Origin of the sequence: Tenacibaculum sp. M341 (assembly GCF_004337695.1) — a bacterium.
In the GTDB taxonomy this organism is placed as follows: Bacteria; Bacteroidota; Bacteroidia; order Flavobacteriales; family Flavobacteriaceae; genus Polaribacter.
In genome coordinates this window covers 57672-115342 of the sequence record NZ_SJXJ01000014.1, presented here as the reverse complement: position 1 = coordinate 115342, position 57671 = coordinate 57672, and the positions used below count along the sequence as shown (strand labels likewise).

General features: G+C 30.0%; 45 protein-coding genes (2 of these 45 cut by a window edge). 21 read left to right on the top strand and 24 right to left on the bottom strand.

Annotated features, from left to right (window positions below):
* On the top strand, nt 1–1033 hold the 3' end of the coding sequence (locus tag EYW44_RS15865; RefSeq protein ID WP_132724833.1) for an AsmA family protein. Its footprint begins 1586 nt before the window's first position; only the last 1033 of its 2619 coding nucleotides appear in the window; the start codon falls outside the window, past its left edge; its stop codon occupies nt 1031–1033.
* A gap of 58 nt (nt 1034–1091) precedes the next feature.
* Here the strand turns inward: EYW44_RS15865 and gldD are convergent, their stop codons facing one another.
* From gldD to mutY, 4 genes are read right to left on the bottom strand one after another with little or no spacing between them, the layout of a single operon-like run.
* Nucleotides 1092–1658 (bottom strand): gliding motility lipoprotein GldD, encoded by a 567-nt coding sequence (gene gldD / locus EYW44_RS15860; protein WP_132724831.1) that lies wholly within the window; start codon nt 1656–1658, stop codon nt 1092–1094.
* Complete coding sequence (gldE, locus tag EYW44_RS15855; protein WP_165872250.1) at nt 1651–2982, bottom strand: gliding motility-associated protein GldE; 1332 nt, start codon at nt 2980–2982, stop codon at nt 1651–1653. Before gldE ends, gldD begins: the two co-directional genes overlap by 8 nt.
* A 19-nt stretch (nt 2983–3001) precedes the next feature.
* The gene (locus EYW44_RS15850; protein ID WP_132724829.1) at nt 3002–3427 is read right to left on the bottom strand and encodes a single-stranded DNA-binding protein; all 426 of its coding nucleotides are present in this window, start codon (nt 3425–3427) and stop codon (nt 3002–3004) included.
* Nucleotides 3428–3464: 37 nt separating this feature from the next.
* On the bottom strand, nt 3465–4511 hold the full coding sequence (gene mutY, locus EYW44_RS15845; RefSeq protein WP_132724827.1) for an A/G-specific adenine glycosylase: 1047 nt from the start codon (nt 4509–4511) through the stop codon (nt 3465–3467).
* 205 nt (nt 4512–4716) lie between these two features.
* On the opposite strand from mutY, the gene EYW44_RS15840 reads away from it, so the two are divergent.
* From EYW44_RS15840 to EYW44_RS15815, 6 genes are all read left to right on the top strand, one after another.
* A complete protein-coding gene (locus tag EYW44_RS15840) occupies nt 4717–8052 on the top strand; it encodes a SusC/RagA family TonB-linked outer membrane protein (RefSeq protein WP_132724825.1) in 3336 nt (1111 codons plus the stop codon).
* 10 nt (nt 8053–8062) lie between these two features.
* Entirely contained in the window at nt 8063–9640 is a 1578-nt protein-coding gene (locus EYW44_RS15835; RefSeq protein WP_132724823.1) for a RagB/SusD family nutrient uptake outer membrane protein, read from the top strand.
* A 14-nt stretch (nt 9641–9654) separates the two neighbouring features.
* A complete protein-coding gene (locus EYW44_RS15830; protein WP_132724821.1) occupies nt 9655–10539 on the top strand; it encodes a zinc-binding metallopeptidase in 885 nt (294 codons plus the stop codon).
* 5 nt (nt 10540–10544) lie between these two features.
* Nucleotides 10545–11747, top strand: a complete 1203-nt coding sequence (locus EYW44_RS15825; protein ID WP_132724819.1) for a DUF4302 domain-containing protein — start codon at nt 10545–10547, stop codon at nt 11745–11747.
* A gap of 137 nt (nt 11748–11884) precedes the next feature.
* Nucleotides 11885–12175 (top strand): HU family DNA-binding protein, encoded by a 291-nt coding sequence (locus EYW44_RS15820; protein WP_075340504.1) that lies wholly within the window; start codon nt 11885–11887, stop codon nt 12173–12175.
* Nucleotides 12176–12461: 286 nt separating this feature from the next.
* Nucleotides 12462–14000 carry an Rne/Rng family ribonuclease gene (locus EYW44_RS15815; RefSeq protein ID WP_132724817.1) on the top strand — a complete coding sequence of 513 codons (1539 nt, stop codon included), beginning with the start codon at nt 12462–12464 and terminating at the stop codon, nt 13998–14000.
* An 86-nt stretch (nt 14001–14086) separates the two neighbouring features.
* Here EYW44_RS15815 and EYW44_RS15810 read toward each other — a convergent pair whose 3' ends face one another.
* Nucleotides 14087–16291, bottom strand: a complete 2205-nt coding sequence (locus EYW44_RS15810; RefSeq protein ID WP_132724815.1) for a patatin-like phospholipase family protein — start codon at nt 16289–16291, stop codon at nt 14087–14089.
* A 12-nt stretch (nt 16292–16303) separates the two neighbouring features.
* Nucleotides 16304–18103: an excinuclease ABC subunit UvrC gene (uvrC, locus tag EYW44_RS15805; protein ID WP_132724813.1), complete on the bottom strand. Its 1800-nt coding sequence runs from the start codon at nt 18101–18103 to the stop codon at nt 16304–16306.
* Between the two features lie 72 nt (nt 18104–18175).
* On the opposite strand from uvrC, the gene EYW44_RS15800 reads away from it, so the two are divergent.
* Together EYW44_RS15800 and EYW44_RS15795 are read left to right on the top strand one after the other, a co-directional pair.
* Nucleotides 18176–19945 carry a MutS-related protein gene (locus EYW44_RS15800; protein ID WP_132724811.1) on the top strand — a complete coding sequence of 590 codons (1770 nt, stop codon included), beginning with the start codon at nt 18176–18178 and terminating at the stop codon, nt 19943–19945.
* A gap of 41 nt (nt 19946–19986) precedes the next feature.
* Entirely contained in the window at nt 19987–20265 is a 279-nt protein-coding gene (locus EYW44_RS15795) for a DUF3817 domain-containing protein (RefSeq protein ID WP_132724809.1), read from the top strand.
* A gap of 90 nt (nt 20266–20355) precedes the next feature.
* On the opposite strand, the gene EYW44_RS15790 is transcribed toward EYW44_RS15795, so the two are convergent.
* The 4 genes from EYW44_RS15790 to EYW44_RS15775 form a co-directional block, all read right to left on the bottom strand.
* The gene (locus EYW44_RS15790) at nt 20356–20880 is read right to left on the bottom strand and encodes a hypothetical protein (protein WP_132724807.1); all 525 of its coding nucleotides are present in this window, start codon (nt 20878–20880) and stop codon (nt 20356–20358) included.
* Nucleotides 20881–20944: 64 nt separating this feature from the next.
* A complete protein-coding gene (locus tag EYW44_RS15785; RefSeq protein WP_132724805.1) occupies nt 20945–23404 on the bottom strand; it encodes a DUF5686 and carboxypeptidase regulatory-like domain-containing protein in 2460 nt (819 codons plus the stop codon).
* 158 nt (nt 23405–23562) lie between these two features.
* The gene (locus EYW44_RS15780) at nt 23563–24591 is read right to left on the bottom strand and encodes a COX15/CtaA family protein (RefSeq protein ID WP_132724803.1); all 1029 of its coding nucleotides are present in this window, start codon (nt 24589–24591) and stop codon (nt 23563–23565) included.
* 110 nt (nt 24592–24701) lie between these two features.
* A complete protein-coding gene (locus tag EYW44_RS15775) occupies nt 24702–25043 on the bottom strand; it encodes a cation transporter (protein ID WP_243643678.1) in 342 nt (113 codons plus the stop codon).
* Nucleotides 25044–25137: 94 nt separating this feature from the next.
* On the opposite strand from EYW44_RS15775, the gene EYW44_RS15770 reads away from it, so the two are divergent.
* The gene (locus EYW44_RS15770; RefSeq protein ID WP_132724801.1) at nt 25138–26010 is read left to right on the top strand and encodes a DMT family transporter; all 873 of its coding nucleotides are present in this window, start codon (nt 25138–25140) and stop codon (nt 26008–26010) included.
* 59 nt (nt 26011–26069) lie between these two features.
* Here the strand turns inward: EYW44_RS15770 and EYW44_RS15765 are convergent, their stop codons facing one another.
* Nucleotides 26070–28124, bottom strand: a complete 2055-nt coding sequence (locus EYW44_RS15765; RefSeq protein ID WP_132724799.1) for a M16 family metallopeptidase — start codon at nt 28122–28124, stop codon at nt 26070–26072.
* Between the two features lie 24 nt (nt 28125–28148).
* Nucleotides 28149–29462, bottom strand: coding sequence for a M16 family metallopeptidase (locus EYW44_RS15760; RefSeq protein ID WP_132724797.1), 1314 nt, complete (start codon nt 29460–29462; stop codon nt 28149–28151).
* 259 nt (nt 29463–29721) lie between these two features.
* Between EYW44_RS15760 and rplU the strand changes: the two genes are divergently transcribed.
* Together rplU and rpmA are read left to right on the top strand one after the other, a co-directional pair.
* Nucleotides 29722–30345, top strand: a complete 624-nt coding sequence (rplU, locus tag EYW44_RS15755; protein ID WP_132724795.1) for a 50S ribosomal protein L21 — start codon at nt 29722–29724, stop codon at nt 30343–30345.
* 35 nt (nt 30346–30380) lie between these two features.
* Nucleotides 30381–30641, top strand: coding sequence for a 50S ribosomal protein L27 (gene rpmA / locus EYW44_RS15750; RefSeq protein WP_132724793.1), 261 nt, complete (start codon nt 30381–30383; stop codon nt 30639–30641).
* Nucleotides 30642–31146: 505 nt separating this feature from the next.
* On the opposite strand, the gene EYW44_RS15745 is transcribed toward rpmA, so the two are convergent.
* Together EYW44_RS15745 and EYW44_RS15740 are read right to left on the bottom strand one after the other, a co-directional pair.
* The gene (locus EYW44_RS15745) at nt 31147–31803 is read right to left on the bottom strand and encodes an HD domain-containing protein (RefSeq protein ID WP_132724791.1); all 657 of its coding nucleotides are present in this window, start codon (nt 31801–31803) and stop codon (nt 31147–31149) included.
* A 63-nt stretch (nt 31804–31866) separates the two neighbouring features.
* Nucleotides 31867–32874: an aspartate-semialdehyde dehydrogenase gene (locus EYW44_RS15740; RefSeq protein WP_132724789.1), complete on the bottom strand. Its 1008-nt coding sequence runs from the start codon at nt 32872–32874 to the stop codon at nt 31867–31869.
* Between the two features lie 173 nt (nt 32875–33047).
* Between EYW44_RS15740 and trhO the strand changes: the two genes are divergently transcribed.
* Nucleotides 33048–34088, top strand: coding sequence for an oxygen-dependent tRNA uridine(34) hydroxylase TrhO (gene trhO / locus EYW44_RS15735; protein ID WP_132724787.1), 1041 nt, complete (start codon nt 33048–33050; stop codon nt 34086–34088).
* A gap of 46 nt (nt 34089–34134) precedes the next feature.
* Nucleotides 34135–35214, top strand: a complete 1080-nt coding sequence (gene dinB, locus EYW44_RS15730; RefSeq protein WP_132724785.1) for a DNA polymerase IV — start codon at nt 34135–34137, stop codon at nt 35212–35214.
* On the opposite strand, the gene EYW44_RS15725 is transcribed toward dinB, so the two are convergent.
* From EYW44_RS15725 to EYW44_RS15700, 6 genes are all read right to left on the bottom strand, one after another.
* Nucleotides 35211–37151: a tetratricopeptide repeat-containing sensor histidine kinase gene (locus EYW44_RS15725; protein WP_132724783.1), complete on the bottom strand. Its 1941-nt coding sequence runs from the start codon at nt 37149–37151 to the stop codon at nt 35211–35213. The two genes, dinB and EYW44_RS15725, sit on opposite strands and share 4 nt — an antisense overlap.
* A gap of 9 nt (nt 37152–37160) precedes the next feature.
* Complete coding sequence (locus EYW44_RS15720; RefSeq protein ID WP_132724781.1) at nt 37161–37904, bottom strand: LytR/AlgR family response regulator transcription factor; 744 nt, start codon at nt 37902–37904, stop codon at nt 37161–37163.
* A gap of 465 nt (nt 37905–38369) precedes the next feature.
* A complete protein-coding gene (locus EYW44_RS15715) occupies nt 38370–39152 on the bottom strand; it encodes an enoyl-CoA hydratase/isomerase family protein (RefSeq protein WP_132724779.1) in 783 nt (260 codons plus the stop codon).
* Between the two features lie 7 nt (nt 39153–39159).
* Complete coding sequence (locus EYW44_RS15710; protein ID WP_132724777.1) at nt 39160–40572, bottom strand: sensor histidine kinase; 1413 nt, start codon at nt 40570–40572, stop codon at nt 39160–39162.
* A 51-nt stretch (nt 40573–40623) separates the two neighbouring features.
* Nucleotides 40624–41136, bottom strand: a complete 513-nt coding sequence (locus EYW44_RS15705) for a hypothetical protein (protein WP_132724775.1) — start codon at nt 41134–41136, stop codon at nt 40624–40626.
* A 10-nt stretch (nt 41137–41146) separates the two neighbouring features.
* Nucleotides 41147–42289 carry a DNA polymerase III subunit gene (locus tag EYW44_RS15700; protein ID WP_132724773.1) on the bottom strand — a complete coding sequence of 381 codons (1143 nt, stop codon included), beginning with the start codon at nt 42287–42289 and terminating at the stop codon, nt 41147–41149.
* A gap of 125 nt (nt 42290–42414) precedes the next feature.
* On the opposite strand from EYW44_RS15700, the gene EYW44_RS15695 reads away from it, so the two are divergent.
* The 7 genes from EYW44_RS15695 (at nt 42415) to EYW44_RS15660 (ending at nt 52392) form a co-directional block, all read left to right on the top strand.
* Complete coding sequence (locus EYW44_RS15695) at nt 42415–42651, top strand: FeoA family protein (RefSeq protein ID WP_132724771.1); 237 nt, start codon at nt 42415–42417, stop codon at nt 42649–42651.
* Nucleotides 42644–44740 carry a ferrous iron transport protein B gene (gene feoB / locus EYW44_RS15690; RefSeq protein WP_132724769.1) on the top strand — a complete coding sequence of 699 codons (2097 nt, stop codon included), beginning with the start codon at nt 42644–42646 and terminating at the stop codon, nt 44738–44740. Before EYW44_RS15695 ends, feoB begins: the two co-directional genes overlap by 8 nt.
* Nucleotides 44741–44906: 166 nt before the next feature.
* Nucleotides 44907–45845: a hypothetical protein gene (locus EYW44_RS15680; protein WP_132724765.1), complete on the top strand. Its 939-nt coding sequence runs from the start codon at nt 44907–44909 to the stop codon at nt 45843–45845.
* Nucleotides 45846–46035: 190 nt separating this feature from the next.
* The gene (locus tag EYW44_RS15675; protein ID WP_132724763.1) at nt 46036–49407 is read left to right on the top strand and encodes a hypothetical protein; all 3372 of its coding nucleotides are present in this window, start codon (nt 46036–46038) and stop codon (nt 49405–49407) included.
* 63 nt (nt 49408–49470) lie between these two features.
* Nucleotides 49471–49968 (top strand): DUF3575 domain-containing protein, encoded by a 498-nt coding sequence (locus tag EYW44_RS15670; protein WP_132724761.1) that lies wholly within the window; start codon nt 49471–49473, stop codon nt 49966–49968.
* 107 nt (nt 49969–50075) lie between these two features.
* Nucleotides 50076–50483 (top strand): hypothetical protein, encoded by a 408-nt coding sequence (locus EYW44_RS15665; RefSeq protein ID WP_132724759.1) that lies wholly within the window; start codon nt 50076–50078, stop codon nt 50481–50483.
* A 4-nt stretch (nt 50484–50487) separates the two neighbouring features.
* Nucleotides 50488–52392, top strand: a complete 1905-nt coding sequence (locus tag EYW44_RS15660) for a hypothetical protein (RefSeq protein ID WP_132724757.1) — start codon at nt 50488–50490, stop codon at nt 52390–52392.
* A gap of 44 nt (nt 52393–52436) precedes the next feature.
* Here the strand turns inward: EYW44_RS15660 and EYW44_RS15655 are convergent, their stop codons facing one another.
* The 4 genes from EYW44_RS15655 to EYW44_RS15640 all read right to left on the bottom strand — a co-directional run.
* Nucleotides 52437–53540, bottom strand: a complete 1104-nt coding sequence (locus EYW44_RS15655; RefSeq protein ID WP_132724755.1) for a DUF695 domain-containing protein — start codon at nt 53538–53540, stop codon at nt 52437–52439.
* 8 nt (nt 53541–53548) lie between these two features.
* The gene (locus tag EYW44_RS15650; protein ID WP_132724753.1) at nt 53549–54589 is read right to left on the bottom strand and encodes an NADP(H)-dependent aldo-keto reductase; all 1041 of its coding nucleotides are present in this window, start codon (nt 54587–54589) and stop codon (nt 53549–53551) included.
* Nucleotides 54590–54735: 146 nt separating this feature from the next.
* On the bottom strand, nt 54736–55923 hold the full coding sequence (locus EYW44_RS15645) for a phosphoglycerate kinase (RefSeq protein WP_132724751.1): 1188 nt from the start codon (nt 55921–55923) through the stop codon (nt 54736–54738).
* Between the two features lie 187 nt (nt 55924–56110).
* Nucleotides 56111–57671: the 3' portion of a hypothetical protein gene (locus EYW44_RS15640; protein WP_132724749.1), read on the bottom strand. 158 nt of this gene lie beyond the right edge of the window; the window shows 1561 of its 1719 coding nt (coding positions 159–1719); its start codon lies beyond the right edge, outside the window; its stop codon occupies nt 56111–56113.

Here is a 57671-nt window from a genome sequence, read left to right as displayed (position 1 = left end):
TGGTGAAGAAACAACTCAAACAGAAGAAACACCTACAAAAACATCAGAACAACCAAAGGAAAAATTAAAAATTCCTGCTTTTTTAGATTGCGTAGTAAATGCGAAAGCTACCGAAGTACATTATGATAATTTAAAATTGAATGACGTTACTGGAACTTTAATTATTAAAGACGAAAAAGCTACTTTAAAAAATGTAAACGGAAATATGTTTGGCGGTAACATTGCCTTAAACGGTACTGTTAACACCCAAAAAGAACAACCTATTTTTGATATGGACATGGGTATTAAATCATTCAATATTAGTGAATCTTTTAAAAATATTGAGCTGTTTAAAATGTTATCTCCTATTGCTGATGTTTTACAAGGAAAACTAAACACCAGCTTAAATTTATCTGGAAACTTGAATGATGATTTTACACCTAACTTATCTTCTATGACAGGAAAAGCTTTAGCTGAAGTGTTAGCTACTAACATTGAACCTAAAAACTCAAAAGCGTTAAGCTTATTAGACCAAAACTTAGGTTTTGTAAATCTAAAAGAACTTAATTTAAAAGACATAAAAACGAATCTTACATTCGATAAAGGAAAGGTGAATGTAAAGCCTTTTAATTTAAAGTATAAGGATATTGATATTCAAGTTGGAGGTAGTCATAGTTTTGATCAGTTAATGGATTATAATGCTACTTTTAATGTTCCTGCGAAATACTTAGGAAAAGAAGTTACTAATTTATTAGCGAAAGCAGATGCTGATAGCAAAAACACTAAAGTACCTGTTACTGCTAATTTTTCTGGAAGCTTCACACAACCATCTGTGAAAACAGACTTAAAATCAGCCGTTAGTAATTTAACTACTCAATTAGTACAAAAACAAAAGAGTAAATTAGTTGATAAAGCTATTGGCGGATTACTAGGCGGCACTAAAAAAGATGACGGTAAATCTTCTGCTACCAATAATAAATCAGACAAAACTGTTGATAAAGTAAAAGACGTTTTAGGTGGTTTATTCGGTAAAAAGAAGAAGAAAAAAGACTAATCTTCACAAACACTTATCAGTAATTGTAGCTTTGTTAATTACTGATAAGTGTTTTTTTTTATTGATCCTTATTTTTCCAATGTAGTGTTTCCATGATATGAATCATGTCTTTTTTAATATAATCTACTGCTGGTAAAATACTATCGTAATTAGGTTTTCTATGGAAAAACAACGAAGCCTTTAAAAAGTGTTGAGAACTATCTGTTACATGAAACTGAACTTGCGAAGCTGCATTTCCTAAAATTTCACACATTTTTCCGTATACCTTTCTTTCTGAATTAGAATATTCTCTCCAAGAAATATTATCTGCTTTTACTGTATGCTCAAAAACTAATTTTTCAGCCTCTACTAACAATTCTTTTAAATTATTATTTACTGGTCTGTAAGTAATATCTACAGAAGCATTCAATGACGGATATTGTATTTTCAACCAATTTTTAGGTTGCTTTTTAATAGTTGTACTATTTAAAACCTCAAACATATAAGGTCTCTCAACATTCATTGAAACGTATTCTTTCTTCGGATAAACCAAACTAAGCTGTGCTTTAGGTTTTGGAAGCGTTTCATTTTTACAAGACAACAGACTTAAAACAATAAATAAAAATAACAGAACTGACTTATACATTACGTGTAACTTTAATTTGTTTAATTCTTTTTCTATCTAACGCTTCAATAGTAAAAGTATACTCTTTTTTATAATTTATTTTATCTCCTATTCTAGGAAACCTTCCTGATATTTCTAATATAAAACCAGCCAAAGTTTCACTTTCACCTTTTTCTTCTTCAAAAATTGCTTCATCTTCTTCTAACACCCTACATAAATCTTTCACAGTAACCTTGCCTTCAAAAATAAAGTTATTTTCATCTATTTTAGAATACGATAAGTCATCATCATCAAACTCATCATTAATATCACCTACAATTTCTTCAATAACATCCTCTAACGTTACAATTCCGCTTGTTCCTCCATATTCATCAACTACAATTGCTAAATGATTCTTTTTCTCTTGAAACTCCTTTAACAAATCATCTAACTTTTTATTCTCGGGAATAAAAAAAGGTTTTCTAATTAAGCTTTGCCAATTAAAATCTTTTTTATTCAAATGGGCTAACAAGTCTTTGGCATACAATATACCTATAATATTATCTATATTTTCTTCATATACAGGATTTCTAGAATACCCGTTTTTTAATATTGTATTCAATACTTTGTCATAACTAAACGTATTAGAAATAGCACAAACATCTGTTCTAGGTTTCATAATCTGAACCGTTTCTGTATTTCCAAAAGTTACAATTCCTTCTAAAATCTTTTGTTCGTCTTTTGTTGTAGAATGCTCTGAAGTTAACTCAAGCGCCTGTGATAATTTCTCTACAGATAAATTGCTGTTTTTCCCTCCTAATTTTCGCTCAATACTATTCGTTAAACTTGTGAGAGGAATATTCAAAGGTGTTAAAATAACATTTAGCACATGAATTGGCTTTGCCATAATTGATGCAAAGTGCAACGATTTTCTGCTAGCATACACTTTTGGCAAAACTTCTCCGAATAATAAAATTAAAAAAGTAACCAATCCTACTTGAATGAACACTTTTACGACTGAATTTGAAATATGAACAAACCATAAATCAATCGAAAAATTAATGTTTCCAAACATAAATTCATCTAGCGACGCAAAGATTAGCACCACTAAAATATTTATAAAATTATTGGTTATCAATATAGTTCCGAGTAACTTCTTTGGCTTCTCCAAAAGCTTCACTACAATACTCTCCCCTTTTGTTTTTTCATCTAACTCGTCTATTTCAGTTTGAGAAATAGAAAAAAATGCAACTTCAGTTCCTGATATTAATGCGGAACAAATTAATAACACAAACAATGCTATTAAACTAACTGAGTTTACAAATATTGATGATGATATGAATAAAAGATGGGGCTCTGGATCCAATGTTTACAATTTAATTAAACTAAAATGGCAAATCATCATTATCATCTGATGAATTATTATTTGGTGCATTTGGTATTGGTGCTGATGCAGGGTTTTCAGGAGTTGTCTCCTTTTTTGTAGTTAAGAAAGTCATGTCTTGTACATGAATTTCTGTTGTATACCTTTTTTGACCTTCAACTTCGTACTGACGATTTTTAATTCTTCCTTCCAAGTATACTTTATCTCCTTTACTAAGGTATTTTTCACAAATCTCTGCTAGCTTGTTTCTAACAACAATATTATGCCAATCTGTATTTGTAATTCTTTCGCCTGTTTGACGATTTGTGTAAGACTCATTTGTTGCTAAAGGAAAACGACCTATTGAATTACCTCCTTCAAAATAGTGCATTTTCACTTCATCTCCTAAATGACCTATCAATATAACTTTATTTATCGTTCCTGCCATTGCTAATTTTAAGTGCAAAAATCAAATATACAAAAATTTAATTTTCGCTGTTTTTGTAATTTTCTAAAAATTTATGAATTAAAATCGACACTGGAAATTCTTCTACTTTACTCCAAGAAATCGTGCTTTGATTCACTTCACTTGTTTTTACAATCCAAAACCTTGTATACAAGTGCTGATGTGACAATTTATGAACTATTGACTCATGATTGAAAAGCTTAATAGAGACCTCTTTTTTAAATAAAGATTGAAACAACTCCTCTTTTACCAAAGCTTCCTCATCAATAATTTTTGACGATTCAATCAATGGAAATTGATATAAATTTTGCCAAATTCCCTTTTCAGTTCGTTCTTCCAAAACAGTAGTATCATTATCCAACTCTACAACCAAATAATTAAAATATCTTTTTTTAACCTTGATCTTTTTGGTTTTAACTGGTAAAGATTGAATTAGATCTTTCTCATGAGCAACACAACTATTGACAAAAGGGCAAATGTTACAATCAGGATTTTGAGGCTTACACTGAGTAGCACCAAAATCCATAATAGCTTGATTAAATGTACCTGGGTTATCAACATCTATTAAAGACTGGGCTAATTCCTTAAAATTTTTAATTCCTTGAGTACTGTTAATGGGAGTCTCAATTCCGTAATAACGAGACAGCACCCTGTATACATTACCATCAACCACCGCCGAAGCTTCGTTAAAACATATAGAAGCTATTGCTGACGCAGTGTAATCTCCAACTCCTTTTAACTTCAACAATCCTTTATAACTATCAGGAAAAACACCATTTAATTCATTTGCTATGTATTTTGCTGTAAAATGTAAATTCCTAGCTCTAGAATAATACCCTAAACCTTGCCATAATTTTAACACATAACTTTCTTCTGCATTTGCTAAATCAAACAGCGTAGGAAAGGCTTCTGTAAACTTCAAAAAATAAGGCAAACCTTGTTGAACTCTGGTCTGCTGTAGCATGATTTCGCTAAGCCAAATATGATATGGATTCTGGGTTTTACGCCAAGGAAGCTCTCTCTTATTTTGAGCATACCAATAAATTAATGTTTCTTTAAAATTCACCTAAAAAAATTTGATTTTGCAAATTTACGAGAAAACTTCTTTAACATTTTGTTTAGTTTTTTAACCAAACATCAAACAAAAAACAAATCTTTTTTTTGATAATTTTAACGTATGTTTGTGTTTTAAAAGTTAAAGCATGTTAATTTTTGATTTCTCAAAAAAAAATTGTTGCTTTACGTTTGAATTAATCCTTAATTTATAATAAATGGTTATTAAAAACTTAAGAAGTACACTAATAATCGTGCTAACTCTTCTTGCACAGGTAACTTTTGCTCAAAATGTTACTGTATCAGGTTTAGTTTCCGATAAAGACGGACCGCTACCAGGGGTTACGATATTAGTTAAAGGTACAACAAGAGGTGTTGAGACTGATTTTGATGGTAATTACTCTATCTCAGTCTCAAAAGGTAAAACACTTATTTACAGCTTCATCGGAATGAAGACAGCTGAAAGAGTTGTAGGTGATGTTGAAACAATCAACGTTTACCTTGAAGAAGAATTAGACTTGTTAGATGAAGTCGTTGTAACAGGTTTAACTGTTACAGACAGAAAAATCTTTACGGGTGCTGCAAAAACATTAAAGGCAGAAGAAATTAAACTAGACGGTGTACCTAACATCAGTAGGGCTCTAGAAGGTAGAGCTGCAGGTGTAACAGTACAAAATGTATCTGGTACTTTTGGTACTGCTCCTAAAATTAGAATTAGAGGAGCTACATCTATCTTAGGTGGTTCAAGACCTCTATGGGTTATTGATGGTGTTATATTAGAAGATCTTATACAAGTATCTGCTGATGATTTATCTTCTGGTGATGCAACTACTCTTATTAGTTCTGCTGTTGCAGGTTTAAATGCAGACGATATTGAAAGCTTTGAAGTGCTAAAAGATGGTTCTGCAACTTCTGTATATGGTGCTAGAGCTAAAGGAGGGGTAATTGTTATTACAACTAAAAAAGGTCGTTCAGGTATTAGTACTTTTAACTACACAAATGAATCTACATTTAGATTTATTCCAAGCTATAATGATTTTAACCTTATGAATTCTCAAGAACAGTTATCTGTTTATGAAGAAATGAGAAGAGGTGGTTGGTTAACTCAAGCTAGTGTTTTTAACGGAAGTGAATCTGGAATATATAGAACTTTATATGAGAATTTTTACACACTAGATTCTAATGGTAATTTTGTTGTAAAAAATAATGGTCAAGGAATTGCTGAATTTTTAAGACAAGCGGAATACAGGAATACAGATTGGTTTAGCGAATTATTTGTTGCTAACGTTATGCAAAACCATTCTATGAGTTTTTCTTCTGGTACTGAAAAAGCAAGTTATTATGGTTCTGTAAGTGCTTTAGTTGATCCAGGATGGACAAAATCTAGTAATGTTAATAGATATACTGCTAACTTCAACTCTAATTTCAAATTATCTGACAGATTCACTATCAACACTATAAGCAATGCTTCTATTAGAAGTCAAAGAGCTCCTGGTACTTTATCAAGAGATATAGATATTGTTTCTGGTGAGGTAAAAAGGGATTTTGATATAAACCCTTACTCTTTTGCATTAAATTCATCTAGAACTCTAGATCCTAAAACTATATACACCAGTAATTTTGCTGACTTCAACATACTTAAAGAACTTGAAGAAAACTATATAGATTTAAGTGCTGTTAATATGAGGTTCCAAACAGAATTGAAATACGATATTACTCCTGAACTAGAAATCAGCGCTTTAGGAGCTATAAAATATCAGACTTCAACGCAAGAACATCATTCAACTGAATTCTCTAATCAAGCTAATGCATATAGAGCAGGTACTGACCCTATCAACACTTTAGTTAGAGATAGCAATCCTTTCCTTTACACAGACCCTGACAATCCTTTTGCTCAACCAATAAGCGTTTTACCTGAAGGAGGAATATACAGAAGGACAGATTATGAGACTGTTGGGTATGATTTTAGATCAACTTTATCTTATAAAAATCTTTTTAACGACATTCATACTATTAATGCTTATGTTGGTATGCAATCTAACTCAGTTGATCGTAGTATATCAAACTTCACTGGATGGGGGTTACAATACTCTTTAGGCGAAGTTCCTTTCTACAATTTCGAACTATTTAAAAAAGGTGTAGAAGAAAACAACTTGTATTATGGTGTTAATAACACGAGAGAAAGAAATTTAGCTTTCTTCAGTAACTTAACTTATTCATGGGATAAAAAATATACAGTTACAGGAACAGTTAGATATGAAGGAACAAATAGACTAGGAAAATCTACACAATCTAGATGGCTTCCTACTTGGAATGTTTCTGGTTCATGGAATGCTCACAGAGAAAGCTTTTTCGATGACTTAAGACCTACTTTAAATCGTTTAACATTAAAAGGATCTTATAGTTTAACAGCTGATGTTGGTCCATTTAACATTACTAACTCTTTAGCTGTAATTAGAAGTACTAATCCTTGGAGACCTATATCTTCAGTAAAAGAATCTGCTCTTTTTATCGATGAACTAGAAAATAGTAATTTAACTTATGAGAAAAAACATGAATTAAATTTAGGTTTTGATGCAGGTCTTTTTGATGACAGAATAACTTTAGGATTAGATTGGTACAAAAGAGACAATTTTGATTTAATAGGACCAATTACAACTCAAGGAATCGGAGGACAAGTAAATAAGTTTGGTAATATTGCTGAACTAAAATCTGATGGTTTAGAATTTTCTTTATCTACAGTAAATATTAAAACTGATAAGTTCTCTTGGACAACTGATTTTGTATATGCTAAAGCACAGAATGAGGTTACGAAATTAGATAATAATTCAAGAGTTATAGATTTAGTTGCTGGTACAGGATTTGCTAGACAAGGATACCCTGTAAGATCTATATTTTCTATTCCTTTTAATGGTTTAAATGATGAAGGGTTACCTACATTTACCAACGAAAATGGAGAAACAACAGTTTTTGATGTTAATCTACAAGAAAGAGATAATGTTGATTTTCTTGAATATTCGGGCTCTGTAGATCCAACTGATACAGGAAGTTTAAATAATACATTTACTTATGGTGGCTTTTCATTGAATGTATTTGCTACCTATTCATTTGGTAATGTAGTTCGATTAGACCCTATATTTGATTCACAATATTCTGATTTAACAGCGTTCCCTAAAGAATTCGAAGATAGATGGATAGTACCTGGTGACGAAAACTTTACTAACATCCCTGTTATCGCCACAAGACTTCAAGAACAAAACTATGGTGCTTTTAATTTAGCTACTGCGTATAATTTATATAACTATACTGATGAGAGAGTTGCTAAAGGTGATTTTATAAGATTAAAACAAATTTCATTAGGTTATCAATTTAATAAAGACTTAGTAGAGAACTTAAACTTAAGTAGCTTAGCTATAAAGCTTCAAGCAACTAACTTATTTTTACTTTACTCAGACGACAAATTAAGAGGACAAGATCCTGAATTTTTTAGATCTGGTGGTGTTTCAGCTCCTATAGCTAGACAAATTACTTTTACATTAAGATTAGGAATATAAAAAAACAATGATGAATAAAAAAAATATAATACTCTATATTTTATTATCTTTTATCACTTTTACATCATGTAGTGAGTTTTTAGATGAAACTCCAGATAATAGAATAGAATTAGATTCGAACGAAAAGATTAGAGCTTTATTAACTTCAGCATATTCTACTAGTAATTTCATCATGATGACTGAATTAGCTAGTGATAATATAGATGATTTTGGATTAGAAAACCCAAATACTATTAGATCATATGATGAAATGGCTTATTGGGAAGATGTAGCTGGAGCTGGAAATGATGATCCAGTTTCTATTTGGGGGAATGCCTATGAAGCTATTGCACATTCTAATCAAGCACTTGATGCTATAAAGCAATTAAACGACATCGATTTATCTGCAGAAAAAGGTGAAGCTTTGATTACAAGAGCATATAATCATTTTGTTTTGGTAAATCTTTTTGCTAGGCATTACAATTCTTCAACTAGTGATTCTGACCTAGGAATTCCTTATCTTGAGGTACCTGAAACTGAATTAGATGTTAAATATGAAAGAGAAAGTGTTTCTCAAGTTTATGCTAAAATAGAAAAAGATATTTTAGAAGCATTACCTTTAATCAATGATGCTATATATCAAGTAAAGACATATCATTTTAATCGTAGTGCAGCTTTTGCTTTTGCTGCTAGATTTTATTTATATTATGGTAATTGGCAAAAAGCAGCAGAGTATGCAACTGTTGCACTTAATAATGGTGGTTCTCTTAGAAACTGGAGCTTTTTTGGTACACTCCCTAGAGAAGAGCAAGTTGTTGCCAATCAATACATAACTGACTTAGATAATTTTTTAGTACAAACTTCTATATCTAGTGCTGGTCAGGTTTTTGGTGGCTTTTTTACTGGCTCACGCTTTAACCACACACGTTTTATAGCTGATAATCAAACTTTATTTGCTCCGTTACCTTGGTCAGCAGCTACTGGAGTTACTAGAGGCTCTTTTAATTTTGAACCTTTTATATATACAGCTAACAATTTAGATAAATCATTATTTTATAAGACTCCTAGACTTTTTGAAATAACTGATCCTGTAGCTGGAATCGGTTTTTTAAGAACAGTTACAGTTCCTTTTACTTATGATGAAGCATTATTAATAAGAGCGGAAGCTTTTACAAATTTAGGACAATACGACAATGCTTTAGCTGACATAAATACATGGAGTAGAAATTTTTATTCTACATTTCCTGCTACTGATGTAACATTAACTAACGTTAATGATTTTTATAACGGATTAGATTACTCTAAATTGACTTCTTCTACAGGTACAGGTATTAACCAAAAGAAAGAGTTAAGCCCAGATTTTCCTATCAGAGATAAAGATCATGAAAACATGTTACATTATGTTTTACAAAGTAGAAGAGTATTAACTCTACATGAAGGTTTAAGATGGTTTGATATAAAAAGATACGGAATAGAGGTTCCAAGATATGTATATGGATCTGACGGATCTATAAGTGAGGTAGATGTATTAGGCAAATCTGATCCTAGAAAAGCTCTACAAATACCTAATGATGTTATTAGTGCTGGTTTAACACCAAATCCTAGATAAAATAATTATACGATATGAAAAGTATTTTAAAAATATTTATAGTTACAATTCCTTTATTCACATGTTTTAGTTCATGTGATGAAGATAATTTACCGAATGAAGATATATCGGTAGTTAGAATAGAAAATGAAGTAAATAATGATTTCGATGCTTATTTACAAAGAGAGTTTGTAGATAAATATAACGTTGAACTAAATTATAAGTTATCATTTATAGAACTAAACTTAAATCAAACGGTAGTACCTGCTGATTATGAAAAAAGTATAAGAATGGCTAATATCATGAAGTTTTTATGCTTTGAACCTTTTGATAAAGTAGCTCCTGAAAACTTCATGAAATTCTACTTTCCTAAGCAAGTTGTTTTAATTGGATCTGGAGCTTTTCAAAATAATGGAACTGTTATATTGGGTACAGCAGAATCTGGTAGAAAAATATCATTATATGATGTTAATAGCCTAGATTTAACTGATGTAGAAGTATTATTTAGACGTTACTTTAGAACAATTTATCATGAATTTGCTCACATATGGCATCAAACTCTTCCTTTTTCTGTAGATTTTAATCAAATTACACCTACAACTTACACAGGTGATTCTTGGAATGAATCTTGGGGTGTTGGTGAATCTTTACAAGCAGGTTATATTAGTGATTATGCTAGTAATGAACCAAATGAGGATTTTGTTGAGTTAATTGCGCACTATGTAACTTTTACTCCTGATAGATGGAATCAAACATTAGTTGATGCGGGTACAGACGGAGCAGCAATCATTAATCAGAAGATTAATATTGTTCGTAATTATTTAGCAACAACTTGGTCTATAGATATAGATGAATTACGTGATGAAATACTAGACAGAGCTAGTAGATTAGATGAGCAAGATTTTGATAATATAAATTAAAAACGATGAAAAATAGTATACAAAAATATATTCCTTTCATTTTATTATGCATGTTATTCATATCATGTAATGACGAAAATGAAGGTCTGTTTGATACAAGTGCAGCTGAGAGACTTGATAAAAACATAACTGAAGTTCAAAACAAATTAATTTCATCTGATAATGGATGGGTATTTGAATATTTTCCTCATAGAGAACAAAATATAGGCGGATACAATTTTATTGTTAAATTCGACGATAAAAATAATGTTGAAGCTTATTCAGAAACTCAAACTGACTTTAGCACACCCGTATCTTCACTTTATGATGTTATAGCTAGAGGGGGTTCTTTATTAACATTTCATGAAAATAACTCTTTGCTTCATGAATTCTCTACACCTTCACCTAGTGAATATCAAGCAAAAGGTGGAGATTATGAATTTATTGTTTCTATTGTAGATGATAATACTTTAAAAGCTAAAGGTGCTGTTACAGGTAATAATTTATTTTTAAGAAAGCTTACAACTACACCACAAGAATACTTGACCAAAGTTTCGCAAATATCTAATAATATACTAGGTAAAAAGTTATTCTTAAAAATAGATTCAGGTTATGCTAATTTAGCTTTTTCTAACAGAAATATTACTATTACCAAAGGTTTAATTGGAAATACAGAAGATATAACAATTCCTATAGTTTTTACTACCACTGGAGTAAGATTTTATTCTCCTATTATGATTAATGGGGTTGAAGTTTCTGAACTAACATTTGATTCAAATAAATTAATAAATGAATCAGCAAGTGTGACTATAGAAGTTGTTGATACTCCTATTGACATGTCAATTTCTTGGGTAACAGCCGCAAGACCAGGTTTTATGCCTCAAGAATTTATAGATGTATTTGCTGTAGCTAAGGCAGCTCATGATCCAAACTTTGGAGGAGCTTTTCCTTTAAGCGATATTTTTAACATAGGAAATTCTAGTATAACTTTTAGAATTGGTGGTGCCATTGCTTCACATGGACTTGATTTTTCTGGAGTACCAGGAGAACCATTACAGATGAGTATTACTAAAGCTAATCCAGGTACAAATTGGAGATTTGTTCCTTCATTTGAACCTATGGTTGATATTTTTATTGATAATTCACCTTATAATGTTGATATAACTGATCCTACTGCTCCGATTCTTACTAGTGTAGCAAATCCTACATTTGCTTTCGTGTTACAATAACACAGGAGTTTAGATATAAAAAAAACCAAGATTCTTATAAATCTTGGTTTTTTTGTATTTTTAACTTTTTGAATTAGATATATTTATCATATATTTGCAGCCTTGAAAAAAATAAACATCATATAAAAATATATAAAATGACAAAAGCAGATATCGTATCGAAGATTTCAGACAAAACAGGAATAGAAAAAGCAGATGTTTTAGCTACAGTTGAAGCATTTATGTCTGAGGTTAAAGATTCTTTAGAGAGTGGTGATAATGTATATTTAAGAGGTTTTGGAAGTTTTATCATTAAAACTAGAGCTGAAAAAACTGGTAGAAATATCTCTAAAAACACTACTATTAAGATTCCTGCACACAACATCCCTGCATTTAAACCAGCTAAAACTTTCACTGAAGGTGTAAAAGCAAAGGTTGCAGTTAAATAAAAATATTAACATACTCGTTAGAGTAACTAAAACATTTTAATTATGCCTAGTGGTAAAAAAAGAAAGAGAGCTAAGATCTCTACACACAAAAGAAAGAAAAGAGCGAGAGCAAATCGTCATAAGAAAAAGTAAGTTTTTAACTTACTTTTTCTGTGCTTTTTAAAAGCTAAAGCTAAAGTTCTTTGAAATACGAGATTAAAATCTCGATTTGGTATTTTATTAATACCTGCTTATAAAAATCTTAATCAGTTTACACTATTCTTGTGTAAACACAAAACTATTTCAGATGAAAACAGAATTAATTATTCGGTCAAATTCTTCTGATATAGATTTTGCCTTATTAAGAAATGGTAGACTTGTTGAATTAAACAAAGAAACTAGCGACAACAAATTTTCAGTTGGTGATATTTTTCTTGCGAAAATAGGAAAAGTTATGACTGGATTAAATGCCGCTTTTGTAAATGTCGGTTACCCTAAAGATGGTTTTTTACACTATCATGATTTAGGTCCGCAAGTACTTTCTTTAAGTAAATTCATCAAAAAAGTAAGCACAGGTAAATTTAAAGAGTTCACTTTAAAAAACTTCAAATCTGTCGATGATATAGACAAAGATGGAGGCATTAACGATGTACTAAAATCAGGTCAAAATTTATTAGTACAAATTGTAAAAGAACCCATTTCAACCAAAGGTCCTAGAATAAGCTCTGAGCTTTCTATTGCTGGACGTTATTTGGTATTAGTTCCTTTTTCTAACAGAGTGTCGGTATCACAGAAAATTACCGATAATAACGAAAAAGAACGTTTAAAAAAGTTAGCAAAAAGTATTAAACCTAAAGGGTTTGGACTTATTTTGCGTACTGTTGCTCAAGGAAAAAAAGTAGCAGAACTTGACAAAGATTTACAAAACTCAATAGACCGTTGGAAAACACTTTGCAAAAGAATTGCAAACACAAATACCCCAACAAAAGTATTAAGTGAGTTAGATAGAGCATCTTCTATTTTAAGAGATGTAATGAACGATTCTTTTACAAGTATTGTAACAAACGATGAAAGTTTAAAGATTGAAATAAAAGAGTACTTGCAAAAAATATATCCAGAAAAGGAAAATATAGTACGATTACATAAATCTTCTACTCCTATTTTTGAAAAATACGGAATTGAACGTCAAATAAAAACATCGTTTGGTAAAACTGTATCAATGAGTAAAGGTGCATATTTAGTTATAGAACATACTGAAGCACTACACGTAATTGATGTAAACAGTGGAAATAGATCTAATAAAGCTAAAAACCAAGAAGAAACCGCTCTTGAAGTTAATTTAATAGCTGCTACAGAGATAGCTAGACAATTACAACTTCGTGATATGGGTGGTATTATAGTTGTTGATTTTATTGATATGAAATCTGCTGAAAACAGACAGAAATTATATCAGCATTTAAGAGAAGCAATGGCTTTAGATAGAACTAAACACAAAATCTTACCTCCAAGTAAATTTGGCTTGGTACAAATTACACGACAAAGAGTTAGACCTGAACTCGAAATAAAAACAACAGAACCTAATCCTAATAAAAACGGAGAAGTTGAAGCCCCTATAGTTTTGATTGATAAAATTGAAGCTGAATTAGACAAAATTATGAACAGCAATACGGATTATAAAGACATTGTTTTAAATGTTCATCCTTTTATTGCTGCTTATTTAACTAAAAACATAAATTCTATTCGTTTTGGTTGGTTCTTACATTATAAAAAGTGGATAAAAATTATACCTAGAGATGCATATCAGTACTTACAATACCATTTTTCTTACAAGAAGAAAAATAAATAGTAAATAAGGCATTTTCTTATTATGAAATTAAATCCTACTTTGATTAATATCAGAGTAGGATTTTTTTATGCTTTATATTTAAATATTTAGAACCAAAATCCTAAATTAAATAACCAAAATCGATCTTTATGATCAGGAGACCAACTATATTTTAATTGTACAGGTCCAAAAAAAGACTCTATACCATAACCAATTGCATAACCCGACTTTAAATCTTTTAACAACTCTCCTCTTTGGAGAACATTTTTAGCTGTTCTTCCATAATTGGCTACAGTTTCTATATAATTTTTATTAAATAACTGATATCTTAAGTTAAACTCTCCTCGTAAAAAGGATTGATTTGAAAAAGAAGCGATATCATATCCATAAAAAGGTATAAAATTATTTATATAGTTTTGGTTATATCCGCCTAATCTATAATCAAATATCTCTAAATCTTCCTCACCTAAAGTAAATCCTGCTTGTACTTTACTTTGTAAAGTGAACTTATCCCAAAAAGTAGTAGCAAATTCTACTTTACCATCAATTTGAGAATATTGATTAAAATTTGGGTCAAGAAGTGGAATTCCATTTGGTGCTTCATTGAAATCTGCAAACATGTACCATTTGAAGTTTGCGTCTATTAAAAATCCTTTAGTTGGAAAACTTTTCTTATTGTAAGTGTCAATATGTAAAAAAGCAAACGAACTAAAATAAACACTCTCATCAAAGAGAGTTGCTTCATTATTAGTTAGAAAAGTATCAGAGGAAACTTTTAAATCTTTTATTTCAAATCCTAAACCAAAAGCAGTTCTTTTATTAAATGTAGATTGAGCAAAAAATCTATTGGTAAAATCTCTATAACTAACATTAATTTTATTGACATTGACATCATTAAATTTAAAATCAGTTTTAAATGAATTATGACTAGAAGAAATACCATAACTGATAAGAAAACCGTTATCAATAAAATACTGTAAATCGTATCTGATTCTATCACCTACAACTACATCAACTGAAAATTCATCATTTGAAAATAATAACTTCTTGTGATTGTAATTTAACAATACTCCTGATTTATATAAAAGATCGTAATGAAGACCAACACCTAAAAAAGTTTTTATTTCGTTCTCCTTTATTATTAATTCAAGCTTTTTACCGTTAAAAGACTCTTTAAGGGTATAATCGACTCTCTGAAAATTTTTAGTGGCGCTAAGGGCGTTTATTTTTTGTGAAATACCTTTATAAGAAATCGAATCTCCTTCTTTTAAACCTAATTTACCCAAAATATAATCTTGAGTATAGTTTTTATTCCCTTTAAGAACTATTCTATCAATCAAAAAACGTTTGTTGACTCCTTTAATTCCTCGCTTAATAAACTTCTTATTTTGTTTATTGGCTAGCTCCTTTAGAATTTTTATGTAAGGCTTCATTGCCTTAGTTCCTTGATCAAGAATTGCTTCCTTTTCTTCAAAAGAAACTACTGTATAATCGTTAATATCTGGATGAATGTGTATATCTAAATTCTCTACTTGTTCATCTGACTTTTCATACATTTTAAAATTTACAATCTGGCTTAGCAAAGAAGCTACAGAGGTTAGTTCGTCCTTTTTTAATAAAGTTCCTTGAACATTTACACCTATAATAATATCAATGCCTTTTTCACGCATTCTATCAACAGGAAAATTATTTGCTACTCCCCCATCTATTACAAACTGACCATCAACCTCAACCGGATTTAATAACGATGGAAAAGATGCACTAGCTCTTAATGCCAAAGGCAAAGATCCTTTTTCAAAAAGAACTTCCTTACCTGTTTCAATGTTGGTTCCAATGCAGAAAAAAGGAATCGGTAACTTAGAAAAGTCTTCAATTTTATCAACTGGTGACAATAGCTCTGTTAAAAAGTTCAATATATTCTGACCTTTAGACAATCCTAAAGGCAAACCAATACTTCCTTTTTTTACAGGTAAAGTAATTGCTGTTTTTTCTAAATACGCTTTTTCAAAATAAGGCTTTTGTTCTCTTGGAACATTGTCTTGAATAATAGACAAGAAGTCAATTTCTTTTACAATAGTTTCAATTTGTGCAGCAGAATAACCAGAAGCATACATACCGCCGATGATTGCTCCCATACTGGTACCACCTATATAATCAAGTTCAAGTCCAATTTTTTCAATCTCTTTTAATACTCTAACATGAGCAAAACCTTTAGCTCCTCCTCCACTTAAAACTAATCCTACTTTTGGACGTGTTTGACCAAACAACAAAGTTGGTAGTAAAAAAAGTAGTAATAGTGTTTGTTTCTTCATTCGTGATTGTTTTCATAGTTCCTTTTTAGAATGATAGAAATTATAAACTCTTGTGGCTCTTGCATGTCCTATAACTTCTTTCAACTCTTCCAAAGTAGCCTGTTTAATTCTCTTTAGTGATTTAAATTTACGTAATAAATTTGTAATTGTTTGCTTACCAATATCAGGTATTTGCTCTAGTTCTGATTGTATAGCTCCTTTGCTTCTCTTATTTCTATGGAAAGTGATACCAAAACGGTGCGCTTCATTTCGTAAAAACTGAATTATTTTTAAGGTTTCAGATTTTTTATCTAAGTACAAAGGAATACTATCGCCTGGATAATAAATCTCTTCTAATCTTTTAGCAATACCAATAATTGCAATCTTACCTCTTAATTCTAACACATCTAAACTCTTTAATGCAGATGATAATTGCCCTTTTCCTCCATCTATTACAATTAATTGAGGTAATGGTTGATTTTCATCTAATAATCGCTTATATCGCCTGTAAACAACTTCTTCCATAGAAGCAAAATCATCTGGACCTTCCACAGTTTTAATATTAAAATGCCTGTAATCTTTTTTACTTGGCTTTCCATCTTTAAAAACAACACATGCTGCTACTGGATTGGTTCCTTGAATATTTGAATTATCAAAACATTCAATATGTCTTGGCTCTTTATTCAAACGTAAATCCTTTTGCATTTGCGCCATAATTCTTTTTACATGACGGTCTGGATCTACAATTTTAATTTGTTTAAACTGTTCTTGTCTATAATATTTGGCATTTCTTAAAGACAACTCTACAATTCTTTTTTTGTCTCCCAACTTAGGAACCGTTACTTTTATGTTGTCTCCAATATCAACATGAAAAGGTGTGTAAATTTCTTTAGATAATGAATTAAAACGTTGACGTGTTTCTATTATAAAAAGCTCTAATAATTCTTTATCTGTCTCTTCTAACTTTTTCTTTAACTCTGTAGTATATGATTGTATAATTGCACCATTCATAATCTTGAAAAAATTCACATAACCATGCGTTTCATCAGAAATTATAGAAAAAACATCTACATTATTTATACTCGGATTTACAACCGTAGATTTAGACTGATAGTTTTGTAAAGCCGCTAACTTATCTTTAACCTCTTGTGCTTCTTCAAACCTCATTTCCTCAGCATAAGAAGCCATCAACTGTTTTAATTTTATAATACTTTCCTTAAAATTTCCTTTGATAATATCGCGAATACTGTTAATATCCGCCATATACTCATCTTCCGTTTGAGTTTTTTTACTCGGATTTTTAAGGCTTTTTATTTGGTGTTCTAAAGATCCTACATACTGATCGTAATTACTTTTTTTTCTTCCAATGTCATAATTATAAGTCCTAACAGAAAAAATTTCATCAATCAGGTAAAACAGGGAACTTATTGTTTTTGTATTTGTGTAAGGACCGAAATATTCTGATCCGTCTTTAATTACTTTTCTTGTAGAAAAAATTCTCGGAAAACGTTCCTTTTTAATACAAATCCAAGGATAAGACTTATCGTCTTTTAATAGAATATTATACCTAGGTTTGTATTTTTTAATTAAGTTGTTTTCAAGCAAAAGAGCATCTGTTTCAGTATCTACAACAACATGTTCAATTCTAACAATTTTTCTAACTAAAATTCTTGTTTTGGCGTTATCATGATTTTTAGTGAAATACGAAGAAACTCTTTTTTTTAAATTCTTTGCCTTTCCTACATAAATAATAACATCCTCTTTATCAAAATATTGATATACACCTGGCGAATTCGGCAGTGTTTTTATTTGTAAATCTAAATTTGTAGGCATAAAACGAAAATACAATTTTATTAAACTAGTTGGATATGAAAACGTACTTTTACATAGAATTTAAACTTTAGTATGCATCCTTCAAAAGCTTTTTACTCAGAAGAACTAAAAAAACGTATTGCCGAATTAAATGAATTAAAAAAGAAGCTTACTACTAATAGCATTTTAAGATTTGCTTCTTTTATTACTACAGCATTAGGTATTTACTTTACATTTCAGAATATATGGATGGCTGCAGCTATTTTTATCATTGGAATAGCTGTTTTTATTTTTTTTGTTGTAAAACACACTAACTTACAGTTTAAAAGTAATCTTACTTCAGAAAAAATTAAGATTAATGAAATTGAAATAGCTGCATTAGATAGAAAATTCCATCAATTAGACGAAGGAAATGAATTTAAAGATGGCACGCATTTTTTTAGTAATGATATTGACTTATTTGGCTACGGATCTTTCTTTCAATACATCAATAGAACAACTACCAAAGATGGTAAACAAAAACTAGCGGATAACTTAACTTCAAATGTTATATCTGAAATTGAGAAAAAACAAAAAGGTTTAAAAGAACTATCAACTAAAGTTTTGTGGAGACAACATTTTGCAGCCATATCAAGTATTTTTACAAACAAGGTTGATTCAAAATCTATTTTAAAATGGATTTTATCTTATGAAGTTAAACTTCCTTCATTTTTAAAAATACTTACTAAAGTTTTTTCTTTAATAACAATTACCCTATTTGTATTAACCATTTTAAACATAACCTCATTTACATTTTTAACTGTCTGGTTTTTTGTTGGTATGGGTATTACTGGAAGATATTTAAAGGATATTCAGAACCTTTACACAAAAGCAGGAAAAGCTAAAGAGATTTTTAAACAATATTCTGAACTACTAATGAATATTGAAGAAGTTGATTTTAAGTCGGAAATACTCACAGAAAAGCAAAAAAACATCACTTTTAATAATCAAAAGGCTTCAAGTATATTTAAACAATTTTCTAAAATATTAGATGCTTTTGATCAACGAAATAATATCATTTTTGCTGTATTTGGTAATGGTTTATTTCTATGGGATATTCAAAACGCTACTAAAACTGAAAATTGGATTCATTTATATAAAAACACGGTAAAAGAATGGTTTGAAACTGTTAGTTTTTTTGATGCTCATAATTCATTAGCCAACTTTGTGTACAATCATCCTACATATGTTTTTCCTGAATTAACCCCTAGTGAAAATATTATACTAGCTGAAAACTTAGGACATCCTTTATTAGATCCTACAAAAAGAGTTGATAATGATTTTAATATTTTAAATGAAGAATTCTTTATTGTTACAGGAGCTAATATGGCTGGAAAAAGTACATTTTTACGTACCGTTTCTTTAAGTATTGTTATGGCAAATTGTGGGTTACCTGTTTGTGCTTCATCTTTTACATATCAGCCTATTAAATTAATAACGAGTATGCGTACTTCTGATTCTTTAAATGATGACGAATCTTATTTTTATTCAGAATTAAAACGTTTAAAGTTTATTGTTGATGCTACTCAAAAAGAAAATTATTTTATCATTTTAGATGAAATTTTAAAAGGAACGAATAGCAAAGACAAAGCCATAGGATCGAAAAGATTTGTTGAGAAATTGAATAAATCAAAATCTACTGGAATTATTGCTACACATGATGTTAGTTTATGTGATTTAGCTGATGAATATAGCACTATTAAAAACTATTATTTTGATGCTGAAATTGTAGATAATGAATTGTATTTTGATTACTCCATGAAAGATGGTGTTTGTAAAAACATGAATGCTTCTTTTTTATTACAGAGAATGGAAATAGTGTAATTAAAGAATAATTGAATTATTAGAAATAAATATAAAACACAATGATAAACATATTTAAAATAGTTAGTTTTTTAGAAGGAGTTTCTTACATTTTACTTCTTTTTATAGCTTCTCCAATTAAACATTTTTACGGTGATCCTTCGTATGTAAGATTACTTGGTATGCCTCACGGAGTTTTATTTGTAGCTTATATTGCTTTGGCTATTTTATTAAAAACCGAGCTAAAATGGAATAATAAAACATTTGGTATTGTTTGCTTGCTTTCTTTAATTCCTTTCGGAACTTTTTTTGTTGGAAAATATCTGAAAAAAGAGGAATAATCGGCATCCTAAAAATTCATTTAAATGGAAAAAGGATTGAGGTAAAATCATTTTTAATTTTATCTCAATCCTTTTGTTTTATAAAATTTATTAGCTCTTATTTACTATATAAACAAACTCTTTTTCCAATTCCTTTTTCATATTTTTCACTCCTTTTCTCATAAAGAAATACGGTAAGAAAATCATAAAGCTAGCATGTAGTACAATAAAAGGAATAATAACCCAAAAGTCATTTACAAAACTAAAACCAATTATAAAAAACACATAAATCAACAATAAAAAAGGGTAGATAAAATAGAATGCTTTTTTAAAGCCATTTATCTCTAGCTCTATCAACAACAAATCATCTTTCTGTCTAAATTTTCCTTTAGCAATTGGCATCCCGTTAGCTTGTTGTGCCATTTTTAACCTTTTCCTTAACCTAAACCCATTATTATCAACAGTGCCTTTGTAATCATTTTCACTTGAAAAAAATGGTTCTAAAAAACTTGAAGTCCAACCTAAATTACTTTCATCTACACTATTTCTTAGCTTTTTTACAAACTCATTTTTTTCAGTTTTTAATTCAATATAAGTGCGTTTAATTAAGCCAATCTTTTGGAGAAATTCTTTCATAATATATTTTTTTACAAAGATAGACTTATTTACTAATAACTAAACCATTAACTAATTCACAAGCTTAAAATATTTTAATTCCAAACATAACTCTGTTTTCTTTTACTCCATTAAAATTAGATTGTACAAAATCTACTCGTAAAAACTTCCAACCGCCAAAGCCAATATCATCTAAACCAACTGAAAGTTCAGAATATGGTTTTCTTCCTCCAGAGAAATAACCTTTAGCTCCAATAACAGGAACTCCAATTTTACTTAAAATAGGTACTCTATTCCATAAAAAACTCCCTAGTCTATACTCTGTATGCACTTCTGCATATTTATCATTTGTACTTAAATTATAGTATGGCATCATGAAAAAACTATCTGCGATATAATCAGGTGATAAAAAAGTTTCGTTTGCTGCTGGATGATAAAAATCCATGAATGGAATATCTTTCTGTTCTAAAAACACACCTCCTCTTACAAAATAATCAAAATTACCCTTATCACCTAAACTGATACTTTGTCTTGCTTTAGCAAATAAATAATCTGAATTAAACTCACTATTACCAGCGCCAAAATTTTTTCTATACCCTAAAGTAAGTGTTGGAAACTTTCTATTTCTAACAGTATATCTAGAATCTGGATAACTCACATACTTACTCCCGAAATTAATAGTAGCTGCTACTTGTGCAGAAAAAATATTGTGCTCAGAAAAAGACGGTGTATTTAAATCTGGAGAAATAGGGTTATTGGTTTCATAAACTCCATCTCTATTAAAGAAAGAATAATCTGTGGTATTTACCAATGGCTTTCTATTTGCATATTGTACGTTTGAAGAAAATGTAACATCTGGCGTAATCTCTTGAGAAAATGAAATTTTTGCAGCTGTTTTTTCATAGAACTTTGCATAATTTTCTTTTCCAAATAAAGAGAACAACGAATTATTTAAATCGCTAATAGAATTCCCTTCATCAAATTGCCTTACAGATACACCTGCTGAAATAGATAATCTTGGTTTATTTATATTATTCCATCTTTTATTAAAATATATAGAAGGTCTAACTCTTTTATCAGAAAACCCATAATTAAATTCAGTTCCTACACTCCATCTATTTCCCTTATCATTAATTCTTTTTGAAAAACTAAAATCTCCAGTAAAATAAAATCCTTGAACTGTATTAAAACCAGCATTCCCTAATAAACCACCATAATTTAACGACCATTTTTTATGTCTGTTTCTGTAAGAATAACCTGTAATAGGAGAAGTCCATTTAAACTTATTATACTTATCATCAATAGAATCTAAATACTTTTTAGAGCTTCTAATAACTTCTATACTATCTTTTCTAAAATAATCTCTTTTCTCTTCTATAGTTAAAGGAATACTTCTAAGATTTGTCCAATACACTGAGTCTTTTTTTGTAGCTCCCTTTTCAAAAGATAGAATCTCTTTTCCAAAAGTTTTTTCGGTAAATGTGGGCTTAAACTTATAGTTTGAATATGTAGCTGAATAACGACCATCAAACTTAAACGCAAAGAAGCTTACTTTAAAATCAATCGTTTGTAAAATAATAGCCCAAACTCCTGAATCTTTATCATAATTATAATTCTGTTTGATGTGTAAAGTATCAATAATTGGATTATCAATTTGTTTTCCTGTAATAGTTAAATCAGCTCCATAAACTGCCCAATCATCTTCAACAATATAAATATAACCTTCAAAAACACTAAAGTTTTTTCTTTTAGGAATTAGTTTAATTTTATCTACTAGCTTTCCTCCTTTGTCATAAAAACTTCCTTCTAACTTAAATTTATAATAACTAAAAGCAGCATTTGCAATTGGTGAATATATAATTGCATCTGCAATAGGAATCGTGTTTTTATAAATATCAAAGTTTACTTCTTCTGCTCTATTAAAAGATATACCACTGTTATCTCCACTAACTTTTGATGCTATTATTTTCTCTTTAAATTCTTTAGGTTTCTTTTGTTGCCAAATTTCTGAAACTGTTTCTGAAAGATAAATAATACCTGTTCTTGTTGAATCTAATCCTCCACCTAAATCTCCAATATCCTGACCTAAGAATTTCTTTGGAGCATTCTTTACTTTAAAAAGTCCACGAGAATAAAAATCAGCTGTAAACGTACCAGATTTATTCGTATTTTTCTCTTTATTAGCTATTGCTTTTCTAATAATAATATTGGCAGGATTTTCTGTAGAAGATACATCTACTTCATCTAACAACTCTTCCTTCTCTTTCATCTGTACATTCAGTTCAAAAGGAAATTGTTCAATAGTAACTGTTTTTCTTATTGTTTTAAATCCTAAAAACTGAAAAACAACCGTTTGTTTTCCCTTTTTGGAAGTCTGTAAGCTATATATACCGCTATCGTTAGTGGTAGTACCAGTAAATGAATCTTCTAAGTAAATACTTACAAAAGGAAGCGGATTGTTATTTTTATCAATTACTTTACCTCTAATTTGAGCATATGTAAATAACGAAAAAGAAAAAATGAATAGTGTAATTATGTTTTTCACAGATAATTAGTTATAGTTTTGTGACAAACATAAGTGAATTATAACTAGTTATTTGCTAGTAAAATGTTAAAAACTAGCAACAAAACTATAATTAAATTATAAATTACATGTTTTTTAACAAATACAAAATACACTTGTTAAAATTTAATATTGCTTAACTATTGAGTAATTTCTTTGACTTTTTTGCTCTGTAACCACAAATAAAATTGTAATCCAAATAAAATGGCTCCTGCTAATAAATGTATTGCTTGAGTTCCGATAGGAAAATCAGCATAATACATTAAAATACCAGTTATCGTTTCTAGAAAAATTAAAAATACAATCCAATTCACTAAACCATAACCTAGATTTTTAATTTGATTTAGATAAAACATTCCAAAATTCACTAACACAATGGCTATTGTAAATGATCGATGGAAGTAGAATTTAAAACTGGGGTTTAATAAACTATATTGTTTATTTTCAAAACCAAATTGCTTCACTTGTTCATCTATGAACTGTCTTACCTGAGTTCCCATAGCTATTTGAATTAACGAAAAGACCACAGAAAAAATTAATAGCTTATTAAAAAGAGAGTGATAAGTGTATTGTTTTTTGTTTTCCTTTACTATAAACAACAAATATAATAACAAGGCTATGATTATCAATCCAACCACCATGTGAATAGTAATTACTGTTGGTTTTAAATTTGTATCTACAACAGTTTTACCTAGCCAAGCCTCAAACATCATTAAAAAGAAAGCTGCAAATGCTAAAGCCGGAATTCTTTTATCTTCTTTCCTAAACTGCACGGCGCCATATAGTAAAAGTAGAAACACAAAACCAGAAACTACAGACGCTAAGCGATTGATATACTCTGTCCAGGTATGATACTTATTAAACTTTGCATAATCGTGTTTTGTATACTTTTCCCAATTACTAGTATTGAAAACCTCTGTTGTTTTTAAATCTTTCTGAGCAACAAACAACACTTCGTCTTTAACGATTATCATTCCTTTTTGGAACTCTTTGTTAGGCTGCCAAGTAATTTGTTCTTCTGAAGTTGGAGGTATTAAATATCCAAAACATTTAGGCCAATCTGGGCATCCCATACCAGATCCTGTCATTCTTACTACTGCTCCTGCTAAAAAAATAAGATATACAGACAATAATGTAATCTTTACAACTCTAGGAAAGTTTTTTTTCATCAAAAAAATTTTTACAAAGATACGCCTCTTCCAACAAAAAAAGCACTCTAAATTTAGAGTGCTTTTCTTTATAATAATTTTAAATTATCTGATTTTAAGTAAAGTTGTATTTACTTTAGTATAGCTTCAGAAACCTTATATGCTCCTATAGTTTCTACAAAAGCTATTAATTGTTTTTTATTCAACTTATTAGTATCATATTTAATCGTAGCAATGCTATCACTAAAAACTACTTTAGCATCTAAAACTCCAGCTTTCTTCGCTAACTTAGATTCAATAGTTTTTGCACAACCCATTTCGCAAGTCATACCAGATACATTTAATGAAAAAGTTTCAGGCTTAGCTGCTAATTCTACAACTTCCTTTTTATCTTCTTTTTTATCTGCAGTATTACAACCTACAAAAGCAACAGTTACTAAAAGCAACATTACTAACACTTTATATACTTTCATAATTAACAACGATTAGATTATTGTACAAATTTATCAAAAAAGATTTTTATGTGATGAAAATGAGCGATTTTTGTTCTTAATTAAAACCAAATTCATGGAGAATAATCAAAAAAAGTGGAGTTACTTAATTTTTCTATCTCTTGTATGGGGTAGTTCTTTTATTTTAATGAAGAAAGCTTTAATTGGTTTAACTCCTATTCAGGTAGGTGCATTACGTATTTTAATTTCTACTTTATTCCTTATTATTATAGGTTTCAAAAGCTTAAAAAAAATTCAAAAAAAGCATTGGAAATATATTTTTTACAGTGCTCTTCTAGCAACTTTATTTCCTGTTTTTTTTTATGCCTACGCTGTAAAAGGAATTGATAGTTCTATTGCCTCAATTTTAAATTCACTTACCCCTTTTAACACTTTATTGATAGGGTTTTTAATTTTTAATATTTCATTCAAAAAAACACAATTAATTGGAATTTTAGTCGGATTAACAGGAACTATTATTTTGATTTTGAAAGGAGCTGACATGAATCCTAATCAAAATTACTGGTTTGCGTTGCTTCCTGTATTTGCATCAATAGGTTATGCTTTTAACGTAAATATTATAAAAAAATACTTACACGACTTAGAGCCTTTAGCTATCACAACTGGAAACTTTGTATTAATTTTTATTCCTGCTCTAATTATTTTAAGCTTCACTGGTTTTTTTACTACGTTAGAGTTTACTGAAAGCACAAACATATCTCTAACATACATTACGATTTTAGCAATATTAGGTACTGGTATAGCTAAAATTCTTTTCAATAAACTAATACATATTTCCTCACCTGTATTTTCTACCTCTGTTACTTACCTAATACCAATTGTAGCTGTGATATGGGGAATTTTAGATGGCGAAAAACTAAGTCTTTTACAACTACTAGCAGCTATCATTATACTTATAGGAGTTTACCTTGTAAATAAAGGGAAATAAAAAAGCCAATATCTAATTACAGATATTGACTCTTTTAATTGAATTATTTTACAATAATTTTATTGGAAGTCAGCGTCAGAAACACCTTCGTTAATTTTTATTTCTTTTACTTCAAAATTTAATTCCATTGGTCCATTTTTTCTTGAAACCCTGTGTGGAAATTTAATTCCGTTTACTTCTCTGTAATCAGAAAAAACTGCTGGTACTTTTTGCTCTCCTTGAGGAGTTTTTACTGTAGTTACAGTTTTAACTTTTAATCCTGATTTTACATCGTAAAAAATCTCTTTATCACCATGTAAAATTACATAAGCATTTGCACCATTAACAGGCTCAATTCTATCCAGTTTACCTTTTTTGTAAGCTTCATCTTGGAAAGGAGCTGTACTTGCTTTTGCTTTTTCTAATTCCTCTCCCGCTGTTTCCTTTTTCTGACCACGAGCTTCTTCATACCCTTTAGTTCCATCAAAAACTGATTTTTGTAACGTATTACCCATCATGCTTACTAAAGAAGCTGTTTTATTAGGAGCCGCTAACTTTGCTACTAACTTTATAGGAGCAGGAGCTTGAGCGATTTTAGCTTCAGAACTAATCATTACTGTTTTAACAGCAGCAACTTTATCTTTACCTCCAATTGCTTCAAAATACTTATCTACAACTGTTGTTGCAGTAACTCCTGCAGGTATAGGTGCACTCATTTTAGGCTTGCTAGTTGCTTCACCCATTTTATCAAAATATTTAATTGGGTAATCTGATGTTTTCTCTAAATTCTTTAAAACATCCATTCCTTTACCAGTAATAAAGATTCTTGCTTTATCTCCTTTAAAGTATTTAATTGCAGCATTTTGAACATCTTCTAAAGTTACCTTATTAATATTCTCTAAATAATTCTCGTAAAAATCTGTAGGTAAATTATAACGAGCAATATTTAATGCATAACCAGCTACTGTTCTAGGCTTTTGAACATTCATAACAAAACTACCTATGTATTCAGCTTTCGAATTTTTTAATTCTTCTTCTGATACTTTTTGATAACGAACTTTGTTTATTTCTTTTAAAATTTCAACCATAGAACTATCCGTTACCATGTTACGTACACTTGCTGTAGCTTTAAAAGTTCCTGCATATCTACTCTGACTTACTCTTGAATAAGATCCATAAGTATATCCTTTATCCTCTCTCAAATTCATAAATAAACGAGCAGTACCACCACCACCTAATATGTTATTTGCTAATAAAGCAGCGTAGTAATCTTTATCTCCTAATTTTAAATCGATGTTATTGATAACAGCAATTTCAGACTGAACTGCATTTGGCATATCAATAAAATTAATCTCTGTTGTAGCAGGATTTACTGGCTTAGGCATAGTATAAGCTGGTATACTTCCTTTTTTCCAACCACTAAACAATTTTGTTACTAATTTTTTAGTTTCCTTCGGATTGATATCTCCTACAATTACTAAGTAAGCATTGTTTGGTCTGTAGTAGGTGTCATAATCTTTCTTTACATCTTCTAACGTGATATTCTTGATAGATTTTGGTGTTACATACTCTCCAAATGGATGTTCTTTTCCGTATGTTAAATAATCCTCTACTCTTCTTGCAATTGTTTTTACATCTTTATCTTGAGTTTTTAAACCTTCTAAAGTTCTTTCTATCTCTTTATCAAACTCTTCTTTTGTAAATACAGGATTTTTTACTCCATCTGCCATTAACCCTAAAATTTCAGGGAAATATTTTTTTAAAGATGAAGCAAATGCTCCTCCGCTTGAAAATCCAAGATTAGCTCCTAAATAATCTACCTTTTCATTAAAATCGTCTTTAGTAATACTTGTTGTTCCATTACCTAATAAACTTCCCATTAAGCTAGAAACTCCTGCTTTATCACCTTCAAAAACAGGTTTATTGTCAATTGATAAATTAGCAGAAGCTCTTGGTAGTTTATGGTTTTCAACCATAATTACTTTTAATCCATTTGGTAAAGTAAACTTCTCTGGCTTTCCTAACTTAACTTTTGGTGCAGGTCCTGGTTTAGGCTGCTTATTTAAATCTCTTTGTGCATTTACAGCAAAAGACATTGCCAAAACTGTTATAAATGATACTATCTTTATTTTCATGATTGTTATTGTCTTTTATTGATATTATTTCTTCTTCTCTGGTAAATATTCTAAAATTAATCTCTGATTAGGATTTAGATATTTTTTAGCTACCTCTCTAATATCTTCTCTTGTGATTGACCTGTAAATATCAATTTCAGTATTAATTAAGTTTGTATCGCCATACATAACATTGTAACTAGCTAACGAACTTGCAATACCCTCTACACTTGAGTTTGAGCTCACGAAATTATTTTCAAATTTGTTTTGTAATTTTTGATAATCTTTTTCAGAAATTAATTCTGTTTGAAGTTTTACGATTTCTTCATCTATCTCCTTAGTTAAGTTTTCTAAAGATACTTTTCCTAATGGTAAAGCATAAATGATATATGTTCCGTAATCTTCTTGACTTAAATTAATTGCTCCTGCTTGTAAAGCAACCTTTTTAGTATCAACCATTTTCTTATATAAAACAGAACTCTTACCACTACTTAAATATGATGAAATCATATCTAAAACTCTAGAATCTCTTGTTTTCATAGAAGGAGTTCTATAAGCTTGAATGATAGCAGGAATTTGTATGTTAGGATCATATGCCTTTTCATTGATTTGCTCTGTAATTGGATCTTCTTTAGGAAAGCTTCTTGCTACTTCTTCTCCTCTAGGAATTCTTCCAAAATATTCTTTAATCCACTTTTTAGCTTGTTTAATTTCAAAATCACCAGCAATAACTAAAGTAGCATTGTTTGGTGTATAAAACTTTTTATTGAATGCTTGAAACTCTTCTAAAGTAGCATCATCTAAATGTTTCATTTTACCAATAGTAGTTCCTTTATATGGATGCTTTTTAAAGATATGCTTCTTAACATTCATAAGAAACTGACCATAAGGACTATTGTCATATCTCATTCTCTTTTCTTCTTTCACTACCTCATTTTGAGTATCTACCCCTTCTTGTTTAATAACTGGGTGTAAAAGACGCTCAGACTCCATCCAAAGTCCAAGCTCTAAATTATTAGAAGGAAATACTTCGTAATAATATGTTCTGTCATCAGTAGTATTGGCATTGTTTGTACCTCCATTCGCAGATACAATTTTAAACCAATCTCCTTTTTTAATATTTTTAGTTCCTTCAAATAAAAGATGTTCAAAAAAGTGCGCCATCCCCGTTCTATCTGGCTGTTCATCTTTTGCTCCAACATGATACATTACTGAAGTTACCACCACAGGTGCAGACTTGTCTTGATGTAAAATTACATGCATTCCATTCTTTAAATCGTACTCTTTAAACTCTACCTTCTGTGCATTCACAAACATGAAAGCAACTATGGCAGAAAGAGTTAAAATAGTTTTCCTCATTAGTCTATAATTGTTTTTAATAACTTATTATCGTTTGACGCAACTACCTTCACTTTGTTACATTACATCAAACCCCCATTAATTTAATTCCTCAAAATTATAAATAAGCCAACGAATAAGATGTATAATTTTGTTAAAATGAAACTATTTTGTTTTCAGACAAATAGCTTGCTAAGTCGCAAAAAAAGTGTATATTTGCATCCGCATTTTCATATAAAATGCTCGTAATTATTACATTAATAAACGCAAAACAAATTATATGTACGCAATCGTAGAGATAGCAGGGCAGCAATTTAAAGTAGCAAAAGACCAAAAAGTATACGTTCACCGTTTACCAGAAACTGAAGGTTCTAAGGTAACTTTTGATAAGGTAATGCTTATCGAAGATGGAGGAAATGTAACTGTTGGCGCCCCAGCTATAGAAGGTGCAGGTGTAACTGCAAAAATTTTAAATCATTTGAAAGGTGATAAAGTAATCGTTTTCAAGAAGAAAAGAAGAAAAGGTTACAAAAAGAAAAATGGTCACCGTCAGTATTTAACTGAAATTCAAATTGAAGGTATCGCTGCATCTGGTGTTAAAGCCGAGAAAAAAGCTGAACCAAAAAAGGCCGCTCCAAAAAAATCAACTTCTAAAAAAGGAGATGATTTAAAGAAAATCGAAGGAATTGGTCCTAAGATTGCTGAAACTTTAGCAGCTGCAGGAATTGCTACTTTTTCTGAATTAGCAAAAACTGAACCAGCTAAAATTTCAGAAATTATCGCTAATGTTCGTGGTAATCATGTTACTGATACTTGGCCAAAGCAAGCTGAATTAGCTGCTGAAGGTAAGTGGGACGAATTAAAAGAATGGCAAGACAAGTTAGACGGAGGCGTTGAAAAGTAAATCCGTAAAGTTTAACCTAAAAAAACTCAATACAAATGGCTCATAAGAAAGGTGTCGGTAGTTCGAAAAACGGTCGTGAATCGGAATCGAAACGTTTAGGAGTAAAAATCTTTGGAGGACAGGCTGCTATTGCAGGTAACATTATCGTTCGTCAAAGAGGTACTCAACATTACCCTGGTGAAAATGTTTACATGGGGAAAGACCATACTTTACATGCTAAAGTAGACGGAGTTGTTGAATTTCAAAAGAAAAGAGACAACAGATCTTATGTTTCAATAGTTCCTTTTGAAGCATAGAACACTTAGAAATCAATATTATTAAAGTTATTTACTAACCTTAATAATAATCTTATACAAAACCATTGAAATTAAATTTCAATGGTTTTTTTTATATAAAAAAGCTGTAAGTAAAACTTACAGCCCTTTTTTCTAACCAAACTTAGTATAAAAACTAACTACTACTATTTTAAAACTATATCTTTTTATTTTAGGGAAACTTATTAACTGAATTAAAAAACCTTTTGCTTTTAACCATTTTGTTAATAGGCTACACTCTTAAGACACACTTTTTTTTAATGGGTCACAAAAAAATTGAATTATTTAAAAAATGAAACTATTGTAAAATAAAAAAACTCAAACCTAGGGGATTGAGTCTTTTAATATTGGGGATTATTAAATAAAGAGAGTAGTTATATAACTACATCTCAAATGTAAATTTAATTTAACAATAACACAAAAAATTTGAAACTTATCTATTTTTTTATTAACATAGTTATATGAGTAGTAAATAAATGTCAACATATTAAGCTAAATGGTTCCATTCATTAAAAAACTCTTCTAAGTAAGTTTCCATAAATTCATGCCTTTTAGTTGCTAATTTTTTCCCTGTTACTGTATTCATTCTATCCTTTAACAAAAGTAACTTTTCATAAAAGTGATTGATTGTAGGTGCAGTTGATTTTTTATACTCTTCTTTTGTCATGTGTAAATTAGGCTCAATAGCAGGATCGTAAAGAACTCTATTTTTAAATCCACCATAATTAAAGCATCTTGCAATTCCTATAGCCCCTATAGCATCTAAACGATCTGCATCTTGAATAATATCTAATTCTGGCGATGTAAACTTCTTTTCAAAATTCCCTCCTTTAAAAGATATATTTTCAATAATGTTTTGAACATGCTTGATAACATCTTCCTCTACATTTTCTGATTCTAAAAACGCTCTCGCTTTTTTCGGACCAACAGTTTCATCTCCATTATGAAATTTACTATCTGCAATGTCATGTAACAACGCTCCTAGAGCCACTACAAACTCATCCACATTATCTTCCTCTTTAGCTATTCGTAACGAATTATGATACACTCTATTGATATGAAAAAAGTCGTGTCCCCCTTCCGCACCTTGTAAAGTTCTTTTTACAAATGCAATTGTATTGTCTATTATTAAAGATTTATCCATACCCAAAAATAAAAAATCCTGTCTTTAACGAGACAGGATTTGGATATAAATAGACATATTAAATTAAGCGGAAACCGCTTCATTTACTAAATTATGAGAAACCAAATACTCAGCTATTTGAACAGCATTCGTAGCAGCTCCTTTTCTTAGGTTATCTGAAACCACCCATAAATTTAATGAATTTGGTTGAGATAAATCCCTTCTAATTCTTCCAACAAACACATCATCTTTACCTTCTGCATAAAAAGGCATCGGATATTGGTTGTTTTCAATATCATCTTTTACAACTACCCCTGGTGTTTCAGATAAAAGCTTAGTAACATCAGTTAACTCGAACTCATTTTCAAACTCAATGTTTATAGCTTCAGAGTGACCACCTACTACAGGAATTCTAACCGCAGTTGCAGTAATTCCAATACTAGCATCATTTAAAATTTTATGCGTTTCTCTTACTAACTTTAGCTCTTCTTTAGTGTAACCAGCATCTTCAAAAACATCGCAATGAGGTATTGCATTTTTATGAATCTGGTACGGATAAGCCATTTCTCCTTCTACGTTATTAAACTCATTTTCTAATTGCTCCACCGCTTTAACTCCAGTTCCAGTAATTGATTGATAGGTTGAAATAACCAACCTTTTCATATTATATTTTTCATGGAGAGGAGCCAATGCCACAACCATCTGTATTGTTGAACAGTTTGGATTAGCTATAATCTTATCATTTTCTGTTAAAGCTGACGCATTAATTTCTGGCACTACCAGCTTCTTTTCTGGATCCATTCTCCACGCAGAAGAATTATCTATAACTGTTGTACCAACTTCAGCAAACTTCGGAGCCCACTCTAAAGAAGTGCTTCCTCCTGCTGAAAATAAAGCTATATCTGGCTTCATGTTTACTGCATCTTGTAAACCTACTACCGTATAGGTATTACCTTTAAATTGCATTTGTTTACCTACGGAACGCTCTGAAGCAACTAAAATTAGTTCACTTACTGGAAAATTACGTTCTGCTAAAACCTGCAACATTACATTACCTACCATACCAGTTGCACCAACTACCGCTACTTTCATATCATGTGTTTTTTATTATAAATACAAATTTCAACAAAAAAAAATAAATACCAATTTTATAATTGAAAAAAACACACAAATTGTTTAAATTTAAACAAAATGATTTTATACCATTAAAAACTAAAAAAATAGTACATTTGCATCACGAATTTTTTAACTTAAAATAGTATAGCATGCAACTGTACAACAAGTTAAGCGCCGAAGAACGCGCTAAATTAATTGATGAAGCGGGTAAAGACCGCATCACTATTTCTTTTTATCAGTATTTCAAAATAGAAAATCCTCAACTTTTTAGAGATAAATTGTTTATTGAGTGGAATGCTTTAGATGTATTAGGTAGAACCTACGTGTCTTATGAAGGTATCAATGCTCAAATTTCTGTTCCTGCAGAAAACTTTTTAGCTTTAAAAGACCAACTAGACAGCATTTCTTTTTTAAATGGTATTCGTTTAAACGTTGCCGTTGAACAAGACAACAAATCTTTCCTAAAACTAAAAGTTAAGGTAAGGAAAAAGATTGTTGCCGATGGTTTAGATGATGATACTTTTGATGTAACAAACAAAGGTGTTCATTTAACCGCTGTAGAGTTTAACAAAATGCTTGATGATCCTAATACGGTTTGTGTGGATATGAGAAACCACTATGAAAGCGAAATAGGACATTTTAAAGGCGCTGTTACTCCTGATGTAGATACCTTTAGAGATTCTTTAGATATTATTGAAGAAGATTTAAAAGAACACAAAGAAGATAAGAATCTTTTAATGTATTGTACTGGAGGAATCCGTTGTGAAAAAGCCTCTGCTTATTACAAACACAAAGGTTTTAAAAACGTTTTTCAACTAGAGGGTGGAATTATTGAGTACACTAGACAAGTAAACTCAGAGAACTTAGAAAACAAGTTTATTGGTAAAAACTTTGTTTTTGACCATAGAAGAGCCGAAAAAATTTCTGATGATGTAATTGCACATTGTCATCAATGTGGAAAACCTTGTGACACTCACACCAATTGTGCGAATGAAGCTTGTCATCTTTTATTTATTCAATGTGATGAATGTGCTGAAAAAATGGAAAACACTTGCTCAGTAGAATGTCAAGAAATTATTCATTTACCTTACGAAGAGCAAAAGGCTTTGCGCAAAGGAAAACAAGCTAGCAATAAGATTTTCAAAAAAGGACGATCTGAGAAATTGAAATTTCAGAAGTCAAACACATAAAACAATAAAAAGTTCTCTTTGGAGAGCTTTTTTTTATTTTTATAACATGGATTTAGAACTACATCGTAAAATTATTCATGTTGACATGGATGCTTTTTATGCTTCTGTAGAACAGCTTGATAACCCTGAACTTTTAGGAAAAGCTGTTGCTGTAGGAGGTAGTAGCGTTCGTGGTGTAGTATCTGCTGCAAGTTACGAAGCCAGAAAATACGGTGTTCGTTCAGCTATGAGTGGGGTTTTAGCCAGAAAAAAATGTCCACACCTAATTTTTGTGAAACCTCGATTTTATAGATACAAAGAGATTTCAGCAAAAATTAGAGCCATTTTTTATGATTATACAGATTTAGTAGAACCTTTATCTTTAGATGAAGCTTATTTAGATGTTACAGAGAATAAAAAAGGAAATCCTTCTGCGAGTTTAATTGCTAAAGAAATTCGTGATAGAATTTGGAATGAACTTTCTTTAAGAGCTTCAGCTGGCATTTCTATAAATAAATTTTTAGCTAAAGTTGCCTCTGATATTAACAAGCCTAATGGTCAAAAAACAATTAAACCTGATGAAGTTATTTCGTTCTTAGAAGAACTACCTATTACTAAATTTTATGGTGTAGGTAAAGTTACTGCCGCTAAAATGCACAACAACGGAATTTTTAAAGGTTTTGATTTAAAACAGAGAACACTTGAAAATTTAGTTGCTCTTTTTGGAAAATCTGGAAATCATTATTATAACATAGTAAGAGGTATTCATAGGAGTGAGGTAAAACCAAACAGAATACGTAAATCTATTGCTGCCGAGCGAACCTTTTCAGAAAACCTTTCTTCTGAAGTATTCATGTTAGAAAAACTGGAAGCAATTGCTGAAGAATTAGAAAAAAGAATGCAAAAAACTGATGCTAAAGGAAAAACAATTACTTTAAAAATAAAATATAGCGACTTTACACAGCAAACCAGAAGTAAAACAACTAGTAACTTTATGCATCTAAAAAAAGATTTTTTTCCAATAATAAAGGAATTACTTTTTCAAGAAAAGCTAAAAAACTCAGTTCGGCTACTTGGCATTTCTTTTAGTAACCTAAATACTGAAACAAAAGAACCAGTTTGGGTTCAGTTACAATTTGACTTTTAAACTAATGGAATTTTTAATGAAACTCTAGTACCTATAGGTGCACCTTCATCATTTGTTAAATCGTGGTATGATAAATTAAATTCTCCTTCATAATCTTCTGCAAAAGTCTTTAATCTCTCTATTGTTAAATCAATACCTACAGATTTCCTTTTTAAGGATTTTGCTTTTTTAATTTTACCTGCTGCTTCTCTACCAATCCCATCATCTTCAATATTAATCTCTACAATATCTTTAGATATTTTACTAGCATTAAGCGCAATAGTTTTACTACCTTCTTTTGATGACAATCCATGCCATATTGCATTCTCTATAAATGGCTGCAATATCAATGGTGGAACTTTTATTGTATCTGTATTTAAATCCGAGTCTACATTTAATTTGTAATCTATTTCATTAGAAAAACGAATATTTTCAATACTCATATACAAATCCATCGTAGATAATTCTTCTTTTAAACTTACTTCTTTAACCTTAGATACATCTAAAATATTACGAATAAGCTTAGAAAATTTATTTAAGTAGTAAACAGCTTGTTTTTGATCGTTGTTAATGATATAAAGCTTTATTGAGTTTAAGGCATTAAAAAGAAAATGAGGATTCATTTGTGTTTGTAAAGCCTGCTGTTCTAATAATAATATTTTACGATCATTATTAATCAATCTTTGCCTGTAAATTGAATACAAAGCAATACTTAACAATGCAATAGTTATTAATGAAATTATTAAAATATTTCTGTTTCTAAAGAAGAGTAACGTTTTAATTTTAGATTGACTTTCTAAATAATTCAGTTCATTTATTTTAGACTGCATATTGTGTTTAGATATCAAGTTACTCACATAAGAAATACTTTGATCATCTTGAGTTCTCTTTTCTGCTATAGATGCTTTTCTGTAAAAAGCATATGCTTGTTCAACATCTTTAGTTCTGTCGTAAAACTCTGAAATTAAATACAAACTTCTAATTTCATTTTTCTTATGCCCTGCTTCTCTTGAAATAGCCAATGCATCATTTAAAAACTTTTTAGATTCATCATATCGTGCTAATTTCAATAACACCTCTCCCATGGTATTGTAAGTTCTTCCTAAGTAGTATTTATTGTCGTAAGATATTGCAGTAGGTAGGATCTTTTCAATATTCTTTAAAGCTTTTTCATAATTTTTCTTTTTGATGTATATACTTGATAAACTATTATAGCAAACAATTTTTCCGATAGTTGAATTGATTTCTTCATCTAACGCTAATGACTTCTTATAATTCTCTTCAGCTTCATCTAAAAGCATCAAATTTTCTTGAGCAAACCCAGTATTTTGATAATTTATAGCCAAACCTCTTTTATCTTGAAGTTCTTTTTGAATTTGAATTGCTTTTTCAAACTCAATTAAAGCTAAACTGTACTGCCTTAATACTAAATAAATATTTCCAATACTATTTTGAGCAATACCTATACTTCTTCTATTATCAATTGTAGGATTTTTAATTTGCTTAGCTTTTGAAAGAGATGCTTGATGATAATTTATAGCATTTCTCATATCTCCCTGTCTTCTATAGCTAACGCCAAGCATATTTAAAGACAACACCTCTACTCCAACATCTTTAATTGTTCTGGCTAGCTTTAAGGCTTCTTTATGATATTTTGCAGATTGGTCATAATTTGATTTTCTTCTAAAACAAATACCCAAGTTATTAGCAGCAAAAATTTGACCTATAACATATTTATTTCTAATACTTTTTTCATACAATTTATAATAATCATCTTCATTAAACCGCTCTTCTTTCTTTCTACTTCTATAAAGGATAGAGTCTAAAGAAAAATAATCTTTATTTTTTGACTTTACTACATCTTCAATTAAACGCTGCTTCTCATCTTCTACTTTCTCTTGAGAAAATGAAAACGCTGCTACATGAAGTAAAGAATAAAAAAATATTTTTCTAAACATTAATCTGTATTAAAATTTATCTAAAAACTCTGATTTTTTCTGGCGAGATACTGGTATTTTATGATTTTTTTCTAAAATCACATAACCATCTGTTTTGTAATACTCTTTTACCTTATCTAAATTGATAATGTAAGAGTTATGAATTCTAAAAAACTGTTTACCAGGAAGAATACTATTAACCTCTTTTAACTTTTTTGTTACTACAATTTTCTTACCATCAACCGTATGTATAGAACTATAGTTACCATCAGATTCAACACATAATATTTCCTCGGCTTTCAAAAACAAAAGCCTACCGTCAGCATTAATTACTATCTTTTTTTCTTCTAATCTCTGATTAAAACTAAATAGTATTTTTTCAAATTTTTCATTGGTATCAACATCAGATACTCTTTTAGCAAACTTTGTAATTTTCTTTAAACTTTGCTCTAAATCATCAGTATCAACTGGCTTTAAAAGATAATCGATAGCCTCTTGCTTTAATGCCTTAATTGCGTACTCATTGTAAGCAGTTGTTATTACAATAGCAAAATCTTTTTTTGGTAATTTTTCAATAAACTGAAAACCATCCATCGTTGGCATTTCAATATCTAGAAACAAACAATCTATTTTGTTATTATCAATAAATTCTAAAGCTCTGTGTGGATTTGTGAAAGTAGATAATATTTCAACCTCATCGTTGAAATTGGAAAGTTCCCAAGACAAACTCTTAATTGCTTTGTCTTCATCATCTACTATAATAGCTTTTAACATGGTTGAAAAGTTAATTTCTGCAATTTATACAAAAAAAACTACCATTCATACAAAAAAGAGGCTTTTTTTTTACCCTCACCATGTTTTTACGAAAATTTCATTTTTTATTGGGAAATAAGCTATTTTTTTGAAATTAATCTATTTTTTAAACTTGAGTCGTTTCATTTTTCATAAAAAATTTTAACTTTTTTTTATGAAAAAATTGAAAATCTTCTATAATAAGAAACAAAAAAAGTAGTTAACTCATTTTATTTTGCCTAAAAAGTATACTTTTTCACAAAAAACAAACTCAACTTACCAAAAAAGATGTATTTAGAAAATGAAACAGAAAATTCATAACTCATTTTATCTGATACTTAATGAAATCACCATCTGTTTTTTAATTTTTAACGAAATTTACTAAAACAAAAAACAGTTTAAAAAATGGCTTTTTAAACTGTTTTATTGTATGTATTGTTTGTAATACTATTTGTTTGGAAAATCTGGTTTTCTTTTTTCTAAAAATGCTGTTGTACCTTCTTTAAAATCTTCAGTTCCAAAACAAGCTCCAAATTCATTAATTTCAGACTCGTAACCATTAACTCCATCTTTAAATCCAGAGTTTATAGCTGTAATTGCTTTGCTAATAGCTACAGATGAATTTCTAACTATTTTACTTGCTATTTTTTCTCCTAAAGGCAATAACTCCTCTTGAGTAACTACATAGTTTACTAAACCATATTCTTTAGCTTCTTCTGCATTTATCATACCCGCAGTCATTACCAATTCCATTGCTTTCCCCTTTCCTATTAATTGAGGTAATCTTTGAGTTCCTCCATATCCAGGAATTACTCCTAATGATGTTTCAGGCAATCCCATTCTTGCATTATCAGAAGCTATTCTAAAATGGCAAGCCATAGCTAACTCTAAACCACCACCTAATGCAAATCCGTTTACTAAAGCAATTACTGGAGTAGATAAATTTTCTACAAAATCAAATAATAGTTCTTGTCCTTTTGCTGCTAATCTACCACCATCTTCTACTGAAAAATGAGCAAATTCAGAGATATCTGCACCAGCCACAAAAGCCTTTTCTCCACTTCCTGTAAGTAAAATAACCTTTACAGATGCATCATCATTTAATGCTTTAAAAGCATTGTGAAGCTCTTCAATAGTTGCTTTGTTTAAAGCATTTAATTTTTTTGGTCTGTTTATCGTTACAGTAGCTAAATAGTCTTGTTTTGCTACTAAAATGTTTTCGAATTCCATGAAAAAGTTATGTTTTTGGTAAAATTACGGTAAAAACTGTTCCTACACCAAGTGTTGAAGAAAAAGTTATAGTACCATTATATGCTTCTATAATGTTTTTTATCATAGGTAAACCTAATCCCATTCCACTTGTTTTAGTGGTAAACTTAGGCTCAAAAATCAATTTCTTATTCTCTTCTTCAATTCCTTTACCATTATCAGAAACTGTAATCATTACATTATTACCATCTGACTTTACTCTTACCTCTATTTCAGGAGATTGCTCACCAGATTTCATTGCCTGAGTAGCATTTTTCACTAAATTAGTTATAATACGAATTAGCTGTGTTTTATCTAAAAATGCATTTAATGATTTCTCTTCAGGCAAATAATGTATGTAATCTTCATTAAAAATATCAATTGCATGTTTAACTACATCAATTACATCTAAATTCTCTTTTCTTTGAGTAGGCATTTTGGCAAAATCAGAAAAAGCAGAAGCAATAGAACTCATAACATCTATTTGCTGAATTAAAGTTTCACTATACTCAGCTATTTTTTCTCTAATTCTTTCATCTGTAGGATCAAATTTTCTAAGGAAACTTTGTACCGTTAAACGCATTGGTGTTAATGGATTTTTAATTTCATGCGCTACTTGCTTTGCCATTTCTCTCCAGGCTTGCTCTCTTTCACTTTGAGCTAGTTTCACAGCACTATCTTCAAGCTGATCTATCATATTATTATAAGCTGCAACTAATGAATTAATTTCTGAACTTGCTGCGTTTAATGTAATTTTTTCGTTTCGCTTATTTAATCTGGTTTCTTTTATTTTTTCTGAAATAGTTTGAATAGATCTAGTAATATAGCTCGACAAGAAATATGCTAATGCTATAGCTGCTATAAACATTAAGACATACACCAATAAAAGCCTTGCCATAAACTCTTTCAATTCCTTCTTTTGCTCTTCGTTATTTTGAGCAATTTTCAACTCTAAAATTCCTATTCTCTTAAATCTAGGATCATTAATGTAAGTGTATGAAGATTGGTAGGTAATATCACCAACTCTTTTAGTTCTTAAAATTCTATAATCAGAACTGTTTGCTAGCTCTACCACTACGTTTTTAGCTAAGGGAGTTTCATCAACAGCTTCAAAACTATACGGAATAGATGATTTTAACAATTTTCCGTTCATGTCGTACATTGTAATTGTTAAGTTATGAACGTTGGCTATTTCATATATTCTATCTTGAAAAATTTTAGATAAGTTCTCTGTAGTTACCAAATAGGTTGTTTTCCTCTTTAGTTCAATATCTATATTATGCCTAGTTGCACTTTCTTTTCTTCCAAAGCGCAATAAATTATAGTCTTTAGTTTGTTCATCGTACTGATAAATAGTTACGGTAACAATTAATATAGAAGCTACCAATACCAGTAGTATCATTGATAAGAAGATTCTTATCCTTAGAGATATATTACTCAGTTTTAACACAATTTATTTGATTTTTTTCGATTTCATAAACAAGGCATCATCATACTCAGTATCATTATCCCAGTCATAGATTACCTTTCCTTCAAAACCTTCAGATACCTGCTGTATTACATACCATGCTTGTACTTGTTTTCCTCCATATGAATAATCTGTATACAAACTATCACCTTTCGTTTTCCAAGTCCCTTTAGTTTCTCCAACTTTAGAGCCATCTGGTTGCTTAAACCAAGCAGTAAAAGTGCCATCTTCATTATATTTTGATTGAGCTCTTCCGGTATTTGGTTTACTAAAATCATCTTCAAAAACATACGAACTGTCTGATTTTTGAAATGTTTTATAGTCGATTTTAATGTAAGTAGTTTCCCAATTACCAATCATAAAATCTTTTAACGGCACCATTGTATTTTCTTTTGTTTCCTCTTTGGTTGTTTTCAACGTATTGGTTTTATTTTCTTGTTTACAAGCAACAAAAATCAATCCAAAAAGCAATACTGGCACTACAAATTTTATGTTCATAATCGTTTATTTAAGAAGCCTCTTTTGTGTGTAACAATCGAGTTAATTTTATTGATAAATCTAACAAAATTATTTTAGCATTACCATTTCTTTCTATATGATATTGAGCATCATTCAACTCTTTTTCAATAGTTAGTATATTTCCACTGTGTATAAACGGAGCAAACTTTTCTAGCTTAAAGTTTGCTGTTTGTGGTGATAAAAAAACCAAATCTGGTGTTCCATAATTTAATAACAATGCTTGTCTAAAAAACTGCAAACAATACTGAATAAATTGTTTTTGAGTTTCTCTACCCGATTTTGCGATTGTTTCACTCCAACCTATTAAATCTTGAATAACAGCTGCGTTTCCTTTGGCTTTAAAAGCACTTCTAATCCAAACAATAAACCATTCTTCAAAAATTAAATCGTTAGAATCGTTATGCAATAAATGCAACGCCTTATTATAATTTCCTTCACTTTGCTGAGCAACTCGCAAAGCATTATTAGATGCCACACTTTCTTTTTCAGTTAAAGCTGTTGCAATATCATTTTCACTTAAAGATGGAAAATGTAATGCCTGACATCTCGACTTTATAGTATTAATTATCTTTCCTTCATCTTCAGTAACCAATATAAATATGGTTTTAGATGGCGGTTCTTCTATCAATTTTAATAGTTTATTTGAAGCAGCAGTATTTAATTTTTCTGCCATCCAAATAATCATCACTTTAAAACCTCCTTCATAAGATTTTAATGATAATTTTTTAACTACTTCCTCCGCTTCATCAACACCAATTTGCCCTTGTTTATTTTCAACACCAATAAACTTCAACCAATCATACAAACCACCGTAAGGTGTTTTTTCTATAAACCTTCTCCAATCTTCTAAAAACAAATCACTAATAGGATGTTTTTTAACAGAATCGTTGGTTGTTACAGGAAAAACAAAATGTAAATCGGGATGCTGTAATTTATTACACTTTATATTACAAGCCTCTTTATCATTAGAAAAATTACACAATAGCATTTGAGCATATGCAATTGCCATAGAAAGTGTTCCACTTCCTTCTTTACCTACAAAAAGTTGTGCATGAGGTATTCTTCCGTTTTCTGTAGATTTTAACAGATGCTTTTTTATGTGCTCCTGACCTATAATTTCATCAAATGTCATGCAACAAAGATACAAGTTACTAAGGTGTTGAAAAAACTAACTCTTTAGAATCGTTCTAATTTAGTATCTTTGCTTTTTAATTAATCCCGCTTCTGCGGGATTCTTTTTCTTAAATCTATTTATTTTTGAGTACAATAGCATCTTTACGTATTGGTGAATCGGCAATTATTTCTGAAGAAAGCTTGCATAATATTCCACTAAAATTATTAGAAATGGGTTGCATACCTGGGGCAGAAGTTTCTTTAATTCAAATAGCACCATTTAATGATCCTTTGTATATTAATATAAACGGAAGTCATTTGGCAATTCGAAAAGAAATTGCAGCTATTATTAAAATTACGAACGATAATTTAAATGAATAAAAAAAAGATTAAAGTATCATTAATTGGTAATCCTAACACAGGTAAAACTTCGTTATTTAATCAACTAACTGGTTTAAAACAAAAAGTAGGAAATTATCCTGGTATTACTGTAGATAAAAAAGAAGGAACTTGCTCATTAAGTACAGATACTGAAGCTATTGTTACAGATTTACCTGGTACCTACAGTATAAATCCGACTTCTTTAGATGAAAGTGTGGTATTACAAGTATTACAAAACGCTAATAACGAAAGTTATCCTGATGTAATTTTAGTAGTGACCGATGCTGAAAATTTAAAAAGGAACTTATTACTTTTTTCTCAAATTCAAGATATTGGTGTTCCAACAATATTAGCTATAAATATGGCTGATCAAATGGAGAAAAAAGGAATTTCTATTGATACTGCTACACTTGAAAAAGAATTACATACTAAAGTTGTTTTAATTTCTGCTAAGAAAAATAAAGGGATTGATACTTTAAAACAGACTATTGCTGATTTTGAATCGCTTCCATCTGTTAGCAATTTCACAAAGATTGCACATAAAGTAGATCGTGAATATTTTGAAAATCTTCAAAATACAAGTCCTGAAGAATCTTTGTATGACATCTGGTTATCATTAACGCAACAGCAGTTTTCAGATGAAAAGAAATCTAACTTCGAAGAGTTCTCTCATGATGTTTCAAAAATAAAACGATACCAACATAAAGAGACTATTTACAGGTATCAAAAGATTAATGAAATCTTAAAAAGAACTTACACAGTAGACACTAAAAAAGCTACTGATTTAAGAAGTAAACTAGACAAAATTTTTACACATAAAATATTTGGGTATTTAATTTTCTTCGGAATTTTATTACTTGTTTTTCAAGCTATTTTTGACTGGGCAACAGGACCTATGGATTTTATTGATGGCTTTTTTGGCGATTTTGCTGAGTACACAAAAACATTATTGCCTGAGGGAATGTTTACAGACTTGCTAACAGACGGAATTATTCCTGGTATTGGAGGTGTTGTTATTTTTATTCCACAAATAGTCATATTATTTGCCCTAATAGCCATTTTAGAAGAAACTGGTTACATGAGTAGAGTTGTCTTTTTGATGGACAAAATTATGCGTCGTTTTGGTATGAGTGGTAAAGGAGTTATTCCTTTAATTTCCGGAACTGCTTGTGCTATTCCTGCAGTTATGGCTACAAGAACTATTTCTGGCTGGAAAGAACGTTTAATTACCATTTTAGTAACTCCATTTACGACTTGTGCTGCTAGATTACCTGTATATGCAATTTTAATTGCCATTATAATTCCAAGCAAAAAAGTTTTCGCCTTTTTTAACTTGCAAGGTTTAACTATGCTTGGATTATACCTTCTTGGCTTTGGTTCTGCTGTTTTAGCTGCCTTTATTTTACACAAAACACTTAAGGTAAAAAGCAAATCATTCTTTGTTATAGAAATGCCCGATTATAAAATGCCTTCTTTTAAGAATGTATTTTTAGAGGTTTTTGAAAAAACAAAAAGTTTCGTTTTAGAGGCTGGTAAAATTATTTTAGCTATCTCTATTATTTTATGGTTTTTAGCTACCAATGGTCCTGCTTCATTTGATAATGCAGAAAAAACCGTTATTGAAAACATTGCTAACGCCAATTTAACTGAGGATGAGATGCAACAAAAAGTAGCCTCTGCTCAATTAGAAAACTCTTACATTGGTATTGCTGGTAAAACAATAGAACCTGTTGTTAAACCATTAGGTTATGATTGGAAAATTGGAATTGGTTTAATTACTTCGTTTGCCGCCAGAGAAGTTTTTGTTGGTACACTGGCTACTATTTATAGTATTGAAGGTGTTGAAGATGAAAACACAATTAAAGAACGCATGGAAGCTGAGATTAATCCTGAAACTGGTAAAAAAAGATTCGATTTTGCTACAGGTATGTCTTTACTTATTTTTTATGCATTTGCCATGCAATGTATGGCTACTGTTGCTATTGTAAAACGTGAAACTAGAAGTTGGAAATGGGCAATGTATCAGTTAATAGGAATGGGAGTTTTAGCATACGTATCGGCATTTATTGTTTTTCAATTATTAAACTAATATGTTACAACAAATTATCACATACTCCGTTTTGGTTTTAGCTATCGCTTTTTTAGTTAGAAAGTTTGTCTTTCCTCCAAAAGACAATGATGGTTGCGGAGGCACAAGTTGCGGATGCGGATAGCTGTATTAAAACAAAACTTTATTCAACTTTCGAAAGATTAAAATGAAACATTATCTTTTTTTGATTGTAGTCATTTGTTTTTGCTTTGCTACTAATGCTCAAAATTATAAAGGTGTTATTGGTAAGCATGAGATATTTATGAGTTTAGAAATTGATGCTGAAAATGGTGATATTTTATATGCTTATTACTTTTACAACTCTCAATTGAAAAATATTTTTTTAGAAGGCACCAATGAATCTTCTAACTTAACTCTGTATGAAACTTACTCTGATGTAGAAGATGAAAAAGAGTTGTTTAAATTAAAAATGAAAGATGATGTAATAACTGGTAGTTGGACAAATAATGGAGAAATATTACCTGTATTATTAACAAAAACTACTACAGATCTTAATTCTTATAGATTATCTAAAACAACTTTTATTAGAGATAGTATTTCAACTCATCATAACAAAGAGTTAGTTTGGTTTACAGAAAAATATTCAAAAACTCACTTATTTAGATTGGGCAATGGCTTTTCAAAAGCTGAACGTGAGTTTTTAAATCCGGTGCTAGATAGTATTCATACAAAATATGCTGGTTTTGAATTTGAATGCAATTCGCTAAGCCTTTCTATTGAAGTAGCACTAATTTCTAAAAAGTACATTAGCTTTACTGAGTATTCGTCTATTGATTGTGGTGGTGCACATCCAACACACAGAACCATTGGTTATAACTTCGATTTAAAAAATAAAAGAGTACTTGACAGACTAACAGATGTATATCCTGGAATAGACCATTATAAATTACTTAAAAATAAATATAGTAATGATGCAGATTTAGAGGTTGAATGCGAATATTTTACAGATAATAGTGATTATTGGAAATACTACACTTGGGTTTTTACCAATAACGGAGTTGATATTACTCCTTCTTACCCACATGCTATGACTCCTTGTGAAACTGCTTTTCCTATTACTTACAAAGAAATACAACTGCGTTAGGGATTGGAGTGTTTGTTGGAGCTCTTTAAAATGTTTTCATCAAACATTTTAAAAGCGACTGCGGAAAGCCCGACCTTTAGGGAACGCACAAATTTTAATCAAAAAAATTACATCTATAAACAACCAAATAAGCTGTACACGTGCAATCACTTTAAATAAACTATTTTTGCAAGTGTTACGTTACTAAAGTATGACCAAAAAAATTGTTTTATTTTTTGTGTTAATTTCTTCTATTTCCTTTTCTCAAAGGAAACTTAAAGAATATAGAATTAAAACTATTAAGGTTGAAAAAGATTCAATTGCTATTGATTCGGTTAGTATTAATCCAGATTTTTTTAATGTTTTAACTATTGATAAAGAAAAGATTCCGAAAACTAAGTATCGTGTTGATTTTCCAAAAGCTTTATTATTTATTGATAAAACAACATACCCCCAAATTATTGTTGAGTACTTACGATATCCCGATTTTTTAACTAAAATATATAGTCCGTTAGATGATCGATTAATTGTACCTAATACAAATACCGAAAAATTATATAGCTTAACAACCAACAAACAGAAATCGCAATTAAAACTCTTTGACGGATTGAAAACTCAAGGGTTTATTGTAAGAGGTGTTACTTCTGGAAACAATCAAAATGCAGTTACCAATGCTTCGTTAGACTTAACCATAGAGGGTAAAATATCTAAAGACGTATCGATAAAAGCCAATATTTTTGACACTAACTTTCCATTACAACAAAGTGGGTATTCTCAAAACATAACCGATTTTGATAGAATTTTTATTGAATTGTTTAGTAAAAATTGGGGTGTAAAAGGTGGTGATGTTTCTTTAGAAAATAAAGACAGTTACTTTTTAAATTTTAAAAAACAAGTAACAGGTATACAAGTAAATGCCAATTTGAGTGATAAAACATCTGTTGGTGCTTCGGGTGCCATTGTCCGTGGTAGGTTTTCATCTTTTAATTTTGTTGGTTTAGAAGGTAACCAAGGACCGTACAAAATTTTAGGTCCTAATAACGAAACTAACATTGTAATTGTTGCTGGTAGTGATGCTGTTTTTGTTAATGGTGCACCACTAAAACGAGGAGAAAATGCCGATTATGTAATTGATTATAATTTAGGCGAAATTCGTTTTAATACCACTTACCCTATTACAAATGATATGCGTATTCGGATAGAATTTCAATTTTCTGATCAAAATTATACGCGCTTTATCACTTATGAAAAAGCTGCTTATTCTGACGATAACTTTTCTATTTCTGGTTATTTTTACAATGAAAACGACGCTAAAAATCAACCTATACAACAAAACTTAAGTGATAATCAAAAGGAAATATTAGCCAATGCCGGAAATGATGTTTCTCAAATGGTTTCCTCTAGTGCGTTTGTTGATGAGTTTTCTGCAAATAGAATTCAGTATAAAAAAACTGTACAAAACACCACCGAGTTTTTTGAGTTTTCTAACGATGAAAATGATGAATTATATACCGTTACCTTTTCTAATGTGGGGGCAAATAATGGTGATTATGTAGTTGATAATACTATTGCTATTGGTACTATTTATAGATATGTTGGGGTGAATCAGGGAAATTTTGCGCCAATTACACAACTAATAGCTCCTAATAGTTTACAAGTTGCGGTTTTAAACGCCAATTATATTCCTTCTGAAAAAACAACTATAAATGCTGAGCTAGCTTACAGTGATAATGATGCGAATTTATTTTCGACAATTGATGATGAAAAAAACAAGCAAATTGCTGCAAAAATCAAATGGGATCAAACCTTAATTGCAAAAAAATGGAAACTTACCAACACTGCTAATTATGAATTTGTACAGGAAAATTTTAAAACGGTACAGCGATTTAGAAATGTAGAGTTTAATAGAGATTGGAACTTAAGAAGTACCATCGGTAATCAGCATTTATTTAACACTGCCTTAAATTATTCTAAAGATAAAGATAACTCTTTTCAATACCGTTTTAATCATTTAAGCTTTGCTGATAGTTTTAAAGGAAATAAACATGAACTATTTTCCAAATTAAAGTCTGAAAGTACACTTTTTCAACTTCAAACCAGTTTACTAAATAACAGTTCTGAAATGGAAGAAGATTCTTTTTTTAGAATACAAACAAACGGTGAAAAACACTTTAAAAAAACATGGATTGGTGGTTTTATAAATGCTGAGACAAATGAAATAAAAGAAAAAACAACCAACTCTTTAAATTTATTAAGTCATCAATTTCAAGAATACGAAGGTTATTTTGGTATAGGTGATACTGCAAAAGTATATGCTAAAATCGGCTTGAATTATAGAAGGAATGATAGTATTAGAAATAATCGTTTTACTGAAATTAATAATAGAAATACCATTTACTTAAAAAGTCAGTTAATCAAAAATAAAACTACAAACTTAGGAGTGTTTGCTAGTTACCGATTTACAGACAATAAGTTTATTGAAAATGAACAGCATTTAAACTCTAAGATGGTTTATAATCAACAGTTTTTCAAAAACTTTTTATCGTTAAATACAGTTTATGAAACCTCTTCTGGAAATATACCCCAACAAGATTTTGTATACGTAAAAACTGAACCTGGACAAGGTTTTTATACTTGGATTGATTATAATAATGATGGTATACAACAGTTTGAAGAGTTTGAAATTGCTCAATTTCAAGATCAGGCAACTTACCTTCGTGTTGCTTTGCCTAATATTCGTTTTTTACCCACTCAAAAGGTTTCTTGGAAACAAACTATAACCTTGAATCCTTTTCAATGGAAAAGTAAAAAAGGATTTAAAAAATTCATATCCCATTTTTACAATCAGAGTTATTTATCAGTAAACAACGAACAACAAAGAGCCGATGATGGTTTTAACCTGAATCCTTTTAAATTAGATGATGATAAACTAGTTGGATTACAATTTAATTTTAGAAACAGTTTTTACTATAACAGAAGTTTACAAAAAAATAGTTGGACTTATACCTACGGTACTTCTAAAAACAAACAACAATTTAGCATAGGTAATCAGGAAAATAATGCTGAAATACATCAAATAGAATTTCAACATAAATTAAGTCCTACTTGGCTATTTGAAGTGAATGGAGCGACTTCTAAAAACGAATTAAAAACAGAAAACTTACTTAACAGAAATTACAATATAAATACTAAAGAGTTACTTCCTAAACTTTCTTATTTGTACAGTAAAAATCATCGTTTTTCAATATTTTATCAGTTGAAAGATAAAAAAAACACAATGGCTGATTTCGAACAATTAAACTTACAAAAAGTAGGTGCTGAGTATTTTTTCATCAGTAAAAAACAAAATCAAATTTCTGCTGATTTTAATGTGTTTCTAAATCGTTTTAATGGAGATCCAAATTCTCCTGTTGGGTATCAAATGCTAGAAGGACTTCAATCAGGGACTAATTATACTTGGAATGTACTGGTAAATCAAAAATTAAACTCTTTATTAAACTTAAGCGTTAATTACTTCGGTAGAAAAAGTGAAACTTCTAAAGTAATTCATACGGGAACTGTACAATTAAAAGCTATTTTTTAGATAAATATATCTTTTTAGGTGGCATAATTATTGCTTCAAACTATTTATCAAACTCAGAAAAAAATGAAGAAATTAATCGCTTTTACTACGTTACTTATAAGTACTTTTTCATGGTCGCAACAAGAAATAAGCATTGATATTGGAGATGCTTTAGTAATGAAATCATTAGATATTTCTTATGAATATTATATTTCTGATCAATCTTCTGTAGGGGTTTCAGCATTATTCAATTTTGAAGGAAAAACCTCTGATTTTAGATATAATGAAGAAAGTATGTTTACTCCTTTTTTTCGTCATTATTTTACAAAAAATAGAACTTGGAATTATTTTGGAGAGGTTTTCTTTGGTATTAACAATGGTGAAAACACAATAGAAGTTTCTGGTGTTCAGCAAATAGAAAACTACACCGATGGAGCCCTTGGTATTTCAATAGGAAGTAAATATGTTTCTAATGGAGGATTTACAGTAAGTGTACTTGCTGGTATTGGTAGAAATATGTTTACCGATACAGCTCCTGTAGTTGTACCTAGAGTTGGGCTCAATATTGGATACAACTTCTAAACCCTTAAAAAACAAAAACATAAGCTTTATACATTTCACATAAAATCTCAAATTTTAATATTTTTTTGTATATTGACGGGTGTATATTTTCTTTATTCCCCAAAATCATGAACATCAAAAAAATATTTTTTTTAGTTGTAATAATCTCCTCTTTTAAAGTTTTTTCTCAGATAGATGCTCAAAGCTTAATGGGAATTCCAATTGCCACTAATTTAACTGATCTTACCAGCTTAACAGGTGTTAATACAGGAAGTATTGCTTATGCTGATGATCAGAAAAGCTTATATATTTATGATGGAACCAATTGGATAAAATTACTGGATAATTCTCCAGTAATTACAAACGAAACTCTTGTTGAAGACGCTGACTATATTTACGTTTCTGTAAGAATTAGCACAAACGATTGGATGGTAACTCGTTTTCATAGAAATGATATTAATGCTGAAACAAGTGCTATGGGAACTGGTGCACAACCAACTACATTAGCTGCAATTAGTGCTTTAACATACAATTAAATTTATGAGGATAGTTATACTTTTTGGAGTAGCTTTACTTTTTAGCTTTCATAATTTAAGCGCACAGATTGTATTTAATCCTGGAGGCGCAAGACCAAATATCGTTGTTTCTGGAACTCAAACCGGAAATGATTTAAGAACCTTTATTCAAGCGAACCCTGCTGCTGGTACCGTTGTAAATAATGATATCACATTTAATGCAGAGTTAATTATTAATAATAACGCCGTGTTTACTGATAATAATGCAGTATATCATTTTCCTGGTATTTTTAGATATGCGCCAAGATCTAATTGTACTGTAAATTTTACTGATATTACAATACATTACAGTGGTAACGCAAAATCACATAGTTATAATCAAGCATACACCGCTAATTTTACTCGTGTGTTTTACTTACAAGGGGTAACTAGTGGTAGAAGTGATTTTTTTAATAATGGTAATTACACCTTTAATATGGATAATGTTACTATGGTTAGTTATGGTGGTAGCGATTTTTTACACTTTCAAACCAATACAACCTTAAATAATATTACCATTGTAAATGCTAATGGTGGACTTAACTTTGAGCCTGGTGCTAGAGCTGCTGGTGATACAGAAATTATTAATGGCTTAAAGTTATTAGGTGTTACAAGAATGGTGGGTGGTTCTGGATCTCAAGGAGATTTTAAAACTTTTGATATGGAATGGGATGCAACCAACTGGAATTTCAGTCCTAGAAATGTTGATTTCTTCTTTGTTAACCCCATAAAACCTGCTGGATGGACTGGCTATTCTGGTGGCGGTACTTTGCCTGTACAAGAGTTTTACACACACGATTTAGTTGTTACCGACACAAATCTTAGTCCATTAAACGGATTAACTGTTACGTTGTATAATGTAAACGGAAACAGTTTTGATTACACCGAAACTACAGATGCGCAAGGAACAATTCCGAAACAAGAAGTATTGAGAATTGACAATACAGTTGCCACAAATTTTGATAGAGGAACCTCTGTTTTAGTAGTTCCTAATTATTTAAAAAATTATTATGCAGTTGCAAGAGATTTTAACGAACCTATTGTTGATAATGTAGTGATAACAGATGATGAATTTATTACTGAAACCAATACAGCTACTGTAGGTGGTTATACCGGAATTAATATAGATCATGCTGCTAGAACCGTAACTGTTTCTGCTAACAGAACATTATGTGAACTATATGATTTTATCAAACTAAATAAACTTAGCAATTTAACTCAACCATCTATTGATAGAGTTTTTGCTACTCCTCAAAAAGATATTTTAGATATTGATAATTACCGTTTTGAATTAACTGGTAGTGCTGTAATTTCTCCTTGTGATAAGTTTGTAAAAATAGAGAGTTCTGTAAACTCTTCAATTGCAGATTTAAATAACTTAAATGTAGGATTAGAAGACGCTAGCCAATTGTATAAATTCATACAAATTAGCAATCTTACAAGTGCTAATCTTACTATTTCTGACAATTCTGTTTCTCCTAGTAATACGTTTTTATCACTTACAAATTATACTGGTGTTAGTAATAGTGTTACTCAGTTTGCAAGTAATAATACAAGAATAGATGTAACCAGAGATGGTTATACAGACTGGAGTGCCGAACAAGATTTTTCTGGTCCAGAAGACATTTATCGTTTTGTGGTATATCAAGCCCCAATTGTGAGACCAGCTACATCTACCAATCAAGATGATATTTTATTTATCGCCAAGAAGATTTTAATGAAAAACGAAGGAATTCTTCAGCAAGTAAATGGTACGACTCCAAATGTAACTATTAATAATATTACTCAAAATGCTACTTTACAAGCCACAGAAGAACGTCAAATAGAAATTTTAGATATTTTAAAGCGTATTCTTACTAAAACAACAGTGATTAAAAAACGTATGGAATAAATTAGACTAAAGCCTTACATAATAGTATCAGTTACGTTTTGGTTTTATGCTTGTTTGATATAATAATCAAAGTACTTCCAGTATTTATCTTTGTATATATTATACTCAAATTCTAATACACCTCTGTATTTTTTAATTAGATTATCTATTGTTTTACATGGTTTTCTGTAATCTTTACAAGCAAAATATACTTCTCTAAGATTATCTCCTGTTTCTCTACCAATATTTAAATATCCATCAAAATCTTTAAGATGTTCCATTAATTCATCTTCTACTTTATTAAGTAAATCATATGTTTCTGAGTTTGGAAAACCATTATTTTCTGCTCCTTCATAGGGAAATTTAAGTCTTAAAATCCAAGGATGAGAAGCTTTTGCATCCCATTGTAGCAACTCTGTATTCATGATTGCCATAAATGGGCTTCCGTTTTTTAAAGTAGTTTCAAAACTACCATAACTATCTTTTTCAGTGTCTCTTCGTAAGCCTTCATACTTTTCTACAAACTCCTTCTCTCTCCAAGTAATATAGCTATCTAATTTTTCTAAAGATATTAACTCTTTTTCTGCTTCAGTCTTTGATTTAAATTCAATGTTATCAATTAATGTAGCAAATTTTAACTCCCCTAAATAGTTATCTAAAAAAATATAACACCCATTAATTACTTCTGATTTATTCTCTTCTTCTAAATCATCATGAACAAATGTAATTGATATATCGTCGGGATATGCAGTATCTTCATTTGGATAAAAATGTAAATTATTTTTATTGAATTTATAATTATGCATTTCTATTCCTTCATTACCAAAATCAAAACTAGGCTTAAACGCTTGAAACTTCCAATTTGGTAATGTAGGACTCTCAGCTATTAACTCTTCAATAAGGTAAAAGTTTGATACATTTCCATCTGGAGTTAGAATTAAATCGGCAGTGTTATCATCTAACATTCCTGATAAATAGAAAATCCCTTTTTTAATTTGATCTAATTTCGGGCCAATAACGTCAAAAAATTCCGAGGTAAGTCTAGTAGTATCTCCACTATTCACTACCTCGTAGAATTTTTTTTCATGAATAAGGAACCAATTCCAGAAATCTTGATAGGTTTCTATTGGTTCCTCTTTTTTCGAAAATATTTTCTTAAAAAAACTCATATTTTATTTTACGGAGCTGGATTTGGTATTGCTGTATGCACTCCTTCAATCTCTTTCAAAATATCTTCTGATAATTCTACATTAATTGAATTGATATTTTCTTTTAACTGATCCATTTTTGTAGCACCTATAATGTTACTAGTCACAAATGGTAATTGGTTGATATAAGCCAATGCCAACTCAGATAATGTTAATCCGTGCTTTTGAGCTATTTTTAAATACTCTTCAACAGATTTTTGCGAACCTTCTCCCATATAACGAGCTATAAAACGAGGAAATAAAGTACCTCTTGCTCCTTCTGGTTGTCCTCCGTTTAAATATTTACCCGATAATACACCTTGTGCCAATGGAGAATACGCTAATAAACCAATATTCTCTCTTAAAGATACTTCAGACATTCCGTACTCATAACCACGATGAATTAATGAATAAGAGTTTTGGATGGTTACCATTCTAGGTAAATCATGTTGTTCTGAAGCTTGTAAATACTTCATTGTTCCCCAAGGAGTTTCGTTAGATAATCCTACGTGTTTGATTTTTCCTTGTTTGATTAACTCTTGTAAAGCTTCTAAAATTTCAATATGGTTTTCTGCTTCTTTAGCTGAAGTTTTATATGGATAATCACGAACTCCAAAACAATTTACCCCTCTGTTTGGCCAATGTAATTGATACAAATCAATATAATCTGTTTGTAAACGCTTTAAACTTCCTTCTACAGCCTCAAAAATATTATCTTTAGTTAACCCTCCAGATCTTATATGCGCTGTGTAATCTCCACCACCAGCAATTTTAGATGCTAAAACTACTTTATCTCTATTTCCTGTTTTTTTAAACCAATTTCCGATGATTTTTTCGGTTGCTCCATAAGTTTCAGGAGTTGCAGGAACAGAATATAATTCAGCTGTATCAAAAAAATTCACACCTTGATCAAGTGCATAATCCATCTGCTCAAAACCTTCTGCTTCTGTATTCTGATTTCCCCAAGTCATTGTTCCTAAACATATTTTAGAAACTTTTACATCGGTATTTGGTAATGTTGTGTACTTCATTTTATTCAATTGTTTATTTACCAATAAAGCAGCACAACAATTCATTACAAATTGTTGTACTGCTATATTAATACATTTATATACTTAATTTGAATAATTAGTGATAAGCAATTATTAGCTTATCTTCTATACTTCAAATTGAATAGTTAATTTAAAATCGCTTCAATTCCAGGTAATGTTTTACCTTCTAAACTTTCAAGCATTGCTCCACCTCCAGTAGATACATAACTTACTTTATCAGCAAAGCCAAATTGTTTTACAGCTGCTACAGAATCTCCACCGCCTACTAAAGAGAATGCTCCATTTTTAGTTGCATTTTCAATGTAATTTCCAAGTGCAATTGTTCCTTTTGAGAATGTTTTCATTTCAAAAACTCCTAAAGGTCCATTCCATAAAATTGTTTTACATTGATTTACAACCTCTTCAAAATTTGCTAATGATTTTGGTCCTGCATCTAAACCTTGCCACCCTTCAGGGATTTGAGTAACGTCTAAAACCTGAGTATTAGCATCATTCGCAAAATTATCGGCACCAACCACATCTACAGGAATATGGATTTGTACGTTTTTAGCTTTAGCTTTTTCTAAAATCTCTAAAGCTAAATCCATTTTATCATCTTCACAAATAGAATTTCCTACTTTTCCGCCTTTAGCTTTAACGAAAGTAAATGTCATTCCGCCTCCAATGATTAAGTGATCTACTTTATCTAAAATATTTTCTATTACTGTAATTTTAGAAGATACTTTTGCTCCTCCTAAAACAGCTAATACAGGTTTTTCTGAATTATTTAAAACCTTATCAATACTTTCTATTTCTTTTGCTAATAAGTTACCAAAACATTTGTTTTCTGGAAAAAACTGAGCTACTACAGCTGTTGATGCATGTGCTCTGTGTGCTGTTCCGAAAGCATCGTTTACATAAATATCTCCTAACTTAGATAATTGTTCTGCAAAGTCTTCGTCTCCTGATTTTTCTTCACTATGAAAACGTAAGTTTTCTAATAATAAAATCTCTCCACTTTTAAGATCTGCAACTGCATCTTCTGCCGTATGACCTACACAATCTTCAGCAAACTTTACCTGTACACCAATTACTTCACTAACTTTATCAACAATGTGTTTTAATGAATATTTTTCGTCTACTCCTTTCGGTCTACCCAAATGCGACATTAATACACAGCTACCTCCATCTTCTAAAATTTTAATAATAGTAGACTTTGCCGATTGAATTCTAGTATCATCAGTTACTTCAAACTCATTATTTAATGGCACATTAAAATCTACACGTATTAATGCTTTTTTATCTTGAAAATTAAAGTCGTTTATGGTCTTCATTTATTCGGTTTTATTTGTTTTCTATCTCTTTTGTTATGCTAACAAAAATAATTATTCTAAATTAGAAAATTACTGGTTGAAAAAGCTTATTTGAACAAAATAATAACGAAAACGTTTGCTTTGAAAAAAATCTTACTACTGCTACTCACTTTATCTACATATAACTCATAGAATTTGTTTATTTCATTCATTCAACTGTAAATTCCTTTTGAATAGATATCGGTTTTCCTTGTTGTGTGTATCCTTGAATATCTATTTCATAAACACCTTTAATATCTGAAGTATAAAATGACAACTCTTTACTATCAATGTTCAAATTAGCATTCCACAGTAATTGAATCCTGTAATCTGGAATTCTTTTGTTAATTATGTTTGAACCTCCATTGTAATAGTTTTTTTCAAGTTCTAATGGCTCCATTTCTAATTGAAAAACATCTTGATTTATCTTAGGTTTAAAATCTCCATTGAACGTTTTTATGTAGATAATACCTCCATAAAAACCTCCACTGAATTGATATATTTTTTGAGATACAAGAATTTCATCTATCCCTTTTGCATCATAATTTATAATATCTCCATGATGCTTTACAATGTAACCATCGATTACTACTAACGGAGCATATATATACACATAATTCAACTTTTCTCTTTCTATTTTAAAAATATATTGATCTTCTTTCTTTTTAAAAGACACAATATCTAACACCTCAATAATTGTTTCTTTTAAAGTTTTAAACCTATTAAAATCATCTAGTTTATACGCTTTAAAATCTTCTAAATACAATTGTTGAGTACTTTTACCTTGTAAAATGGAATCTTGCTTTTTTTCTGAAAAAGTATTTTCTATCTGAGTATAAATACTGCGCTGATCAATAATACTGTCTAAAACATCATTTGTTTTAATTTCATTGAATTTTAGCTCAGAAAAATCGAGATCTTTATTTTTTATAATCTCAATTTTTAACTTGGTGTTTTCTGTATTTGCATCCAATAATTGTATAAAACCTTTAGATGGATACTGCTCTTCATCAACATTAAAATAGAAAACACCTTTTTGATTCGTAACTGCTGTTTTATAAAATCCTTTTTTGCCGATAAAAGACAACCCTACTATTTTATTTTCAACTCCTTTATTCGTTTTTTCATCATGTACATTCCCAATAATTAATTGTCCTCTAAAGTCTGGTAGTACAAGCTCATTTGTTTTTAAATTCTTAGCTAAATATTTAATATTTGATGTATAATTTGAAGTTGTATATTTTTTGACCGTTGACTTCTTTTTGAAAAAATCTGGACTCTTTTTACGAACTGATATAGAATAACTTCCTCCAAAATCATTCAATTTTTTAGCATTGACTACTACTTTTTCTCTTTTTTTAAATGTTTGTTTGTTTAACGAAATTGTATTTGAATGATCAAGCACTTCAATATTACTTTTAATCAACTCATTAACTCCTGTATTTTCTGAGATTAACTTTTGAGAATATGGATTGATTAAATAAACATTCTCATTGTAAAACTCGTTTTTATTTTTCATCCAATTGGTATACGCTATCAACTTATAATTTCCAGATGCTAAGTTTTTTGAAATAAAAAAATCACCTTGACCAACTCCGTTTTTAATCTTGATTTTATCTTTATATACGCTTTTTAAATCTTTATCGAGTAATTCAACATAAGCAATCTTACTTAAGTTACTCATCTTTTTAGTTTGCTTATTTAAGCAATATACTTTGTAAAATAATGAT

Excerpts from the sequence above, each read along its gene's own strand:
- gldD (WP_132724831.1), bottom strand. The coding sequence starts at position 1,658 with ATGTATAAGTCAGTTCTGTTATTTTTATTTATTGTTTTAAGTCTGTTG.
- EYW44_RS15850 (WP_132724829.1), bottom strand. The coding sequence starts at position 3,427 with ATGGCAGGAACGATAAATAAAGTTATATTGATAGGTCATTTAGGAGAT.
- EYW44_RS15840 (WP_132724825.1), top strand. The coding sequence starts at position 4,717 with ATGGTTATTAAAAACTTAAGAAGTACACTAATAATCGTGCTAACTCTT.
- EYW44_RS15835 (WP_132724823.1), top strand. The coding sequence starts at position 8,063 with ATGAATAAAAAAAATATAATACTCTATATTTTATTATCTTTTATCACT.
- EYW44_RS15830 (WP_132724821.1), top strand. The coding sequence starts at position 9,655 with ATGAAAAGTATTTTAAAAATATTTATAGTTACAATTCCTTTATTCACA.
- EYW44_RS15825 (WP_132724819.1), top strand. The coding sequence starts at position 10,545 with ATGAAAAATAGTATACAAAAATATATTCCTTTCATTTTATTATGCATG.
- EYW44_RS15820 (WP_075340504.1), top strand. The coding sequence starts at position 11,885 with ATGACAAAAGCAGATATCGTATCGAAGATTTCAGACAAAACAGGAATA.
- EYW44_RS15815 (WP_132724817.1), top strand. The coding sequence starts at position 12,462 with ATGAAAACAGAATTAATTATTCGGTCAAATTCTTCTGATATAGATTTT.
- EYW44_RS15810 (WP_132724815.1), bottom strand. The coding sequence starts at position 16,291 with ATGAAGAAACAAACACTATTACTACTTTTTTTACTACCAACTTTGTTG.
- uvrC (WP_132724813.1), bottom strand. The coding sequence starts at position 18,103 with ATGCCTACAAATTTAGATTTACAAATAAAAACACTGCCGAATTCGCCA.
- EYW44_RS15800 (WP_132724811.1), top strand. The coding sequence starts at position 18,176 with ATGCATCCTTCAAAAGCTTTTTACTCAGAAGAACTAAAAAAACGTATT.
- EYW44_RS15795 (WP_132724809.1), top strand. The coding sequence starts at position 19,987 with ATGATAAACATATTTAAAATAGTTAGTTTTTTAGAAGGAGTTTCTTAC.
- EYW44_RS15790 (WP_132724807.1), bottom strand. The coding sequence starts at position 20,880 with ATGAAAGAATTTCTCCAAAAGATTGGCTTAATTAAACGCACTTATATT.
- EYW44_RS15780 (WP_132724803.1), bottom strand. The coding sequence starts at position 24,591 with ATGAAAAAAAACTTTCCTAGAGTTGTAAAGATTACATTATTGTCTGTA.
- EYW44_RS15775 (WP_243643678.1), bottom strand. The coding sequence starts at position 25,043 with ATGAAAGTATATAAAGTGTTAGTAATGTTGCTTTTAGTAACTGTTGCT.
- EYW44_RS15770 (WP_132724801.1), top strand. The coding sequence starts at position 25,138 with ATGGAGAATAATCAAAAAAAGTGGAGTTACTTAATTTTTCTATCTCTT.
- EYW44_RS15765 (WP_132724799.1), bottom strand. The coding sequence starts at position 28,124 with ATGAAAATAAAGATAGTATCATTTATAACAGTTTTGGCAATGTCTTTT.
- EYW44_RS15760 (WP_132724797.1), bottom strand. The coding sequence starts at position 29,462 with ATGAGGAAAACTATTTTAACTCTTTCTGCCATAGTTGCTTTCATGTTT.
- rplU (WP_132724795.1), top strand. The coding sequence starts at position 29,722 with ATGTACGCAATCGTAGAGATAGCAGGGCAGCAATTTAAAGTAGCAAAA.
- rpmA (WP_132724793.1), top strand. The coding sequence starts at position 30,381 with ATGGCTCATAAGAAAGGTGTCGGTAGTTCGAAAAACGGTCGTGAATCG.
- EYW44_RS15745 (WP_132724791.1), bottom strand. The coding sequence starts at position 31,803 with ATGGATAAATCTTTAATAATAGACAATACAATTGCATTTGTAAAAAGA.
- EYW44_RS15740 (WP_132724789.1), bottom strand. The coding sequence starts at position 32,874 with ATGAAAGTAGCGGTAGTTGGTGCAACTGGTATGGTAGGTAATGTAATG.
- trhO (WP_132724787.1), top strand. The coding sequence starts at position 33,048 with ATGCAACTGTACAACAAGTTAAGCGCCGAAGAACGCGCTAAATTAATT.
- dinB (WP_132724785.1), top strand. The coding sequence starts at position 34,135 with ATGGATTTAGAACTACATCGTAAAATTATTCATGTTGACATGGATGCT.
- EYW44_RS15725 (WP_132724783.1), bottom strand. The coding sequence starts at position 37,151 with ATGTTTAGAAAAATATTTTTTTATTCTTTACTTCATGTAGCAGCGTTT.
- EYW44_RS15720 (WP_132724781.1), bottom strand. The coding sequence starts at position 37,904 with ATGTTAAAAGCTATTATAGTAGATGATGAAGACAAAGCAATTAAGAGT.
- EYW44_RS15715 (WP_132724779.1), bottom strand. The coding sequence starts at position 39,152 with ATGGAATTCGAAAACATTTTAGTAGCAAAACAAGACTATTTAGCTACT.
- EYW44_RS15710 (WP_132724777.1), bottom strand. The coding sequence starts at position 40,572 with ATGATACTACTGGTATTGGTAGCTTCTATATTAATTGTTACCGTAACT.
- EYW44_RS15705 (WP_132724775.1), bottom strand. The coding sequence starts at position 41,136 with ATGAACATAAAATTTGTAGTGCCAGTATTGCTTTTTGGATTGATTTTT.
- EYW44_RS15700 (WP_132724773.1), bottom strand. The coding sequence starts at position 42,289 with ATGACATTTGATGAAATTATAGGTCAGGAGCACATAAAAAAGCATCTG.
- feoB (WP_132724769.1), top strand. The coding sequence starts at position 42,644 with ATGAATAAAAAAAAGATTAAAGTATCATTAATTGGTAATCCTAACACA.
- EYW44_RS15680 (WP_132724765.1), top strand. The coding sequence starts at position 44,907 with ATGAAACATTATCTTTTTTTGATTGTAGTCATTTGTTTTTGCTTTGCT.
- EYW44_RS15675 (WP_132724763.1), top strand. The coding sequence starts at position 46,036 with ATGACCAAAAAAATTGTTTTATTTTTTGTGTTAATTTCTTCTATTTCC.
- EYW44_RS15670 (WP_132724761.1), top strand. The coding sequence starts at position 49,471 with ATGAAGAAATTAATCGCTTTTACTACGTTACTTATAAGTACTTTTTCA.
- EYW44_RS15665 (WP_132724759.1), top strand. The coding sequence starts at position 50,076 with ATGAACATCAAAAAAATATTTTTTTTAGTTGTAATAATCTCCTCTTTT.
- EYW44_RS15660 (WP_132724757.1), top strand. The coding sequence starts at position 50,488 with ATGAGGATAGTTATACTTTTTGGAGTAGCTTTACTTTTTAGCTTTCAT.
- EYW44_RS15655 (WP_132724755.1), bottom strand. The coding sequence starts at position 53,540 with ATGAGTTTTTTTAAGAAAATATTTTCGAAAAAAGAGGAACCAATAGAA.
- EYW44_RS15650 (WP_132724753.1), bottom strand. The coding sequence starts at position 54,589 with ATGAAGTACACAACATTACCAAATACCGATGTAAAAGTTTCTAAAATA.
- EYW44_RS15645 (WP_132724751.1), bottom strand. The coding sequence starts at position 55,923 with ATGAAGACCATAAACGACTTTAATTTTCAAGATAAAAAAGCATTAATA.